Annotated in this window: 47 protein-coding genes, 1 tRNA gene and 1 pseudogene (1 of these 49 running past the window's edge); 22 read left to right on the forward strand and 27 right to left on the reverse strand. The window is 59.4% G+C overall.

The annotated features are described in order from the left end of the window. Positions 1-239 precede the first annotated feature (239 nt). Positions 240-860 carry a glycoside hydrolase family 19 protein gene (locus JQF37_RS27520; protein WP_130208130.1) on the forward strand — a complete coding sequence of 207 codons (621 nt, stop codon included), beginning with the start codon at positions 240-242 and terminating at the stop codon, positions 858-860. 341 nt (positions 861-1,201) lie between these two features. Here JQF37_RS27520 and JQF37_RS27525 read toward each other — a convergent pair whose 3' ends face one another. Beyond that, positions 1,202-1,906 (reverse strand): TIGR02594 family protein, encoded by a 705-nt coding sequence (locus tag JQF37_RS27525; protein WP_130208132.1) that lies wholly within the window; start codon positions 1,904-1,906, stop codon positions 1,202-1,204. A gap of 366 nt (positions 1,907-2,272) precedes the next feature. Here JQF37_RS27525 and JQF37_RS27530 point away from each other — a divergent pair, with 366 nt between their 5' ends. The 3 genes from JQF37_RS27530 to JQF37_RS27540 all read left to right on the forward strand — a co-directional run bounded on the left by JQF37_RS27530 (position 2,273) and on the right by JQF37_RS27540 (position 5,008). Beyond that, entirely contained in the window at positions 2,273-2,674 is a 402-nt protein-coding gene (locus tag JQF37_RS27530; RefSeq protein ID WP_130208134.1) for a hypothetical protein, read from the forward strand. Between the two features lie 65 nt (positions 2,675-2,739). Next, positions 2,740-4,173: a S8/S53 family peptidase gene (locus JQF37_RS27535; protein WP_130208136.1), complete on the forward strand. Its 1,434-nt coding sequence runs from the start codon at positions 2,740-2,742 to the stop codon at positions 4,171-4,173. Positions 4,174-4,186: 13 nt separating this feature from the next. Then, the gene (locus tag JQF37_RS27540) at positions 4,187-5,008 is read left to right on the forward strand and encodes a hypothetical protein (protein WP_130208138.1); all 822 of its coding nucleotides are present in this window, start codon (positions 4,187-4,189) and stop codon (positions 5,006-5,008) included. Positions 5,009-5,383: 375 nt separating this feature from the next. Here JQF37_RS27540 and JQF37_RS27545 read toward each other — a convergent pair. The 6 genes and pseudogenes from JQF37_RS27545 to JQF37_RS27570 form a co-directional block, all read right to left on the reverse strand. Next, positions 5,384-5,865: pseudogene (locus JQF37_RS27545) on the reverse strand (transposase); the annotation flags it as partial. 832 nt (positions 5,866-6,697) lie between these two features. Then, complete coding sequence (locus tag JQF37_RS27550) at positions 6,698-8,017, reverse strand: outer membrane protein transport protein (RefSeq protein WP_130208140.1); 1,320 nt, start codon at positions 8,015-8,017, stop codon at positions 6,698-6,700. A 150-nt stretch (positions 8,018-8,167) separates the two neighbouring features. After that, on the reverse strand, positions 8,168-10,069 hold the full coding sequence (locus JQF37_RS27555) for an acyl-CoA synthetase (protein ID WP_130208142.1): 1,902 nt from the start codon (positions 10,067-10,069) through the stop codon (positions 8,168-8,170). 2 nt (positions 10,070-10,071) lie between these two features. After that, the gene (locus JQF37_RS27560; RefSeq protein ID WP_130208229.1) at positions 10,072-11,028 is read right to left on the reverse strand and encodes a fumarylacetoacetate hydrolase family protein; all 957 of its coding nucleotides are present in this window, start codon (positions 11,026-11,028) and stop codon (positions 10,072-10,074) included. Between the two features lie 175 nt (positions 11,029-11,203). Then, complete coding sequence (locus tag JQF37_RS27565) at positions 11,204-12,295, reverse strand: VOC family protein (protein WP_130208231.1); 1,092 nt, start codon at positions 12,293-12,295, stop codon at positions 11,204-11,206. Between the two features lie 84 nt (positions 12,296-12,379). After that, complete coding sequence (locus tag JQF37_RS27570; RefSeq protein WP_130208144.1) at positions 12,380-12,994, reverse strand: TetR/AcrR family transcriptional regulator; 615 nt, start codon at positions 12,992-12,994, stop codon at positions 12,380-12,382. 364 nt (positions 12,995-13,358) lie between these two features. Here JQF37_RS27570 and JQF37_RS27575 point away from each other — a divergent pair, with 364 nt between their 5' ends. Next, the gene (locus JQF37_RS27575; RefSeq protein WP_130208146.1) at positions 13,359-14,594 is read left to right on the forward strand and encodes an NADH:flavin oxidoreductase/NADH oxidase family protein; all 1,236 of its coding nucleotides are present in this window, start codon (positions 13,359-13,361) and stop codon (positions 14,592-14,594) included. Positions 14,595-14,615: 21 nt separating this feature from the next. Here the strand turns inward: JQF37_RS27575 and JQF37_RS27580 are convergent, their stop codons facing one another. Beyond that, complete coding sequence (locus tag JQF37_RS27580; RefSeq protein WP_130208148.1) at positions 14,616-15,263, reverse strand: TetR/AcrR family transcriptional regulator; 648 nt, start codon at positions 15,261-15,263, stop codon at positions 14,616-14,618. A gap of 1 nt (position 15,264) precedes the next feature. Then, positions 15,265-16,923: a bifunctional 3-(3-hydroxy-phenyl)propionate/3-hydroxycinnamic acid hydroxylase gene (locus JQF37_RS27585; RefSeq protein ID WP_130208150.1), complete on the reverse strand. Its 1,659-nt coding sequence runs from the start codon at positions 16,921-16,923 to the stop codon at positions 15,265-15,267. A gap of 442 nt (positions 16,924-17,365) precedes the next feature. Here JQF37_RS27585 and JQF37_RS27590 point away from each other — a divergent pair, with 442 nt between their 5' ends. From JQF37_RS27590 to JQF37_RS27615, 6 genes are all read left to right on the forward strand, one after another. Further along, positions 17,366-20,263, forward strand: coding sequence for an AAA family ATPase (locus tag JQF37_RS27590; protein ID WP_204149868.1), 2,898 nt, complete (start codon positions 17,366-17,368; stop codon positions 20,261-20,263). 118 nt (positions 20,264-20,381) lie between these two features. Further along, a complete protein-coding gene (locus tag JQF37_RS27595) occupies positions 20,382-20,597 on the forward strand; it encodes a hypothetical protein (protein WP_130208154.1) in 216 nt (71 codons plus the stop codon). 117 nt (positions 20,598-20,714) lie between these two features. After that, positions 20,715-22,232, forward strand: a complete 1,518-nt coding sequence (locus tag JQF37_RS27600; RefSeq protein WP_130208156.1) for a TolC family protein — start codon at positions 20,715-20,717, stop codon at positions 22,230-22,232. Between the two features lie 30 nt (positions 22,233-22,262). Beyond that, complete coding sequence (locus JQF37_RS27605; RefSeq protein ID WP_130208158.1) at positions 22,263-23,375, forward strand: efflux RND transporter periplasmic adaptor subunit; 1,113 nt, start codon at positions 22,263-22,265, stop codon at positions 23,373-23,375. After that, positions 23,372-26,464 (forward strand): efflux RND transporter permease subunit, encoded by a 3,093-nt coding sequence (locus tag JQF37_RS27610; RefSeq protein ID WP_130208160.1) that lies wholly within the window; start codon positions 23,372-23,374, stop codon positions 26,462-26,464. The genes JQF37_RS27605 and JQF37_RS27610 overlap by 4 nt, the downstream gene beginning before the upstream one ends. A gap of 202 nt (positions 26,465-26,666) precedes the next feature. Then, positions 26,667-27,485 carry a hypothetical protein gene (locus JQF37_RS27615; protein WP_130208162.1) on the forward strand — a complete coding sequence of 273 codons (819 nt, stop codon included), beginning with the start codon at positions 26,667-26,669 and terminating at the stop codon, positions 27,483-27,485. Positions 27,486-27,653: 168 nt separating this feature from the next. On the opposite strand, the gene JQF37_RS27620 is transcribed toward JQF37_RS27615, so the two are convergent. Further along, positions 27,654-27,740, reverse strand: a tRNA-Leu gene (locus JQF37_RS27620). A gap of 615 nt (positions 27,741-28,355) precedes the next feature. On the opposite strand from JQF37_RS27620, the gene JQF37_RS27625 reads away from it, so the two are divergent. Next, the gene (locus JQF37_RS27625) at positions 28,356-28,898 is read left to right on the forward strand and encodes an Hsp20/alpha crystallin family protein (RefSeq protein ID WP_130208163.1); all 543 of its coding nucleotides are present in this window, start codon (positions 28,356-28,358) and stop codon (positions 28,896-28,898) included. A 53-nt stretch (positions 28,899-28,951) separates the two neighbouring features. Here the strand turns inward: JQF37_RS27625 and JQF37_RS27630 are convergent, their stop codons facing one another. The 4 genes from JQF37_RS27630 to JQF37_RS27645 form a co-directional block, all read right to left on the reverse strand. After that, on the reverse strand, positions 28,952-29,377 hold the full coding sequence (locus JQF37_RS27630; RefSeq protein ID WP_130208165.1) for an ATP-binding cassette domain-containing protein: 426 nt from the start codon (positions 29,375-29,377) through the stop codon (positions 28,952-28,954). 25 nt (positions 29,378-29,402) lie between these two features. After that, positions 29,403-30,776: an MBL fold metallo-hydrolase gene (locus tag JQF37_RS27635; protein WP_130208167.1), complete on the reverse strand. Its 1,374-nt coding sequence runs from the start codon at positions 30,774-30,776 to the stop codon at positions 29,403-29,405. A gap of 97 nt (positions 30,777-30,873) precedes the next feature. Continuing rightward, on the reverse strand, positions 30,874-31,794 hold the full coding sequence (locus tag JQF37_RS27640; protein WP_103404658.1) for a universal stress protein: 921 nt from the start codon (positions 31,792-31,794) through the stop codon (positions 30,874-30,876). A gap of 76 nt (positions 31,795-31,870) precedes the next feature. Then, on the reverse strand, positions 31,871-32,125 hold the full coding sequence (locus tag JQF37_RS27645; RefSeq protein ID WP_130208169.1) for an Lpp/OprI family alanine-zipper lipoprotein: 255 nt from the start codon (positions 32,123-32,125) through the stop codon (positions 31,871-31,873). A 236-nt stretch (positions 32,126-32,361) separates the two neighbouring features. On the opposite strand from JQF37_RS27645, the gene JQF37_RS27650 reads away from it, so the two are divergent. Beyond that, on the forward strand, positions 32,362-33,009 hold the full coding sequence (locus JQF37_RS27650) for a BON domain-containing protein (protein ID WP_196584718.1): 648 nt from the start codon (positions 32,362-32,364) through the stop codon (positions 33,007-33,009). Between the two features lie 20 nt (positions 33,010-33,029). Continuing rightward, complete coding sequence (gene ftsH, locus JQF37_RS27655) at positions 33,030-34,871, forward strand: ATP-dependent zinc metalloprotease FtsH (protein ID WP_130208173.1); 1,842 nt, start codon at positions 33,030-33,032, stop codon at positions 34,869-34,871. 22 nt (positions 34,872-34,893) lie between these two features. On the opposite strand, the gene JQF37_RS27660 is transcribed toward ftsH, so the two are convergent. Both JQF37_RS27660 and JQF37_RS27665 read right to left on the reverse strand, forming a co-directional pair. Beyond that, positions 34,894-35,781, reverse strand: coding sequence for a universal stress protein (locus JQF37_RS27660; protein ID WP_130208175.1), 888 nt, complete (start codon positions 35,779-35,781; stop codon positions 34,894-34,896). Positions 35,782-35,824: 43 nt separating this feature from the next. After that, on the reverse strand, positions 35,825-36,748 hold the full coding sequence (locus tag JQF37_RS27665) for a universal stress protein (protein ID WP_130208177.1): 924 nt from the start codon (positions 36,746-36,748) through the stop codon (positions 35,825-35,827). 287 nt (positions 36,749-37,035) lie between these two features. Between JQF37_RS27665 and JQF37_RS27670 the strand changes: the two genes are divergently transcribed. After that, positions 37,036-37,962 carry a universal stress protein gene (locus tag JQF37_RS27670; protein WP_130208179.1) on the forward strand — a complete coding sequence of 309 codons (927 nt, stop codon included), beginning with the start codon at positions 37,036-37,038 and terminating at the stop codon, positions 37,960-37,962. Positions 37,963-38,156: 194 nt separating this feature from the next. Further along, positions 38,157-38,720: a GNAT family N-acetyltransferase gene (locus JQF37_RS27675; RefSeq protein ID WP_130208181.1), complete on the forward strand. Its 564-nt coding sequence runs from the start codon at positions 38,157-38,159 to the stop codon at positions 38,718-38,720. A 47-nt stretch (positions 38,721-38,767) separates the two neighbouring features. Here JQF37_RS27675 and polX read toward each other — a convergent pair whose 3' ends face one another. Together polX and JQF37_RS27685 are read right to left on the reverse strand one after the other, a co-directional pair. After that, the gene (polX, locus tag JQF37_RS27680; RefSeq protein ID WP_130208183.1) at positions 38,768-40,549 is read right to left on the reverse strand and encodes a DNA polymerase/3'-5' exonuclease PolX; all 1,782 of its coding nucleotides are present in this window, start codon (positions 40,547-40,549) and stop codon (positions 38,768-38,770) included. Continuing rightward, a complete protein-coding gene (locus JQF37_RS27685; RefSeq protein ID WP_204149869.1) occupies positions 40,549-41,193 on the reverse strand; it encodes a c-type cytochrome in 645 nt (214 codons plus the stop codon). Before JQF37_RS27685 ends, polX begins: the two co-directional genes overlap by 1 nt. A gap of 273 nt (positions 41,194-41,466) precedes the next feature. On the opposite strand from JQF37_RS27685, the gene JQF37_RS27690 reads away from it, so the two are divergent. Then, positions 41,467-42,834 carry an erythromycin esterase family protein gene (locus JQF37_RS27690; protein WP_130208187.1) on the forward strand — a complete coding sequence of 456 codons (1,368 nt, stop codon included), beginning with the start codon at positions 41,467-41,469 and terminating at the stop codon, positions 42,832-42,834. A 12-nt stretch (positions 42,835-42,846) separates the two neighbouring features. Here JQF37_RS27690 and JQF37_RS27695 read toward each other — a convergent pair whose 3' ends face one another. Beyond that, entirely contained in the window at positions 42,847-43,515 is a 669-nt protein-coding gene (locus JQF37_RS27695) for an alpha/beta hydrolase (RefSeq protein WP_130208189.1), read from the reverse strand. Then, positions 43,508-44,215 carry a phosphoribosyltransferase gene (locus tag JQF37_RS27700; RefSeq protein WP_130208191.1) on the reverse strand — a complete coding sequence of 236 codons (708 nt, stop codon included), beginning with the start codon at positions 44,213-44,215 and terminating at the stop codon, positions 43,508-43,510. Before JQF37_RS27700 ends, JQF37_RS27695 begins: the two co-directional genes overlap by 8 nt. 292 nt (positions 44,216-44,507) lie before the next feature. Between JQF37_RS27700 and JQF37_RS27705 the strand changes: the two genes are divergently transcribed. Together JQF37_RS27705 and prs are read left to right on the forward strand one after the other, a co-directional pair. Beyond that, positions 44,508-45,074 (forward strand): phosphoribosyltransferase family protein, encoded by a 567-nt coding sequence (locus JQF37_RS27705; protein ID WP_130208193.1) that lies wholly within the window; start codon positions 44,508-44,510, stop codon positions 45,072-45,074. A gap of 42 nt (positions 45,075-45,116) precedes the next feature. Continuing rightward, the gene (prs, locus tag JQF37_RS27710; protein ID WP_204149870.1) at positions 45,117-46,082 is read left to right on the forward strand and encodes a ribose-phosphate diphosphokinase; all 966 of its coding nucleotides are present in this window, start codon (positions 45,117-45,119) and stop codon (positions 46,080-46,082) included. A 27-nt stretch (positions 46,083-46,109) separates the two neighbouring features. On the opposite strand, the gene JQF37_RS27715 is transcribed toward prs, so the two are convergent. Beyond that, entirely contained in the window at positions 46,110-46,670 is a 561-nt protein-coding gene (locus JQF37_RS27715) for a nitroreductase family protein (protein ID WP_130208197.1), read from the reverse strand. Positions 46,671-46,925: 255 nt separating this feature from the next. Between JQF37_RS27715 and JQF37_RS27720 the strand changes: the two genes are divergently transcribed. Genes JQF37_RS27720 through JQF37_RS27730 form a run of 3 tightly spaced genes read left to right on the forward strand, consistent with a single transcriptional unit; the run spans position 46,926 to position 51,357 of the window. Next, positions 46,926-47,750 carry a polysaccharide deacetylase family protein gene (locus tag JQF37_RS27720; RefSeq protein WP_130208199.1) on the forward strand — a complete coding sequence of 275 codons (825 nt, stop codon included), beginning with the start codon at positions 46,926-46,928 and terminating at the stop codon, positions 47,748-47,750. Then, positions 47,747-49,015, forward strand: a complete 1,269-nt coding sequence (locus tag JQF37_RS27725) for a putative glycoside hydrolase (RefSeq protein ID WP_130208201.1) — start codon at positions 47,747-47,749, stop codon at positions 49,013-49,015. Before JQF37_RS27720 ends, JQF37_RS27725 begins: the two co-directional genes overlap by 4 nt. Next, a complete protein-coding gene (locus JQF37_RS27730; RefSeq protein WP_223272685.1) occupies positions 48,967-51,357 on the forward strand; it encodes an exo-beta-N-acetylmuramidase NamZ domain-containing protein in 2,391 nt (796 codons plus the stop codon). The genes JQF37_RS27725 and JQF37_RS27730 overlap by 49 nt, the downstream gene beginning before the upstream one ends. 37 nt (positions 51,358-51,394) lie before the next feature. Here JQF37_RS27730 and JQF37_RS27735 read toward each other — a convergent pair whose 3' ends face one another. From JQF37_RS27735 to groL, 6 genes are all read right to left on the reverse strand, one after another. Continuing rightward, positions 51,395-51,658 (reverse strand): acyl carrier protein, encoded by a 264-nt coding sequence (locus tag JQF37_RS27735; RefSeq protein WP_130208203.1) that lies wholly within the window; start codon positions 51,656-51,658, stop codon positions 51,395-51,397. An 11-nt stretch (positions 51,659-51,669) separates the two neighbouring features. Continuing rightward, positions 51,670-52,788, reverse strand: coding sequence for a dihydrolipoamide acetyltransferase family protein (locus JQF37_RS27740; RefSeq protein WP_130208205.1), 1,119 nt, complete (start codon positions 52,786-52,788; stop codon positions 51,670-51,672). A 37-nt stretch (positions 52,789-52,825) separates the two neighbouring features. After that, positions 52,826-53,821, reverse strand: coding sequence for an alpha-ketoacid dehydrogenase subunit beta (locus tag JQF37_RS27745; protein ID WP_130208207.1), 996 nt, complete (start codon positions 53,819-53,821; stop codon positions 52,826-52,828). Further along, positions 53,818-54,801: a pyruvate dehydrogenase (acetyl-transferring) E1 component subunit alpha gene (gene pdhA / locus JQF37_RS27750; protein WP_130208209.1), complete on the reverse strand. Its 984-nt coding sequence runs from the start codon at positions 54,799-54,801 to the stop codon at positions 53,818-53,820. The genes JQF37_RS27745 and pdhA overlap by 4 nt, the downstream gene beginning before the upstream one ends. Next, positions 54,798-56,561 carry an acetate--CoA ligase gene (acsA, locus tag JQF37_RS27755; RefSeq protein ID WP_130208211.1) on the reverse strand — a complete coding sequence of 588 codons (1,764 nt, stop codon included), beginning with the start codon at positions 56,559-56,561 and terminating at the stop codon, positions 54,798-54,800. Before acsA ends, pdhA begins: the two co-directional genes overlap by 4 nt. Positions 56,562-56,647: 86 nt before the next feature. Beyond that, on the reverse strand, positions 56,648-57,671 hold the 3' portion of the coding sequence (gene groL / locus JQF37_RS27760) for a chaperonin GroEL (protein ID WP_130208213.1). 593 nt of this gene lie beyond the right edge of the window; only the last 1,024 of its 1,617 coding nucleotides appear in the window; the start codon falls outside the window, past its right edge — the gene reads right to left on this strand; the stop codon is at positions 56,648-56,650.

The following is a 57,671-nucleotide window of genomic DNA, read 5'->3' on the forward strand; positions in this document are numbered from 1 at the left end:
GACGGGGCGACTTTTTCAACAGAATCGGCCAGCAGCAGACCATGGACAAGCAGTTACACCTCTGGCATGGCCAAAAGCCATGTTGCCTGGGTATCAGGGAACACGGCCTTGTAGTTAGACCCACCTTTTTGAGGTAGTAGACAAACCGCTTCATATAATGCCCAAGACCTTGTTTCCGTCAGATTCACTCGTGTGGGACTTGGGTGGAAAAGAGCCGTCGTGCTTACTTGGGAGTTCCTATGAGTATCAACAGAGATTTTTTCTTCGACCATATCCGTGAATCCCTATTTAAGGGCTCACTCCATCAGAGCCAACTCGATGGGTTGATCGCGATCCTTGACAAATGGGAAGCGGAATCACCGAAAGACGATGATAGATGGCTGGCCTATATGCTGGGTACTACGCACCACGAGACCGGCCGAACCATGCAGCCCGTGCGTGAGACATTCGCTGTAACGGACGACGACGCAATCAAGCGACTTGAAAAGTCTTGGACTGCCGGCAAACTGTCGTGGGTCAAAACGCCCTACTGGCACCCCGATGCCGAAAGCAAGTCATGGTTTGGTCGAGGGTTCGTTCAGCTGACGCACAAGACCAACTACAAAAAGCTTGGCACGGCCATCAATGTCGATCTCATCACCGATCCAGACCAAGCGCTGGATCTCAAAACCGCGTTGAAAGTGCTATTCGTTGGGATGCGAAACGGACTGTTCACTTCCGCCAAACTATCTGACTTCTTTAACGTGTCCAAGGAGGACTGGGTAAGGGCGCGCAAGATCATCAACGGCCTGGAAAGTGCCGATCTCGTGGCCAGTTACGCGAAAACCTACTACGCTGCTATTAGCTATACAGTCGGCTGATCCTCGCGACTTTAGCCATTGCAAGCGACGCAGCCGGCCCAGCCAAAGCGATAAAAGGGGGCAGATCTATTTTCCGAAGAATGGAAAATAGATCTGCCCTTTATTTCTTTGGCATACACACTGGACGGCCTATTGGCTTTATCGCGACAGTCACAAATCGGCCAGAAGCTGTCGCTCAATGGTGAATATCAAACCTGGGCGATTCAGTTTTCACACAGTTCGGGTCGGATAGCGACGGTCTAGCGTCGACCGTCGCATTGGGTTATAAGACTTCCAGCTGTTCCGCCATTTCCCGGACTTCATCGATCTTCGGCTAAAAGTCGGCATTGGATCGGTAAAAACTATGCTTCATTACTAGAAAGGTCTTGTGCTCGGTTCATTTTAACTATCGCCTGCCCTCCACCTAGAGACGCGGCCGTCCTAGGCCATCGTGCTTTTACAAACCGGCCTTTACTAACCCAAGTAAAGCAAACCTTATCGGACTGGTTACCTCCTAATATCCGGAAGGCAGTTTCATCCTCACCAGTGTAGAAGCCCACATGCCCGAAGCCGCTGGTCTTCGATATCCGCCAAAACACCATAATCGCTCCGAGACGCGGCTCAATGGGATCACCAAACTTTTCCCACTGGCGTGCTCCTAATGGATTGGAAGGCAGTACTTCATCGACCATTGTCGCAGCAACACAATGACCGACAAATAGACCACACCAAGGCACTTCGTCTCCAGAATAATGTATATCCAGATCGTCTGCCCAGTCTAAAATTACCGGATTGTTATGCCTGCCTAACACCTCTTTAGTGCCAAGGAGCTGTTGCGCTTCCGACAACCATGGAAGCAACGGCCCCCCAGGCAAGGATATATTTTCACCAAACAAAGCTATTGTTGTATTAGGACCTACGATTCCATCCACCTCCAGCCCCATCTTTTTTTGGAACTCCTTAGTCGCTGCGATGGTTCTACGCCCCCAGATACCGTCTACCTCTCCAGGAAGAAAACCTTTCGCAATCAATGCATTCTGAATAGCTCTGATTCGTTCGCTGGCCATGCGCACCTCCTCAATTTGCTAGAAATATTGTGATGAACAAATATTCAGGATCAATTTTGAAACAGCTTGCCCACCTAGATTTCGCCGACAGAAAAATCAAGTACATGGAGCGGTAATCGAGGAGTAGGCGTACTAGAATTCAACATTTTGAAGATTAGCCTGGATTCTAAAAATAGAGAAAAACTCGTTGGCCGTCCTGTAGCTCAGCACAGTACGTCCTTGCCAATCACCGACCTGTGCAGTCGTCGTATGCCAGTTTTACTATGATGGCCAATTGGTGTGACATCGCTTGCGTTCTAGCAGAGATCAACTAATCTGTCTTAACTACGCATGCCATAAAGAAACCACCTTAGCAAGGTCAAATTGATGAGCAATCTCAATCGACATGAACCTTCCATATATCTATTCGGAATAGTGATTACATCGATAATTGCTTGTTTAATTGCGACATCATCTATCGCAGCAAACGATCAACCACCAGATGACTTTGTCCTTGTTAGGCGGGTGATCGATGCAAGGTATTTCAAAAACGATAGTTTCACCCTTCGCCAAGAGGCAGGCGAGCCGAATGGCATCAACACAAAGTGGATTGACAAGGAACTACGTCCCTCCCTGAATCTCGGAGAGGTACTTGAGTCAAATATCGCTCGAGAGTTAACTGTTTCAAAGAACGAAGTATTATCGAAAGTGGTACTAAGAGAGTATGGCTTTGGACAAAAAACTCTCCGCGAGCTTACTCGGCAGTCGAGGGAAAAATACTTGAACTAAACAGTTTAAATGCTCCGGAAGCATTGCAGGCTGGTGCCACCATTAAAATACCCGCACTACCGCGCATGGCGCTTCAAAATCCCAATGTAGCTAATGGAAATAATCCGATACCCAAAAGCAGCGTATACCCAAACCTAAGAAAGGTTTCATCTTACGAAGCCTTTAATCCTGATACCCAGGCATTCACCGAGAAGCCAGTAGTATCGAAGGTTGGCCGTGATGGATCTCCACTAGTTATGCAATATTTGTGGTTGCCTAGCGACTATAAGGAGACCCTTGGGAGCTTTGGCATAAATCTTCCATATGAAGAGGTTCAATCCCAAGCTATCTCCGTAGAAATGGAGTCAATAAACACCACCGAGAATGCGGCGGTTACGCCCTTTCCTTCGCCTCGTGAGGGCCAAATAATAAAAGCCCAGCTTGCGGAGCCCCCGAAATTACAACCAGTATTGATCATTCTTGATGACGGATGGCCAAATGACGAAGCGTTTGCGCGCTCAAATGATTTTGTAGCGGATGCACTAGAGATAATTAAGAGAAAATTCAATTACCCTGTGTATTTGCAAAGACCGCCTGTACAGTCTACCGAATACCCTAAGTCAATATTCCATGCCCGATCCATAGACATGGCACTAAGTTCCCTGACTGCATTAGAGCCGAGTAGTGACTGGAAAGGGCAGAGGGTGAAAGTAGTATATATTCCGCTTTCAACAGCTCAAAAGGGCTCAAAAAAAATCCTTGAAGAATTAGTAACTCTTAGGTTAATTGATGACTTTATGCTAGACGCGAGAGGCGACCCTGTTCCCCCGGGCGAGGTGGAAATCAGGCGGAAAATTGCCAAGGATATTGTTGATAGACTGAAGCAAGAAATAGGTGTGGCTAATCTTAATACAGACAAAGCAATTATTGAGTCGGTTCTTGCATTTGCGGATTTGTACTCGATTGCAAGTGGAAATCCGTATGTTGTAAATTTTTCGTGGACGACCACCAAAAGAAAATACAAGTTCACTAACTTTGACTTTAATGAAGGGATTCTTGTTTCCGCAGCTGGGAACTCTTCATCAAGCGATTGCAAAAAATGTCTTCCAAATCTTGCCTATAGCCCGGAATGTATATGCGCAGACAACGCAGCGGCACAAGAAAGATGGTTCGCTGTTAGATCTGTCAGTAATCAGGATGTGGTGGCGGTCATGAATACGACGCACGATGGCAACCTCCAGTGTCGCTCCAGCATTGTTGGATCTAAGGAGGTGGATCCACTGGCCATTTCATTCGATGGATATGTAAGTAGAGACATATGCGGGACTAGTTTCGCAGCGCCTAGGGTTGCCTGGCTTCTTGCAGCAAAGCTGGCGTATATTTCGCCGAATATATTGTCCGACCTTGACGCTCCAGATAGAGGTCACAAGTTAAGGGAAATGATAAGAGCAATAAGGCAAGGCGGCAATAATAGTGGCGGCAAATATAATTTGGATATTAATAAGCTTTTTACTAATTGAGGCAATATCAATTATGAGATTTCATAAAGCGATTGCGGCATTAGCAGCCCTACCACTTCTGGTTGCAGCTTCCGGCTGCAAGCACGACTCCAAGAGTGCTTGGGCTGATATAGCTAAGAACTGTGCTTATAGTGATTTGAATGGAAATAAGTTGCTATTTTTTGGCGCGTCAAATTCGATTGGCCCGGGTTCGATTTGGCGTTTAGTTCCAGATGGCGGGGAGTACAGATTAAGATGGGATTCAAATAAAGTTCCAGGAAATTGGATTAAACCCGGTCAGGAATTTGATTGTCAAGGAAGCGAGTCAACAAAGCTTACAGGTGGTGCAAGCGTAGACTTTGCTTCAGGTATTGCCCCGCTTTCGGCGAGTTTAAAGTCAGAGCTTTCAAAGGCCAAAAGCGTGGAGGTTAAAGTCTCAAAGCTAAAAACAATATTGATTGAAGAGGGAGAGTTTGAACAAGCAATCATTGCTCTTCCACAATCATCTCCCTTGAAGCAGGATTTAGCAAGGCCGGGGCGTTTAATTATGTATCAAGCCGTTCTTGTATCTGGCCTTGAAGCCAAACTCGTATTTGATACAGCAGCCGGAGCAGAGGTAGGCGCCAAACTTAAAGATGGTGTTGTGCAATCAATTAATGGAGATTTAGGCGCCGGATTAAACGTAAAGTGGATTAGCAAAAATGAGCTAGTGCTGTCCAGCCAAAACCCATTTTACATTGCAGGGGAACTGGCCAAGTTCGACACTGGAGGGGGATTTGCATCCGCGAACAAATCCCAATCGTGGGAGACTGTCGAAATTCAGGAGAAACACAGCATAGGAGTCGAAACTAATTAGTTTCATGCTCAAAAAGATGCATGACTAATCTCAAGACTCCGGCAACATGTCATCGGGTTCTGCCTGAGGGGGTCGTCTGGCCGGGAATCTTTGACCATACGCATGGTGGCCCAGTTTAGAGTTGGGGACGTCAAAATCTTGTGGCGTCCATTCGCTGAAGTGTAATATGGGTGATGAGCGGACGAATGTCAGCTAGGAGTCCAGGCTGTGTGAAAACACACTTGATACGTTCAATGCTGATATTTTTTTGGATTGCCTGCGAAGTCGGTAGTAGGAAGTAAAGATTGGTCCGTACTGCCAACATCGGCGCTCATATGGCTGTTGGGGCCGCGTCAGAGGTCCCAACAGCCACATACCGAAGATCCAGCGGGATGATCACGCCCTGATCGTTTCAAGCAATCCCAAGATGCCAAAGATGCTCATCATTCGCTTGAGGTTATAGGCGAGCACATGAAGGCTCATTTCAGTGCTCACCCTCGGCAGGGTTTTGGTCAGGAAGTGGATACTTTCCATCCTGTATTTGAGCGTTCCAAAAGGATGCTCAACGGTCTGTCGGCGACGCCTCATCATCGCTGGATCATGTTCTAGTCGAACCTGCATCGCATCGATTATGGCTTCATGCTCCCAACGCTTCACACGGCGCTCCTTGCCCGTTGTGCATTGCTTTTGCATTGAGCAGGACTGGTAGCTCGAGAAGTGTGACAATGCAATAACATGCCATCTTCCATCGACGAATGCCGCCTGGTTAGTAACTGCCCCGCAGGGCAGCAATACTCGTCCGACGCAATAAGATAGATAAAATCCTGCTTGCCGAATCTGCCTTCGGCTTTGCTGCCCGATGTCAAGGGTTTCGGTATGTGTCAGGGAGTCCAGTGTATGCGAGTCCAGGTTCGCGGCCCTGATTTATTCGTCCTCCGCCAAGAGCGGCGTATTGAGGTGAACATCAATCTGATCGACTAGCGAAGGATGCGAGCAATAAGACGCGTATCCACAGGAAGCATTCGCTCCAGACACGCATTCATGTCAGCCGCCAATAGTTCGAGAGTTGGGATACGGAGGGATGAGCTTTCATCGTTTCATCCCATGCTGACCAACCGTTTGCATTCGACTTAACCAGCACACGCCGTAGTGACGACTGGCAGAGAACGGCCGATTCTGTTGAAAAAGTCGGCCATGGTCTCCACGGCAGAAAAGTACGCGCTTGAGATTGAAATCTTTACTTTGAACAGAGGATTCCCGGGCTCAGATTTCGCGTAGCGGCGCGCAAAAAACGCATTTTCAGCGGTCAGTTCGTGGGCAGTCAGGACGGGGCGACTTTTTCAACAGAATCGGCCAAAAGCTGCCATTCACTTAAGTAAATCGTAGCGATATAGCAACACAACACCTCCGGACTTTGATTTACTTAATTTGGTGGCGCCGTCCCGAACTCGCGGAGCGCGAGTTCGGGGTCTTCCAAATCGCCACGGATAGCGACGACCTTCTGACAGGCGCAGAGATAAAACAGAGACCCTCTTGTGGAGAGTGCACCGACAGCAAGGTGCCTGGTAAAGCACCTCGATCAGGCATGGCTACTAACGCCGTGGAACGCGTAGCGTCCGCCCGCTGTAAAGAGCCCCCATGACAGGTTCAGTCATGGGCGCTGGAAAACATTCAATCCATTGGCAGTGAAAATGCGCTGGGGCAGAGCGGTCAGTACCGATAGGTGGCCTGAACCGAAACGCCATTCGCACTATTGTTGTAGTTGGCACTGTATTCAGGTTGAAGACCGGAGTCGTTCGACTGTTTTACGGAAACTTTGGAATCCCAGAGATAACCGTAGGCAAAGTCGATCGTCAGATCGGCATTCGGCGAATAAGCACCGCCGATCGTCACGGCTTGACGGTTACCCACCGGGATCCGCACGCTGCGATCGGCATTCCTGATGGGCGACGGATCATAGGCGTAGCCTGCGCGCAGCAGCCATTGCTGATTCAATTGATAGGATGCGCCAACTGCGGCAGACCAAGTGTCGCGCCAGTTCATTTCTTCGGTCATACGTCCCAGACCAGCCGCCTCGCCCAAGGGGGAAAGACCGCTGTTATTGGTCTCGACCTTCTCGATCCGGCTCCAACGTTTCCAGGTGGTCCCCAGGTACCCCGTCCAGCGATTATTGAAATGATGGGTGATGGACGTATCCACCGACTCGGGCATCGTGATGTCTATCTTGCTTTTGTAGTTTCCGTCCAGCGGGATAACGCTCGGGGAGCCGGCAACCTCAGTATGCCCTTCGAGGTGATAATCCACTTTTGAGTGATAGTTAATCCCCCAACTTGTCGCCTCACTCAAGTTAAACAAGATGCCGAGATTGTAGCCAAGTGCCGTGTCATCGCCTTTGATAGTGACCTCTGTGTCCTGGCCGTTGTTCAGGGCGCCGGTGGCCAAGTCATTCTTAAGCTTTGCAGTGAAACGGTTGATGGTCGGTCCGCCACCAATGGACACGTAATCGTTAATCCGATAGGCAATGGTGGGCTGCAGGGTTACTTCCTTGGTCGTGCTATAGGAACCATGGTATCGGCCCTGGAAACTGTTCTCGTAGTCATTGATCAGACCACTGGGGGCATAAAGGCCCAGACCAATCGAAAAACGATCGTCAAGCGGCGTCGACATATAGACGAAGGGCACGACCCCCAAAGGTACCGAGTCCCCTTTATTCGTTCCCGGGGCACTGCTCTGCGCATTACTGATGTCATCGCTCACCGAGATGACCGCGGCTCCGCCGGAAATCTCGGTACGCTTCAATTTGGTCAAGCCCGCAGGGTTGCCAAAGATGGTGCTGGCGTCCAGCGCGGAAGACGATCTTCCGGCATAAGCAGTTCCCGCGCTACTTGCACTTTGTTCGTTCAAGGCAATGCCATTGGCCCCGGCGCTTGTGGAAGCGCCGAGTATCGCCACGGCACCTGCGAATCTAATCCAGGAAGACACTTCTCGCGCGCCGGAGAGACACGGGGTTGCACGGTTGCTCAGTTTCATTTCCCACCTCGTATTGTTGTTATTGATTGGTGCGCAGGCAAAGCGTCGCCTTCCGGTGCACTTGGAAGTGCCGGTTGGAGTTGATCGAAGTTGTGAAAGGCCCTGACTGACTACTATCAGGGCCAAGGTGTCGAACTTACGAGGTCAGGATCAATTGAGCCACTCCACCTGGAAGTTGTAGCGACCTAAAAGAAGGGCCAGGGACTCTCGCTCTCGCCCGGCACGGATGCAGGCGACCAACCCTCGTCGTTCATGCTGAATCACCTCTACCGCAACATCCTTCAGACACATACGCTCCACTTCCTTCAGCACTGTTCGGGCCACTTCGCGCTGCTGCAAGGCGGGCTTGAAGATCTTGCCAACCGCCGTCAATGGCAGTGCTTCGAGGATTTCGATGCGCTTGGGTACGGCTGCTCGCTCACTGATGTGGCGCTGAGCAAATTGCTCAAGTTCTTCGACGGAGCATTCGTGGTCCGGTCGCAATTGCACATAAGCGACCGGTACTTCACCGGAATAGGCGTCCGGGCTGCCAACGGCAGCCGCCATCGCCACGGCTGGATGGGCTTGCAGTGCCTCTTCGATTTGCTTGGGATCGATATTGTGGCCACCGCGGATAATCAGCTCCTTTTTGCGCCCGGTCAGCCAGAAGTAGCCGTTTTCATCCTGGCGCCCCAGATCGCCCGTATTCAGCCAGCGCTGCCCATCGATCTCGATCCACACGCCGCGGTTATGGCTTTGCTCAACGTAGCCCTCGAACAGGTTCGGACCCGTGATGGTGATCAGGCCCACTTCGTCGATGCCGGCGTCGCGCAAGTACTCACCAGCGTCATCGAGCATGACAGCGCGCATGTCCTGGTAGGCAACCCGTATACCGATGGAGCCGATGTGGCGCTCGCCATGGGGTGGATTAACCGAGGAGACGCACGCGCCTTCCGTGAGTCCATAGCCTTCGAGGATCTTGACCCCGGTCCGGTCTTCAAACTCCCGGAAAAGTTCGATCGGCATCGGCGCGGCCCCACACATGGCATACCGAAGGCTGGACAGGTCGCGGCCTTCCAGCCCGGTTTGCAACAGTGCGGAATAGACGGTTGGAACGCCGGAGAAGAAGTTGATGCCGAAGTGCTCGACCATCTCCCAGAAGCGGGGAATCACACCCTCGCCGCGATAACCGTTCGGAGTGCCGAGGATGACATGATCGCCTTGGGTCCAAGGCATCAGGCCGGTCACCAGCTGTGCATTGACATGAAACAGCGGCAACCCACAGAAAATGACCTGGCTACGCCCAAGTGGTTGCATGTGCGCAGCCATGGCCCACGCATTGAAGACTTCCGCGCCATGGGTACGCATCGCGATTTTGGGCAGCCCGGTGGTACCGCCGGTACAGAAGTAAGAGGAACGATCCTCAGGGCGCAATTGCCGGTCGCTTTTCAGGTGCGTGCCTGGCTGAGCATCCATTAACGTCCGTAACTCGTGAATCGTGGCCCCCTTGTGCAACTCACGTTCTTGCTTTGCAAGGGATGCAAGCAATACACGCTGAGTGACATCGACATAGGGCCCCATGTCCACCCAAACGACGTGCTTGATCTCGGGAAGTTGATCCAGCTGCGAGGCCAGCTTGGGCCACAGGTCACTGCCGGGCGTCGGGGCGAGCGTTACCACCACACTGGCCTTGGCGGCCCGCAGCAAGGCCGCCATCTGTTTGGCCTCTTGCAGCGGATTGATCGCCATGACGACACCGGACGCCTCCCCTCCCCAGATGGTGAAGTGGGTTTCCGGCAGGTTGGGCAGGATGAACGCCAGCACCTCGCCCGGCGTTATGCCCAGGTCGTGGAAGGCATTCGCCGCGCGGGTGATATCTTCGACGAGCTCGGCATAGCTCCAGCAATGGGTGTTCCTGAAGCAGGTCGCGTCGGCGAAAAAACTCAGTGCAGGCGCGTTGGGGTCAAGCTCGGCTGTGCGTGTCAGTGCTTCATAGGTGCTTGAAGCGAGGCCACGCTCCGCCAAAGGCACCTGTTCAATACGTTCAATGTCGTTCAGCGTTCGCACCATCATCGTCAGGCTTCCTCTACGACTCGGTTACGTTGCACGCCCAGGTCAATGACACCATCGGCGCTGCGAATGCGCGCTTCGACGACGTCTCCGGGCTTGAGATATTGCGTGCGCCCTTCCTGCGCCTTGAGGAAAAGCTTCCACTTCGTGGCTTCTGGCATCAAGGCCGCAATGCGCTGTTTGGCGGGCGAAGGGATGGTCAGCGCGCAACCCGCCGGCGTACCGGTGGCGATCAGGTCCCCCGGGGCGAAATCTTGAATAGAGGAGAATTCAGTCAGGGTTTCAGCGGGGCCATACACCAGGTTGGCCGTGCTGTCGCTTTGACGCACCTCGCCGTTGACCGTCAGGCGCAACTGCAATGCTTTCAGGTAATGCATGTGCTGGGCATCCAGCAGACAGAGGTAGGGGCCGACCGGACCAAAAGTACGGAAGCTCTTGCCCTTGTAGAACTGCATCTGGGGGATCTGAATGTCGCGTGCCGAGTAGTCGTTGACAATGACCACACCAGCAATGAACTCATGCAGGTTGGCATCGGTGACGGTCACCGGGCCGCTGATTGCGCGCTTCATTACGAGCCCAAGTTCGATCTCATAGTCAAGGAAGCGCACTTTGCGTGGCTTGATCAGCACGCTGTCAGCAGCCACCAGGCAACTGGTCGCCTTGGTGAACATCATGTTGTATTTCTTCGCATCCGGGTCCATGCCCGACTCAATCATGTGCTGACGGTAGTTGGCGCCCTGGCAGACGAACTGTTGATTGCGGGTCACCGGCGACAGCAGTTTCACTGTGTGCGCTTCGAGCTCAGCACCGTTCAGCCGCGCGAGTGCATCGATACTGTTCTGGCTGATGAAGTCACCCGTGGTCTCAAAATTGCCCGGGACGATCGTGATACGGTCTTGGCGCAACACGCCCCAGTGGATACCGTTCTCAAACTCAAAGCGGACTACGTGTACAGCAGACATTGAAGGTACTCCTGGAGCAATGTTTGTCCCGCACTCGATGGCGCGAGAACTGTGGTGTTGTTCTGAGGGTGGGCTGACGACGCTGTCGATCAACTCGCGGCGGGCGATCAAGGCAACGGCTTTGAGCACCTCTCGACGGCCCTGCCGTTTAGCGTTGCCCGACAGAGCGGCCGCTCTACCCGAACATCCGCATCAGCGTGATCAACTTGCCAATCGTCAAGTCCGGGCTGCGCCGCAGGTTGCGGATCAGCGCTCGTACATTGCTGAAGCTCATCCTGGGTTTTGTAAAACTCTTGGGCATGCGCTGCCCCCACTGCGCCATCGCTTCGGGACTCACGGGATGGATGCCCGTAGGTTGTGTGGCGGTAAAAATATCCCCGTCGCAGTAGTGCTCGTGCTTGTCACCCCAAGGGTCTTGCCAGTAATCAAAGATCTGACTGCCCAGGATGTGCCGGCCAATTCCCCACGAGTGCTCCCAGCCCCGCTCTCGCAGAACCCGTTGCCCCATGCCCACCGCGTCTGCATCGACGACCTCATAGGCGCTATGGCTGTAAGTCGCCATGAACCCCTGCGCGATCGCGAGCGTATGGTGATCTGCCGGCCTGTCACCGAGATCAAGGCGCATGAAAGCGACGATGGGGGTGCCGTCGGGGAGTACTTGTATATCGCTGGGAATGAACCCGAAATGCCGGGTGTACCAGGCACAGGTCGCCTGATAGTCGGCCACTTCAATGACGACGTGACCCAGTTTGAGCACTTCAGGCGGTGTGATAGGCGGGCGCTGTGTGGCATTGATTCGCGGCTGCTCTTGCGCCAGATTCCAGGGAAGCGGAGCCCTGTGTTCCAGGCTTTTACCGGGCGTCTGACCGTAAACCGCTTCGACGACAAACCCGGAAGGATCGGTCAGCCTGACGCAGTGCCCGCCGCCAGGATGCATTGAGGCATCGACCTTGGATGCACCTGGAATTTGCATCAGCTTCTCCAGATCCTTGAGCGATTCGACTGCCAGGCCGAAACCGACAAAACCCGGCTTTTCCGAACGGTGCACGCGATAACAATAGGCCGTTGGCTCAGTGCCGCGCAGATACAGCGTTTCGGCGCTCTGATGGCTGGCGGTCAAACCGAAGTCAGTCAGAAACCGCGCGGCCTCATTCAAGTCCGACCTTTGAAAAATCAGGTGCGTCAGACCTTGGGCCTTCACCGTCGGTTGCGGATGTCGGGCTGGCTGGGGCGTCGCCAACTGGGGCATTGCATTTTTGTTGTTCATTGTTCTTGTTATCCGGTTTTTTAGGGCAAAGCGGTCCCTGAACCCCTGAAAACGCCAGGGGTTTATCATGTCTCGTTATCGCGCTTAGTTGATCGGGGGAAGTACCGGCAACTCCATGGTCGCCAGCGCTCTAGCCTCCTCCAGAGGCACACCCAGGGACCGCAGTACGAACTCGGCCGTATCAGCGCCCGATTCGCGCCACGTTTTGTGCCCTTCCAGCACCAGGAAAATGGAGCCGAGGACGCTGCTCGATATCAGCGTCAGGACAGAGAGCAATTGCTCTTGCTGAAACAGGTATCGACCGGTGGACAGTCCGCTCAGGAGATCCGTCGTCGCCTGGCTGCTGAACATTTCCCGCAGCGAAGCGTTGCTCATGGCGAACTTATGAATGAAGGCCCCCCAGTGGGAGTCTTCGTGAGCTCGACGGATGAAGAATCGTATGCCGTTGGCCAGTCGCTGAGCGGGATCGGAGAGTGAATCGAAGCTTTTGTTAACCCGCTCATGCATCTCTCTGGCGAGATGGCTGGCGACCGCCTCGAACAGGCCTTCCATGCTCTCGATGTTGCTATAAACCGTGCCCCGCGCCACCCCTGCCTCTTGTGCAAGGTCGAGGATGTTCACTTGAGCAGTGCCTTTTTCCGCGAACAGGCGAAAAGCGGCCTGGTGAATGCGACGCTGTGTTGGATTCAGGGTTTCCATGGTCTTTTCCCAAGATTGCCTCATGGACCAATTGAACACGCGCGTTCGATTTACGTCAATCTACTTTTTACAATGAAAAGATATTTTTCGAATAAATGCCCTCACGACCTGTATTTATCTTATCGACAAAATGATTTGCCAGAGCGTCCGGCACGTTTCCGATACCTGTGCATTGACTCAATTGAACATGCGTGTTCAGATTCATGTCGACGGGGGCATTCACTGGACAGTCATTCAAAGCCGTCTATCGGTGAGCACGCCCCCAAGCCCAGGTAGACCGATATAGCGCGGGAATGACGTTGCTTCAGGGGCGTCGCCCATTTGAATGAAGACCGCCCGCTTTTCGTTAACGGAAGGACAAGACATGACCGCCTCCAAGCTCTTTGAACCGCTTCAATTGCCCAATGGTGTAGTGATTCCCAATCGAATCGCCAAGGCAGCCATGGAGGAAAACCTTGCCAATGAGCATCACGCTCCCGGGGAAGCCTTGACCAGGCTTTATCGAGGTTGGGCAGAAGGTGGGGCCGGCCTGATCATCACGGGCAACGTAATGGTCGACCGTCACGCCTTGACCGGACCCGCGGGCGTGGTGCTCGAGGATGATCGCAACCTGCGCAATTTCCGGGTATGGGCCGATGCTTGCCGCAGTGGCGGGGCTCAGGCCTGGATGCAGATTAATCATCCCGGACGACAGCTATTGGCTTCGATGGGACAGCCGGCAAGAGGCCCCTCCGCCGTTGCGGTCGATATCCCCGGGCTTTCAAAAGCGTTCGTGCCGCCCAGGGCGTTGGTTGAGCAGGAGATCGAGGAACTGATTGGGCGCTATACCCAAGCGGCGGTGCTGGCAGAGCGTGCCGGGTTTACGGGTGTGGAAATTCATGCGGCGCATGGCTATCTGTTCAGTCAATTCTTGTCGCCCCTGACCAACCGGCGTGATGACCGCTGGGGCGGCAGCCTGGAAAATCGTGCGCAAATTCTCCTGCAAACGATCGACGCCATACGTCAGCGCGTGGCACCGATCTTTTGTGTCGCGGTAAAGCTCAATTCCGCGGACTTTCAGCGCGGCGGATTCGATGCCGAGGATGCAGCTCGCGTGGTGGAAATGCTCAACGCCAAGGCGGTCGACCTGGTCGAGTTGTCGGGTGGCAGCTACGAAAGCCCGGCGATGCAGGGGCAGACCCGCGATGGCAGCAGCCTGGCTCGAGAGGCCTACTTTCTGGAATTCGCGGAGAAGATAGGAAAGATCGCCGACATGCCGCTGATGGTCACCGGTGGCGTGCGTAGAAAAGAGGTGGCGGAGCGAGTGGTGAGCGGCTCGGTGTCGATGGTCGGGCTTGCCACGGCGCTGGCCCTCGAACCGACCCTGCCCAGCCAGTGGATGGCCGGTCATGACACCGAAGTGGAGCCCATCGTCGTCCGCTGGAAGAACAAGGCGCTGGCGTCACTGGCAGTGGCGTCGCTGATCAAAAAGCAGCTCGGCCTGCTGAGTCAAGGGAAGCCGACACGACCTGGGATGTCACCGTTCATGGCGTTGATCAGCAACCAACTGAAATCCCGACGCCAGGCGAAACGTTATCGGCAATGGATCAATAACGCCTGACCGATCAAGCATGAGCCGAGATCAGGTGGGTAGTGGCCTTGCGGCGATTTTCCGGGCCTTGGTGCGCGTCACGCCCAAGGCCTGGAGAACCATTTCGGCGACCCGCACATCGTGCTCCACCGCTGCGCGTCCCTCGGCAACTGAGCGCATCGCTCCGGTGGTGCATGACAACACCAAATCCAGGGCGATCCCCTCGTCCTCATAAGCAAAAATCCCCGCCTGCAAACCCTCACGCAAATCACCCAAGACATGAGTCGCCAATCGCGAGCGCATGGCCTGATCGAAATGGATGATGCGTAGCAACGCATTCGCCCATTGATGGTCAGCGGCGGCCCGACACACAAACATGCGTACGCCAATCGAAAGCCGCTGCGCTGCGCACTGAACGTCCGCGCTCAAGACGGTAATGGCGTCGGAGAACTCGGCGGCCATGGCAATGCCCACCGCTTCGAGGACTTCGTCACGCGTTCGGAAATAGTTGTAGATGGTGCCGTTGGATACGGCTGCCTCGGCGGCGACTTCGAACAATCCGATATCCCCCACCTCCTTGCGTGCGACAAGTCGCAATGCCGCGTCTACCAGACCGCGACGGGTGCGCTCACGCTTTTTGTGCCCCCTGGTGAGAGGTTCTGGCACAGCAGTTTCCAAAGGAGGTGTGGGGGTAGGCATGTCAGGCTCGTAATTTAATGGGCTCGTTGATGGTAATGGAAACGCTGTCGGGAGTGGCGCCATCATTCATCAACAGCCCCTGGCACTCCTGAAGGAGCCGGCCTGCCTCTGTGCCAGGAGCGTGATGCATGACGATGCGGTCGGGACGAACGGCAACCAGTGTTCCTTTGGCAGCCAGCGGCAGGATCTCATGGTTCATGTCTTCGATGAAGTCACAGCTGCCACCGGAGCGTTGGCCGCGAGGTCTGACCTCCAGGAAGTGACCGCCCATCTTTTCCCAGGCAACGATCTGATCAGGGGTGAGCAGTGACAACGGGTCAACACCGAATCCAACCAGGGTCAGGTTGTCTCCCAATGCATCGTCGCTCAGCTTGATCTGCTTTTGCAGGGTGCGAATCCAGGCTTGGGGAAACAGGCTTCCGCGTACCAGCTTGTCACCCCAGCAATGCTGCACGAACAGGCCTTGCTTGAAGATGTTCTTCGGCTTGATGTCCAACTGCTCGAAGTACCTTCTGGTCGCGGGAGTCACCCCCAGCATGCGCATCAGGCCGTGGATGAAGAACGCCGCGACCTTGTTCTTGGGCATCACCAGGCGCCCCATGAGTTTCGCCAGATTGATCATCGCCTGGGCATGCGGACGGCGCTCTGTGTCATAGGTATCGAGTATCGCGGGCGCGGCGTGGCCACGAAGGACCCAGGCCAGCTTCCAAGCCAGGTTGGCGCCATCACGAAGGCCGGCTACTAGACCTTGCCCGACGAACGGAGGGGTGATGTGCGCGGCGTCGCCGACGAGGAACGTACGTCCCTTGCTGAATCGGTTGCAGCAACGCGCGTGGAATCGATACACCGCCTTGCGCTCGATTTCCAGCTCCAGCGGATTGACCCATGGCGCAATGAGCCGGGCGATGCTTTCGGGGCTTTCCAGCTCTTCCCGGGACTCGCCGGGTTGCAGCATAAACTCCCAGCGTTCCCTTCCACCAGGGGCGGGCATGTGCGGCGTGGGCCGCCGTGGATCACAGATAAATTCAATGTGATCGATGGCTGACTGATGCCGGTTCTTGGCATCGACGATCAACCAATCCTCGGCGTAGGTCTGTCCTTCGAACTCCTGGCCGATCAGCGCTCTGACCCTGGAGCTGGCACCGTCCGCACCGATCAGGTACCGGGCCCGAACAGAATGCGAGTGCCCCTCTTGATCCCTTACGGTGGCGACCACGCACTCCGCTTCCTCGACCAGACTCTCCAGCTCGAAACCACCCAGGCTGGTCACTGATTTCAGCCGGGAAACCTGACCACGCATCGCGCGTTCGAGATCGGGTTGATAGAACGTCACAAGCTTGGGATGGCCGTCGATACATCCCTCGGTATTGGCTCGTCCGAATTGCCCGAGGACCGGAGAGTGCATCTTCACTTCCGGGATAACGATCTTCTCGAAAGTGTCCTCGGACAATCCGGCGAGTTGCAGGATGCGCAAGGCCTCGTTGTCCAGCGCAATGGCACGAGGCATCAGGACGATTTCATGGAGCTTGTCCACCACCAGGGTCGTCACCCCATAGCGGCCGAGCAGCGCCGCGATTGTCGCACCTACCGGACCGTTACCGACGACCAGCACATCGACGACGGAGGTAGGCAATTCGCAGACTTTCTTGTTGTTGTTCATTTCGAGCCCTTGTTGTGATTGAAGTCGTGAGGCGCACAGGTCTCATCGTCAGGCAGAGTCAAGGTATGCAAAATTGAGAGATATTTCAATATTGATGTTTTTGTCATTATTTTTTGAGATCATTGAAAAACCGCGATGAGGTCGAACGAACTTGTTGAAGAGCCAGGCGTGACTGGCCGCGTTAAGGCGAAGAAGGCTCGTGAAGTGGGGTTGCCCATGGGCCAGTTTCCGACCGACGACGCTTGGCTTCAGGGCCGATCAGCGTTGTCATGGGAGCAACTGCCCAGGCCTGCCGAGCGTGACCGCAGCGGCCTGCCCCTGGACTTCAGTGCCGTCTGTGCAAGAGAACGGATCGCCAGGATCAGGAAGTCCGGCATCGTTTTTCCAACAACCAAACCCATGCGAATCTTCCATCGCACCACCCTGTCTTTAGGAATCAACCGTGGCACGTCCGCAACCTCATCCGACCCCCGTCCTGCTTGACTTCGGCGGGTTCGAACTCGACGAGGCCAACGCTTGCTTGATGCGTGACGGGCAAGCGGTGGCGTTGGCACCGACCCCATTCCTGTTGTTATGCGTGCTCGCACGCCAGCCGGGGTCGCTGGTGTCCAAAGACGCCTTGCTGGATGCCGTGTGGGGGCATCGGTTTGTCAGCGATTCAGTCCTGAAGACGGCCATCAGCGATCTGCGCAAGGTGTTGGGCGATGACCCCAGGCATCCTCGTTTCATTGAGACGGTGTCGCGCCGCGGCTATCGCTTTATCGCTGTATCGCCCTCTCCCGCTTCGATAGCGCCTGCAACCATGGCCGTTACGGCACCCGGGACACCTCCGTCGCCGACCTTCATCGGTCGCCTTGATGAACTTTCCAGGCTGCAACGGGCGTGGGAGCGGGCCGGTGCGGGCCAGCGGGCCGTTGTTTGGCTTGCTGGAGAACCGGGGATCGGCAAGACCACCTTGATCGAACACTTTATTGCCGGCCTTGGCGGTATCGCCTGCGCTCGCGGCCATTGCATTGAGCACTTTGGCACCGGCGAACCGTACCTGCCGCTGCTTGAGGCGTTGGCCGACCTGTGCCGCAGCGACCCGACCCTGCAGCAGTCGTTGCGCGAAGTGGCGCCGACCTGGCTCCTGCAATTGCCTTGGTTGAGTACCACGCAGGAGCGAGACGCATTGCGGCGCGAACTGGCCGGCGTCGGCCCGGAACGCATGCTGAGGGAATTTGGTGAACTGTTGGACCGCTACACAGAGCTGCGCCCACTCTTGCTGGTGACCGAAGACCTTCACTGGAGCGACCGGGCGACGGTTCAACTGATCAACTACATGGCACGACGCCGTGGTCCCGCGCGGCTCATGTGGCTGTCAAGCTTCCGCCTTGCCGAGGTGGTGGCGCTCGATCATCCGCTCAGCTCATTGCGCCACGAACTGCGTCTGCAACGCTTGTGCGAGGAACTGGTGCTCGACCCGTTTTCGGAAACCGAGGTCGCCGACTATGTGGCGTTGCGTTCAGCCTCACTGGCACGCGATGAAGCCTTCGTGCGGGCCCTGCACGAACGGACCGACGGCGTGCCGTTGTTCGTTTCCTCCATCACCAGTGAAGTGATGGATGCCAATGAAGACGAAACCACCATCGGAGCTCGACTGGCGGATCTGGCGGTTCCCGACAACCTGGCCACCATCATTGATCACTACATCGCCAGGCTGGGTCCGGAGCAACGCACACTCCTCTCTGCGGCCGCCGTGTGCGGGGCCGACTTCCGGGTTGAGACGGTTTCGCTGGCACTCGAGCGCAATCTGTCCTCCGTGATCGGCACCTGTGAGGAACTGATGCGGGAGCAGGTATGGCTCACACAATCGCGGGCTCTCGACGTTGACGAGGCGGTAGAGCCTCCTTATTCGTTCCGACACGCGCTGTTTCGCCAGGTGCTGTATGACCGTACGCCGCGCAAGTTGCGCATCGATCTCCATGGCCAGGTTGGCACCGCCCTCGAGCACGAACGCACGACCGGAGTGCCGATTGCTGCCTCGGAACTGGCGATGCACTTCGACCGGGCCCGACTGCCGATGATCGCGCTGCGCTACTACGCCGAGGCCGCAGAAGCCGCGCTCATGCACTTCAGTCCGGACTTGTGCATCAGTCTCACCGAGCGCGCCCTGATCCTGCTTATGCAGGCACCCGAGGGGCCGGAACGCGATACGCTCGAAATCACCCTGGCCACGTTGCAGGGAGTGTCGGCCTTCCACATGTTCGGTGTCGGCAGCAAAGCCAAGGACGCCTTCGAACGTGCCTACAGGCTGCAGGCGGACGTACCCGAGCACCCCATGCGCGGTCGCCTGCTGCACGGGTTTGGCTATCTGCTCGGCCTGCGCGGCGACTATTCGCGGGCTTTGGAGGTGGCAGAGCGTGCTGAAGCGTTCTCCCTGAACGCAAACGATCAAGCGCTCATGCTGGCGGCATGCATCGTTCGGGGCGAGGTGCATCACCTCCAGGGCCGCACGAAAATGACACGCAGCTGGCTGGAACGCGCCCTCGCGATCGCCGAGCCGCTGGGGATAGGGACAAACGAGATCTTTGCGACAGATCCTCAGGTCATGCTGCACGGCATGCTGGCCATCGAGTTGGTGCGCTCTGGCCTGATTGAGCAAGGGCGAACCCATATGCAGCGGGCACGAAACCGGGCGCATACGCTTCGACAACCCATGACCTGGCTGGTCGCTACCTGGCAGGAGGTGTTGATCGAGGTACGACTGGGAAACCCTGTGCGGGTGGCAGCGCTGGCTGACGATATGCAGAAGCTCGTCGATGAATATTCGCTCGCGCTCGGGCGCACGGCTTGCCGCTGGTGGCGCGGCTGGGCTGACGCGCACAACGGCGCCCCTCAGGACGGTTACCGGCACATCCGTGAGGCCTATGAGGAACACACCGGACTCGGTATGCGCTCCGGTGCCAGCGAAGTACTGGGCTACGCCGCAGAGGCGCTGCTACTGGCAGGCGATTACGACGCAGCGCACGCTGAATTGCAGGAAGCCCTCCGGGTGGGAGAGGAATTGGGCGAACGCGTATACCTGCCGCAGCTGTTGCTGCTGGAGGCCGCGATCGCGCGCGCTCAGGGTCGGTTGCAAGCCAGCAGCGAGTCGGTGCGGCGTGCGATTGAGGAGGCTCGCGCCCAGGAAGCATCGTGGCTGGAGTTGCTCGCCTTGGTTGAGCTGTGTGAGCAGTACGACGCAACGACTGAGGACTTCCTGGCATTGGGCAGGCTGATTGACCAATTGCCCGAAACACATGGGACTGAATTGATAAAACGTGCGCATGCACTGATTAAGGTTGCAAAGTCGAAATGACGGGAAGGTCCTGTAATGAGGCCAACGCAGTCCCGACCGAATCCTGACCTTTCGCTTACGACTCCTCCCACGGGGCGGCTTACGCTGGCATCGAACCTTTTTGATCCGCAGGTCTGCGATGAGCCTTAACCCCGAATCCAAATACCCGAGCCGCCGCTCATACGTCGTCAAGCTGCGCAGTGACGCCGGGCCCGGTGCCCTGAAGGGACGCCTGGAAAACCTGGTCACCGGGCGTCAGCGCGAGTTCTCGTGCGCCGAAGAGTTGCTGGAGTCGATCGACTCGGATCTAACGTCAGCAGGCAGTGAGCCGGCGGTAGAAAACGGCGGCGAGTGATCCATCCAGCCTCACCGTGAAGTGTCCATGGCGACCGAATTGCGACGGTTCGCTGACGACTTCGCGCACATAGGTTCCTACCCTGACGCAACCTCGAATCCACACGAGTCCACTCTCATGCCGCGCCTTTCCATCCCCCATCCATTGCCGTGTCACACCGATCGGACAACCTTTCAGTGCACTGTACGCGCGAGCGGGTTCGCCATTGCGGCCGCCCTTGTCACGTCGATTTCCCTCGCCCTTTGCGGCTGCTCCACGCCTGTCGTCAAGCCATCGGTCGACGTCCCGAGCAATTTCGCCGCCGGTACGGCCTCCGAGCTGGAGCCCGAGGCGGCCTGGTGGGAGGTCTACCACGACCCGTTGCTGACGGATCTGGTGCGCCGAGCCGCGCGGGAGAACCGCGACGTCAAGATAGCCGCCGAACGCTTGCGTGCCGCCCGGGCCGGAGAAACGGTCAGCCAGTCCTGGCTGCTGCCGAGCGTCGGCGCATCGGTGTCCGGCAGTGACCGCAGCAGTGGTTACAACTCGACTACGAAACAGGGCTATCCGGATACCAAGACCACCAGTGTGGGTCTGGATGTCTCGTGGGAAGTCGACCTGAGCGGCCGACTGCGGGCCGGCGCAGCGGCGGCTGACGCCGATGCGCTCGCCGCGGAACACAGCATGCGGGGAGTACGCCTGCTGGTGATGAGCGATGTCGTCAGCAACTATTTCACACTGGTCGGTGCACAGCGCCAGGTCGCAACGCTGCGCGCTATCTCGGCAATGCAGGACGAGACGCTGCGTCTGGTCACCGCGCGTCAACAGGTGGGGCTGGCGTCAGCCTTCGACGTCGAACGCGCACAGACCGACGCCTTGTCGGCGCGGGCGCAGATTCCGCCACTGGAAACCCAGGTAGCGGTGGCACGTCACCGTATCGCGGTGCTGATCGCCGACCAGTCTTTCAACACCAGGAACATCCAGCCTTCGAGTGGTGATTTAGCCGACGTACCGCAGGCCAAGCCCGGCCAGCCCGCCGAGTTGCTGCAACGCCGACCTGACGTACTGGCGCTGATGGCACAGCTCGACGCCGCCAATGCACGTCGCCAGCAAGCGAAAGCCGAGTGGTTCCCGCAACTCTTTCTTGGCGCGTCCTTCGGCCGCCAGGGTCTCAACCTGAACGGTGCCGATCTCGGCGCTGCGCGCTTCACCAACGTCGCGGGCCTGCTGGCGATGCCGCTCTTCAACGCGGGGCGCACGCAAGCAATCAACGAAGCGGCCGAAAGTGCTCAACAAGAGGCGCTGCTGCGCGCCGAGGACGGCATCGTGCGGGCACTCGAGGATGTGGAGAACGCCCTCGTCACGCTTGCGCAGGAACGCCGCCGCTCAGGGTCGCTGCAATTGGCCGCCGCGTCTGCGGAGACGGCACAGAATCGCGCCCAGTCGCTCTATAACCGTGGGCAGATCGACCTGTTGCCTCTGCTGGATTCGCAGCGTGCGCGCCTCAGTGCACGCCTGAGCGCCAACGAAAGCAACACCCGCCTGCTGCTCGATAGCGTGCAGCTCTACAAGTCACTGGGCGGGGGCTGGCAGGTGTTCGAACAACCTACCACGCCTACCGCCACCACCACCGCCGACCGGCCACCACTCTCCTAAGAATCTGTCGTTTTCCAAAGAGGAACCGTCTTGAACAATTCCCTTATTGCGGCCGGCGCCCTGGCCGTCGCCGCGATGCTTTGCGCGTGCAGCCCCGACCAGCCCACCGAGCAAGCACCACGACCGGTGCGCACCGTAGCCATCAGCTACGACTATGCCCGCGACGTCAGTCGCTACGTGGGCACCGTACAGTCGCGACATGAAGTCGAGCAGGCCTTCCGCGTGGGTGGCAAGGTAGCCCAGCGCAAGGTCGATGTAGGCCAGTTTGTGCGCGAAGGCGACATCCTGGCTGTACTGGATGACAGCGACTACCGCCTCGCTGAGGAAGCGTCGCGACAACAGTGGACAGTTGCCGTCGAGCAGACGCACCAGGCCGACTCGGACCGCCAGCGCCTGACCGCTCTGATGGCTGACGGTTCGGTCAGTGCGGCCGATGCCGAGCGCGCGCAGACCACTGCCCAAACCGCGCATGCGACGGCCGAGGCCGAGGCTCGAAAGCTCGAGCTTGCGCGCAACCGGCTCAAATACACCCTGCTGCGGGCCTCGCGTAGCGGCGTCGTCACGGCTATGCGCTTTGAGGCAGGCCAGGTCGTGGCGGAGGGCCAATCGGTTATCTCGATCGCGAATCCGGATGAATCGGAGATCGTCATTGACGTGCCCGAAGATCAGTTGTCTGTCTTCAAGGACGCGCAGTTCAAGGCCTCGCTGGCCAGTGCGCCGAATGAGACCTTCGATGTCACGCTGCGCGAACTGTCGCCGCAGGCTGCAGCACAGACACGCACCTATCGCGCGCGGCTTAAGCCAGTGCATGCGCTACCGCTGGGCGCCACCGCCACAGTAATAGCCACGCGCGTGATGGCAAGTGTCTCGGTGGCGGCGGTACCCGCCACGGCACTGACCCAAATCGGTGGTCAGCCAGCGCTGTGGGTGGTCACGCCAGCGGGCAAAAGTCCGGTAGGCATCGTCGAACTGGAACGTGTGGCAGTTTGGGGCTACCGCAATGACGAGGTGCTCGTCTCCGGGCCTCAGGCTGGCGTATTGGTCATCACCGCCGGCGTCCAGAAGATGACGTCCGGAATGAAAGTCGCGCTTCCCGGCGCGGCGATTGTCGACGCGAAAACTACGCAGCAGGCCGCCCGATGAACAACTTCAACCTCACCGACTGGGCGTTGCGCCATCGCGCCATCGTCCTGTTCTTGCTCCTCATTGTCGCGGTGGCTGGCGCCTTCAGCTTCACCCGGCTCGGCCAGCTCGAGGACCCGAATTTTTCCGTGCCCTCCATGACCGCCATGGTCATCTGGCCGGGCGCTTCCGCCCAGCAGTTGCAGGACCAGGTCCTCAACCGCATGGAGAAAAAATTCGAGCAGATCGATAACTTCGAGAAGGTGGTGACCTACGCACGGCAAGGTTACGCCGGCATGACGCTCACCGTGCGCGGCGGCACCTCCAAGGCCGATCAACGCGAGGCCTGGTACCAGGCGCGCAAAAAACTCAACGACTTGCGCCTGGAGATGCCTGACGGCGTGGTTGGCCCGATCCTGAACGACGAGTACGGCGACGTGTATGGCCTGATGTACGCCGTCAAAGGCGACGGCGTAGGCCAGGCAGAGCTGTCGGACGCGGCCGAGGACATCAAGCGCCAGATGCTGAAGGTGCCGATGGTCAAGAAGATCGATCTGATCGGCAAGCAGGCCAAGCGTGTCTACGTCGAGTTCTCTCACGAGCGCCTGGCAGCGCTGGGCATTACACCGCTCGCCATCGCCGAAAGCCTCAAGAGCCAGAACGCAATGTTGCCCGCAGGCCAGATTGACACCCACGGCGACCGCGTCATGGTGCGCGTGAGCGGCCAATTCACCGGCGTAGAGGCCATCCGCAACGTCCCCATCTCCGCCGGCGGCCGGCTGATCAAGCTCGGCGACATCGCGACCGTTACACGTGGCTTCGAGGATCCGCCGACCTACACGGTCCGCCACAACGGCCAACCGGTGCTGATGCTCGGGATCACCATGACCAGCGATGGCAACATCGTGGACCTTGGAAAGGCGATGGACACGGCCGTTGCCAAGATCCAGTCAGAGCTTCCGCACGGCGTGGAACTGGAACTGGTGGCGGACCAGCCCACCACGGTGAAAGACGCAATCCTGGACTTCGGGCGAGCGCTGGCCGAGGCACTGATCATCGTGATCGCGGTGAGTCTGGCCAGCCTGGGCTGGCGCGCAGGCCTCGTGGTCGCGTCCACGGTGCCGCTGGTGCTGGGCGGCGTAGCGCTGGTGATGCTGGCGATGGGCTGGAACCTCGAGCGCATCTCGCTCGGCTCACTGATCATCGCGTTGGGACTGTTGGTGGATGACGCCATCATCGCCATCGAGATGATGGTGGCGAAGATGGAAACCGGAATGGACCGCGTGAAAGCGGCCGCCTTCTCCTATCAGTCCACCGCCATGCCGCGCCTCACCGGCGCACTCATCACGGTGATGGGCTTCCTGCCGATCGGCCTCTCGAAGTCCACCACCGGTGAATACGCGGGCGGTATTTTCTGGATCGTCGGTGCCGCGGTGCTGTTCTCGTGGATCTGTTCCGGCATCTTCACGCCGTACCTGGCGGTCAAGATGCTGCCCAACGACTTGGGCAAGCACCAGCACAGCGATCAGCACGACACAACGTTCTACCGCAACCTGCGCCGCCTGATCGACGCTGCCATCGAGCACCGCTGGGTGGTTATCGGTGCGACGGTGGGCGCACTGGTGCTTGCCCTGGCGTGCATCAAGCTGGTGCCGCAGCAATTCTTCCCCAACAGTTCGCGCCCTGAGCTGGTCATTGATTTACGCGTCAAGGAAGGCGCCTCCTTCGCCGCAACGACCGAGCAGGTCAAGCACATGGAGGACATCCTGGCGAAAGACGAGGACGTTCGTTTTTACACGGCCTACACCGGCGCCGGCGCACCGCGCTTCTATCTCTCGCTCAACCCCGAACTGCCGAATCCGGGTTTTGCCCAGTTCGTTGTGATGACCAAGGATCTGGCTGCCCGCGAGCGGGTGCGTGCGCGGCTGGTGGCCTCCGCCGACCAGCAATTCCCACAGGCATGGGTGCGCGTGACCCGGCTCGAGTTGGGGCCACCCGTCGGCTATCCGGTGCAGTTCCGCGTGGTAGGCCCCGATACCCAGGTGGTGCGCAAGATCGCCCGCGACGTGGAGAAAGTGGTTGCGTCCAACCCGAAGGTGCGCGATCTCCAGCTGGACTGGAACGACCCCGTGCGCACGATGAAGGTGGAGCTTGACCAGGACAAGGCGAGCGCGCTTGGCCTCACGCCGTCCGACGTGTCGCTAGCGACTCAGACCGTGATGAACGGCGCAACGCTGTCGCAACTGCGTGAGCGTGAGGACCTGATCGACATCGTGGCCCGTGCCGTGCCAGAGGAACGCTCGAACCTCGACACCCTGAAAAACATCAACCTTTACACACGCCAGGGCACGGTGGTGCCTCTGTCGCAAGTCGCACAGGTGCGCTCTGAACTGGAAGAGCCGGTCCTGTGGCGCCGCAATCGTGACATGGCGATCACCGTGCGTGCCGACGTGAAGGATGGTGAGCAGGGTGTATCGGTGACGCAGGAACTCCGGCCATTGCTTAAGGAGGTCGAAGCCAGGCTGCCGACCGGTTACCGTATCGATGTGGGTGGCGCGGTTGAGGAAAGCGAAAAGGCCAATAAGGCGCTGCTCGCGGTGGCTCCGCTGATGCTGATCACCATCCTGCTGTTACTCATGCTGCAATTGCAGAATTTTTCCCGCATGTGGATGGTGATGCTGACCGCACCGCTGGGCCTGATTGGTGTGGTGCCGGCACTGCTGGTGTTTCAATCGCCGCTGGGCTTCGTCGCGATCCTGGGCATCATCGCTCTGGGGGGCATGATCATGCGAAACGCGGTGATCCTGATCGATCAGGTACAAATCGAGATCGCCGAGGGGCGCGACCCGTGGAATGCCGTGCTGGATGCAGCCATTCACCGAACCCGTCCGGTGATGCTGACCGCGCTGGCCACCGTGCTCGCGATGATCCCACTCACGCGCAGTGTGTTCTGGGGACCGATGGCGATTGCGATCATGGGGGGGCTTTCCGTGGCGACGCTACTGACGATTTTCTTCGTTCCGGCGTTATACGCTGCATGGTTCAAGGTCCGTCGCAGCAAGACAGCTGACACACTGCAGGTGCTAGCAGAATCGCCGCTGGCTTCCTGAGTCACGAGCGCTGGAAATGCACGCGAAAAAAAGCCGCTCAGTGAGCGGCTTTTATTTGGAGCGGTGCGTCCGGTAAGGCCGTCCGTCGTTGCCTCCACCGCCCGGCGTTGTGCCACCTAAACTGCAATCAGCTAGACGGCTGTCATTTTGGAGAGAAGGGATTCCTTACACCACCGTTCGCCGAACTCATACAGGAGTCGCGATGTCCCTATTTTATGTTTGGGTAACGCCAGCGTTCATCGACGGCTCTTGGGTGGACCACACATGGGTGACGGATTACGACACCCACCTCACTCCTCACCGCAGTATTCACGCCGTGAAGGCAAATGGAGGCCGTGTCTGGTTGTGTTGGGGGGACTTCCATGCCAAAGGGAAATCTATGAAGCATCCGAACGGCCTTATAGGATCTGCACAAGGGTCGTTGCCGGTCGCGGATTGCCTCTGTAAGGCGAACGCTTACTCGAAAACAGATGTAGATGCCTGTGGAACTATATTGATTTACGGGATCGACGGCGTATGCCACCAGTTGGCAAACCAGGTGCTGTGGGCGACGAAGGCGCCGAACGTCAGTCCGTTGGTTGTACAGAAAGCACGAGGCTATTCTGTAAGTAAGGCGTTATACGGAGTATATGGCATCGATAGCCAGGCATGGCAGCAGCGCACGAAAAGCTGCGCTATTAGAAACCTAGATCCAGACCCACAGTGGGGTGTCGCTATGTTGGCAAACGCACCAGATTCATTCGAGCGGCATGCCGCCAGCGTGCTAAGGCTGAGTGAGAAACTCAGCAGGCTAATCAAGCTTCGCCAACAGCATCAAGCAAATCTGGCGGAATTGAAGGCGTCAGTTCTCCGAGGTGGGAAGATGCCATCTGCACAGATGCTCAACTCGCTCAACAATGATTTTCTGCGGCAAGCTGCGGAATTGCTTGGACCGATCGATTTTGAAAAGATATTCGAGATTCCCGCTGGGGAGGTTGTGAATCTGGTTGATCCTAAGATGTTGGCAGAGGTAGATACATGATCCAGACGCACCTGATCAATCTGGCGACCTGATCAGCCCAACCGGACAAAGCCTTGCGATGCTGCAAGGCTTTTTTGTGTCCAACACCTAACAAACACGTTATAGACACGAAAACCACCCGCCCAACAAAAAAGGCCTACGCCATTAAGCGTAAGCCTTTGTTTTATATGGTGCCCGAAGCCGGAATCGAACCGGCACGCCCTTACGAGCGGGGGATTTTAAGTCCCATGCGTCTACCAGTTTCGCCATTCGGGCGGTAGCGCGGTAAAGCGGTCTGAACCCTGCCCCTACGATCCGGCAGTGCTGACCCTTGTGCAGCAGAGGGGGGAATATATACATCCCGTCCGGGTGAAGCAAGTTCGCAAATGTACTTTTGCAGACTAAATCTTTCAAGCCAACGCGAATAAAAAAGTTCCGTAAATCATGGATCTACAGAACTTGTTTAAGGGTGCTGGCCAAAGTCGGAATCGTACCGCCCCAGGCGAATGTCTTGCCCACTGTAAAAGCCGTGCAGAACGGTAGGCTAGCACGACATGAGTTGCGCAAGCCACTGATTTTCAAGGGATGTGCCCGTCGAAAATCACTGGCTGGCCTCATTCCCCAAGCCTTGGCCCCTCTCGGTGATGGCGTTTATCGGACAGCAATAGTGTTTGCCCTCCTCCTGATCTAAATCAAACACGCTTTGGGCGTTTACGCAGAAATTAGAGTCAGCACTCGCCCCTTGAATCGGTGTCTGCGCAAACGCCCGTCTCGCGAAGGCTGCCCATGAAAACGCACCCGCAAGGCCCGAGACGGAACATTTTTGACTACCCGTTTGATCTGAGTGGACTGACATTCGCAGCCTGCCCTTCACCATAGGAGTCATGAAAAATGAGCAATTCCGTGAAAAAAATGCCCGAGCATCCCGAGGAAAAGGCCAGCCAGCACCCTGTGGCGACAGACCTCTGGCGACCGCTGGAAAAGCTGCGGCAACAGGTCGATCACCTGTTCGACGACTTCAATCGCAGCTCGAGCCTGTCGCCATTCGGACGCGGGCTGTTCGATGTCGAGCCCTTCTGGAAGCGTGAGCTGACAGGACACGGCATGCCGGCCGTGGACATCAGCGAAAAAGACAAAAGCTTCGAAATCACCGCCGAGTTGCCCGGCATGGATCAGAAGAACATTGAGATCAAACTGTCGAACGGCAATCTGATCATCAAAGGCGAAAAGAAAGAAGACAAGGAAGAAAAAAGGAAGGGTTACCACCTTAGCGAGCGTCACTATGGCTCCTTCGAGCGGATGTTCAACCTGCCCAAAGGGGTCGATGCCGACAAGATCGAAGCGAGTTTCAGCAAAGGCGTGCTGAGCATCTCGTTGCCGAAAAAGCCCGAAGCGATGAAAGCGGATAAAGTCGTGCCAGTCAAAGGCGAGTGAATCCCGGGCGACAGCCCCACCTTGCCGGGAAACCGGCAAGGTTTTTTTTGGTTCTACACAACTTGCCGGGGTCGTGCCTTCACCTCACCCCCTGAAAATGTCGAACGGCTCGAGCACCCTCCCAAACGCCAGGCCAGTATTCCAGAACGTGATGATCGCCCGGGCAATGGCGACGCGTTGTTGCTCACCACCGGAAAGCTTGACCGGCAGAATGCCCCCCCGATCCTTGAGTCCGACCACTTCCAGGCATTGATCGTGACCGTCCCGGCGTCGGGCCGCAATATGCCGGAAATCATGCTCGGCAGCGTGGTCTTGCCACTGCCCGAAGGCCCGACAATGAACACCATTTCGCCAAACTGCGCGACCAGCGCCACCTCATCCACCGCCTTCATCCGCGCATTCCCTTCACCAAACCACTTGCTCAGCCCGCTGGAAACGATTGCCGGATGATGCTCCGTGGCGACTGCGGCGTTGCTCATGCGCTCTCCTGCCCTGTGCCGGACGTCAAGGCGGGTCGATGTGGGTCAGGTCGACGCTGTCGCGATATTCCGGCACCGAGACCGACCAACCCAGTTCCAGGCTGATGCGTCGGCGCAGCACATCCGAAGCGTTAGGCTCTCCGTGCACGACATAGGTGTGTTTGGGAGGTCGCTTGAACCCGCGCAGCCATTGCATGATTTCGTCGGCGTCCGCATGGGCGGACAAGGTTTGCATCGGGACCACCTCGGCCCGGATCGGTACATCCCTGCCATGGATCCGCACCGAAGGCGCCCCCGCGACAATCTGCGCGCCTCGGGTACCACCGGCCTGGAAGCCCGGGACCAGCAAGGTGTTGACCGGGTTGGGGGCCAGGGTCTTGAGGTGGTGAATCACCCGTCCTCCGGTGGCCATGCCACTGGCGGCGATAATCACTGCCGGGGTGTTGCGCTGGTCCAGTTCGATGGAGTCCTTGGTGGTGCGTACGAACTGCGCCACATGGCACATGCCTTCGCACTCCTCCAGTGACAGCCGGTGCTCGCTGCGAAACCGTTGGTACAGCAGCGTGACATCGGTCGCCATGGGGCTGTTCAGGTAGATCGGCAAGTCCGGGATGGCGCGTTTCTGCATCAACCGGTACAGGTGATACATCAACAACTGCGCGCGCCCGACGGCAAACGATGGCACCAGGGTAACGCCATGGCGCAACGCGGTGCGGGTGATGACGTCCGCCAACTGTGCTTCAGGGTCCTCGTCCGGGTGCTTTCGATCGCCGTAGGTCGATTCCACCAGCAAATAGTCGGTCTGTTCGATGAGTTCCGGGGCGTACATCAAGGGATCGTTCGGCCGTCCCAGGTCACCGGAGCACACCAGCGTGGTGCCATCGGCCACAATCTCCACGGTGGCGGCGCCCAGGATATGCCCGGCGCAGCGCATAAAAAGGCTCATGCCGGGAACAATTTCCACCCGGTGGTGCAGTTCGATCGGCCGCAAAAGTCTCAAGGCCCGTTGCGCATCCTCTTCGGTGTAGAGCGGCAACGCTGGCGTGTGCTTGGAGAACCCGTGCCGATTGGCAAACTCGGCTTCCTCTTCCTGCAAGCGGCCACTGTCGAGCAGCAGGATCTTCACCAGTTCGCAGGTCGCGGGCGTGGCGTAGACCGGCCCGCGATAGCCATTGCGCACCAGCACCGGCAGGTAGCCGCTGTGATCGAGATGAGCGTGGGTCAGGACGATGGCATCGAGGTCGTGGACGGGCAACTGGAACGCTTCCCAGTTATGCAGGCGCAATTGCTTGTAGCCCTGGAACAATCCGCAATCGATCAGAACATGCTGGTCACGATGCTCCAGCAAGTACTTGCTGCCGGTGACCGTGCCCGCCGCGCCAAGAAATGTCATGCGCATGGCCGTCTCCTTGAAGGTTCATGGGAGCGCTATTGATCGCTCTTTTCGACCCATGTGCAGTTGATTTTAATCAACGATCGCCGCGACAACTGACGCGTCAGTCGAGCCAGGGCAATGGTTTGACGACCACCAGACTGCACGGGGCCTTGTTCAACACGCTTTCGGCGGTGCTGCCGATGAACCGGTCGATCCCATGGGTGTAGGCCGTGCCGAGCACCACGATGTCGAAGGCGTGCTCCCGGGCGACCCGCGTAATCACCCGATGAGGGATTCCCGCCTCCAGATGCCGGCGTTTTTGTTCAATCCCGTAGCGCTCGGCCAGTTCATCGAACGCCTCTTGCTGCGCATCGTTGATTGCGTCTCGCAAACTGGCATCCAGCGCGGGGGTCGGCAGACTCGCCACCGAGTCGCCCGTCACCGACCAACTGTTGACGTTGAGCAGGTGTAAAGCCGCGCCACAGGAGGCCGAGAGCGTCGCTGCAAAATCAAGGATCCGGTCATTGAGGCCCTGGGTCATTTCCTCCAGGTGCGACAGATCCACGGCGGCGAGGATCTTCAACGGTTTTGGGTTTTTCGCACCGGTCACCAGGTGCAAGTGCGCCGGACAGTCGCGCAGCAACAGCCAGTCCAGGGGACGGTGAAACGCGCGGTCGAGGGCCGGGACATGCTGGGTGTCCTTGATCACCAGGTCCGGATGGAAGTCATTCACATACGCGAGCACGTGCGCCAGGCTGTTCCTCGCCCAGACCACCTCCGTGGTCACCGGCAGCCCGACGCAGCGGTGGAACCTGGCTTGCTGCTCCAGCCACTGGCGATGCACCTGCAAGTAGCCTTCCCGTGCCTGGGCCATGGCGTCGTGGTCAAACAGCCCGGCCACTGCCAGCGACTGGATATAGTCGAATGCAACGATGTGCAGCAACGCCCCGGTTGCACTGGCCAAGGCATGGGCCCGATCAAACGCCGGGGTGCGAACCCTCTCGGAAGGCGCTATCAACAGGATACGTTTAAGTTTCACCATCACAGACCTCGCCCTGACCCCGTATACCGGCGTAATGCTCATCCGACGTCCTGTCGGTCCTTCGGGCAATCACTCATCACTTGCGCGTCGCCTTTTCCAGCATCCGGCTGGCGCGCGTATTCGCCTCATCAGCCGTGCGTTGCGCCTGACTGGCGGCTTGTGCTGCCTGTTCCGCCTTGTTGTAGGCCTCGTCAGCCCTGAGCCGTGCGGAAGCGGCATTGTTTTCGGCGGACTCCAGCCGGGCGTCGATTTCCTCGGCGTGCTTGTTACTGCACCCGGCCGTCGTGGCCAACAAAACACTCAGCAAAGCAACGGACACATACTTGTTCATGGTGATTCCCTCGGTTGAATGCATCTGAAAAATCTCGCACAACTGGACCCAGTATTCGGGTGTCAACGCTTGCGCAATCTGATTTTTGTCAACAGATCGCTGACTGGCGGTCTGCACAGCGCTCACTGAAGCCTTGTTGATTTAGCTCAAGGTCTTTGTGTCGATCAGGCGTAAAAAAAACAGACCGGGTTCATGTGACCCTCCGTCATCCCGTATAGCCGACACAGGACACGATCATGAGTGACTTGAGCCTACGTAAAACCATTCTGGAAGAGCTTGAGTTCCAGCCCCACATCGACGCCGCCCACATTGGCGTGGGCGTCGAAAACGGCGTTGTCACCCTCTCCGGCCACGTCAGCAGCTACGCGCAGAAAGTCAGTGCCGAACACGCGGTAAAGGCCATAAAAGGCGTGCGCGCCGTGGCCGAGGAAATCCAGGTCAGGCTGGAAAAAGGCGCTGGCACGGCGGACGACACCATCGCGAACCGCGCCTTGAACATCATCACCTGGAGCTCCGATATTCCAGAGGGCGACATCAAGGTCATCGTGCAAAAAGGCTGGATTACCCTCGAAGGCCAGGTGGACTGGCAATACCAGAAAGAAACCGCAGAGCGTGCGGTGCGCAAATTGTCCGGTGTGGTGGGCGTGGACAACCGTCTCACCCTTCGTCCGCGGGTAGATGTCGTCGATATCCAGCACAGCATCGAAGAAGCCCTCAAACGCAATGCCGAAGTCGACGCCAAGGCGATACGCGTCAAGGTCGAAGGCGGCGTGGTGAAGCTCGAAGGCCGGGTGCATTTCTGGCGTGAGCGTCAGCTCGCGGAACGGGCCGCCTGGGCGGTGCCTGGTGTCAGCCAGGTGGACGATCAATTGCTGATTGCCTGAGCCATGTGCGAGCCAAGTTCATGAAAAAAAATCACCAGTGGAACCTGTCCTACTTCCTGATCGCGTTTGTCGTGCTCAGCACGGTGCAAATGCTGTTTATCGAACGGCGTGCGGTGCAGAGCATTCCGTACAGCCAGTTTCTGCAGTTGCTCAGCGAGCAGAAAGTCAGCGACTTACAGATCGAGAAAGACCAGATCAACGGCAAACTCCAGGAACCGATTGACGGGCACAACCACTTCTCGACCGTGCGTGTCGACCCGACACTGGCCACCGACCTCGCCCATTCGGGTGTCGGGTTCACCGGGGTCAACGAAAACACCTTCCTCGCCAGCCTGCTGGGCTGGGTTCTGCCCTTTGTCCTGATCATGGTGCTCTGGCACTTCCTGTTTCGCGGGCTGGCGGAAAAACAAGGCATGGGCGGGCTGATGAGCATCGGCAAGTCCCGGGCCAAGGTGTTCGTCCAGCGCGACACCGGGATCACCTTCGCCGACGTGGCCGGCATCGATGAAGCCAAGGCCGAACTGGTGGAGATTGTGTCGTTCCTCAAGGACAAGGAGAAATATGGACGCCTGGGCGCCCATATTCCCAAGGGCACGTTACTGGTCGGCCCGCCGGGCACCGGCAAGACCCTGGTCGCCAAGGCCATCGCCGGTGAAGCCGGCGTACCGTTTTTCTCGATCTCCGGTTCGGAGTTTGTCGAGATGTTCGTCGGCGTCGGTGCCGCCCGTGTGCACGATTTGTTCGAGCAAGCGCGACAGGCGGCGCCCTGCATCATTTTCATCGACGAACTCGACGCCCTGGGCAAAATGCGCGGCGTCGGCGCGTTCGGCGGCAATGACGAAAAGGAGCAGACCCTCAATCAGTTGCTGGCCGAACTGGACGGTTTTGACCCGCGTGAAGGCGTGGTGCTGCTGGCCGCGACCAACCGGCCGGAGGTGCTGGACCCTGCCCTGCTCAGGGCCGGTCGCATCGACCGGCAGATTCTGGTCGATCGCCCTGACCGCAAGGGCCGCCAGGCGATCCTCAAGGTTCACCTGCAAAAGATCACCGTTGACCCCGGCCTCAATGAAGAGCGAATCGCCGACATCACCACGGGATTCACCGGCGCCGACCTGGCCAACCTGGTCAACGAAGCAGCCATCGTGGCCACCCGCCGTGGCGCCGACGCCGTCAGCCTCGACGACTTCACCGCCGCCGTGGAACGCATTGTCGCCGGGGTTGAACGCAAGAGCAGCGTACTGCGCCCCGAAGAGCGCCAGGTGGTGGCCTATCACGAGATGGGGCATGCCCTGGCTGCCAGCAGCCTGCCGGCCATGGACCCGGTGCACAAGGTTTCGATCGTGCCGCGCGCCATCGGTTCGCTGGGCTATACATTGCAGCGGCCGACCGAAGATCACTTCCTCATCAGTTGCCAGATGCTCAAGGACCGAATCGTGGTGCTGATGGCCGGACGTGCTGCCGAATACCTCGCCTATGGCCAGATTTCCACCGGCGCGGCCGATGACCTGGCCCGCGCGACGGATATCGCCCGGCAATTGATCACCCGGTTCGGCATGAGTCCCGAGCTCGGTCAATCGGTACTGGAACGCCAGAGCGCGACATACCTGGGCGAGCGTATGCAGGGCATGGGCGAGAAAGATTACTCGGAACAAACGGCCAGAGAGGTGGACTTGGGTATTCGCGCCCTGCTCGATGAAGCCTATGGACGGGCCAAGGCCTTGCTTGAGAGTCGTCGCGCCGATCTGGACGCGGGTGCGCGTCTGCTGCTGGAAAAGGAAACCCTGACGCCTGAAGAGTTCCCTGCGATCCTGCCGCTAAAAACCGCTCCGGCCTCCGCACGGGTGACAGTGACCTCATCCTGAGGCCTGTCACCCTTCAACGCTTCTAGACCGCCATGACGCAGCAAGGGACCTGATAAAGAATGTGTTCGGTCGTACTGCCCAGAAGCTTGTCCACGCCACCGGCGGACTGGACTTTTCCCATCACGATCACATCGACGTTCTGCTCGTTGGCAAACTCGCTCAGTGCCGAGACGGGGTGACCCATGACGAAGTGTCGATGATCGGCGGCCACCCCGTACTGGCTCGCCAACTTGAGGAAGTTTTTCTCGAGATCCTTGCGCAACTCCCTGGTGAGATCAGCGAGCGCCAGGCCGTCCATGTCAGCCAGATAACCCGCCGAAATGTCGCAGGCGTAAAGCAGATGCAGGTCGGCACCACATTGCATGGCCAGGGAGGTCGCTTGCTGAATGATCCGCTCGTTGAGTTCGTTGTCCGGCGATTCCTTGTCTGACACCTCCACCGCCGCGACAATCTTGCGCGGCAAGACGAAGCTGCTTGCGCCCACCAGGTACACCGGTATTGGACAGTGGCGCAGCAAGTACCAGTCCAGGGGAGTGAAAAAGGCGCGCTTGAGCAAGGACTCATGCTGAACCTCCTTGATCAACAGGTCGGGCTGCATCTCCGCGACATGCGCCAGGATGTCTTCGCGCAGGTCATCGGCCCAGGCCACCTCGATCGTCACCTCGAGTCCCCGGGTGCGCAAATTGTCGGTTTGCGCCTTGACCCAGTCGCGGTGGTCCTGCAAGTAGGCTTCCCGCGCCGTTTCCCGGTCCCCCTGTTCAAGAAAGGACAAAAGGTCCAGCGGCCCGATCAACCCTGCGATATGCAAACTGGCGCCGCTGGCCTTGGCCAGCGCGGCCGCATGATTGATCGCCGGGGAATGACGCAAGGCCGGGTTGATGATCAATAACAGCTTTTGGTACTGGCTCATGATCTGCCTCTAATCAGGTGAGTGTTCGATTGCAGCGATCCGCTCAGGACTGCAACATCCGGTCTGGCTTGATCGCCAACACATCGCAGGGCGCCCGATGCAACAATTGCTCGGCCGTGGCCCCCAGCAACTTTTCCAATCCCTTGTTCTGAACCGTGCCCATGACAATGACATCCGTGTGGTGGTCGGCTGCGAACTTACAAATGCTCGGCACCGGCACGCCCTCCATGAAGTGACGACATTCAGGTGGCACGCCATGGCGTTCGGCGATCGCCGCAAACGCCTCGTGCTGAACGGATCCCAACGCTTCATAAATGCCGGTGGCCAGCGGCAACGCGCCAAACCCCATGTCCTGGGTATACAGGGATGTCCAGTCAAACACATGCAACAGCTCCAGCCGGGCATTGCACACCTCGGCCAACTTCACGGCGGCGTCGATGATCTGGTCGTTGAACACATGATCCTGCTCTTCACCGCGCAGCACGTCGATGATCGCCAACACATTGCGCGGGCGCGCATTGAGCGAATGGGTCACCAGATGCACCGGCACTGGACAGTCGCGTAACAGCTGCCAATCCAGTGGCATGAAGAACACGCGTTTCAAGGCAGGTTCTTCCTGTGCATCCTTGATGATCATCGCCAATGGCATTTCATTGACGAATTGAACAATCTCCTCGTAGGGGTGCTGGACCCACACCACTTCGCTGGTGACCTCAACGCCGAGTTTGCTCAAGGACTCGGCCTGTTCGGTGAGCCATTGCCGATGGGTTTTCAGGTAGCCGTCAATGGCCTGGCTGATTTGCTCGGGGGCAAAAAAACCGGCTACCGCCAGCGCCTGGACATAATCAAACGCCACAATGTGCAGGGGCAACTGCAGGGCATGGGCCAACGCGCCGGCCCGGTCAAATGCGGGCGTACGGGTCATGGTGGTGGGGGCAATCAACAGTAAGCGCTGATGCTGCGACATGGGACACCTCGGCACACGGAAATGGCATGGAATAGACCTACAGAATGAACGCACCACGTTCCGTCGACTTGATCTTTGTCAGTTCTCGTTGAGCTCGGATCCGTTGAGCAAACGGCCAGCCACATCACGCTCGCCGCATGTCGGGCACCGTTGTCCTTGCCACCTCTGTTTGACAAAGATCAAGCCCCGTTCCAGAGACGGCCGCAGGATAAAGGCTGGGTTCATCGCGCGGGTGCGTCACGCCACTGCGCATTAGCGTCCAAACCATTATCGACGGGAGAGCTGCCATGCCTGATCAACCACGGTTCATGCTGGTCGTTTCGCACCAGATGGAAAACACACCGGCTTTCGACCGGGCCGCCGCGCTGGCCAAGGCTTCGGGCGCAGCACTGCACATCGTCGCGTTCGATTACCTGGAAGGCCTGGCGAGTGCTGGCGTGGTCAATGACGAGGCGCGCGAGCAGATGCGGACCGACTATGTCGAGCGCCATCGCCAATGGCTGGAGACTCAGGCCCGCCCGTTGCGCAAAATCGGCATACCCGTCACCACCGAAGTGGTCTGGGTGGAAAGACCCTTGCAGGAAATCCTCATTCATATCAAAGAGCAGCCGATGGCCTTGCTGATCAAGGCACTGGAACACGAGTCACTGCTATCACGCCTGATGTTCACCCCCCTGGACATCCATCTTCTGCGTGAATGTCCGGTGCCATTGCACTTTGTCAGCCAGGTACAGCACGACTTGCCACGCCGCATCGTCGCCGCCGTCGATCCTTTCCACCGCGACGGCGAGTACAAAAATTTCAATGACCGGATTCTTCACGAGGCGTTAAAACTGGCGACCACCTGTAACGCCGAACTCGACGTGATCTACGCACACGACCTTTCCTCCATCAGCGCCGACGAATTCGGCTTCGATAACGCCACGACGTTTTTCTCCTCGAGCAAAGCCAAGACCCTGTTCGATGCGCAGGCCGATGCCTTCCACGAACTGGCCGAACGCAACGGCATTGCGCCGGAGCGCCAGCACATGATCATGGGTGACCCGGCCAAGGTCCTGGCCAGCTACGCCGATGCCTATGACATTGACGTGATCGTCATGGGGCGTATCGGTCATCGAGGCATGAGCCGTCTGGTGGGCAGTACGGTGGAACATCTGCTGTACAAAATGCCCTGCAGCGTCTGGGTGATTTCGCCGCAAGTGCTGGCTGAATGATTAAAGCCGTGACCAGGCTGCTCGCTTTGCCGGTGGCAACCGGCAGGCAAAACGGCCACCGGTCCAGGCTGCCTGCTGGCGGTGCCCAGTGCTGATCCAGATCATGTTCGACAACCGCCGACGGTGTAAAAAGAAGTGAACCATGCGGTTCATCACTGCGCGCCAACCTTTAATACCGGCGGGAGGATCGTCCGATGTTCACTGTCAAAAATCATGATTTTCGGTCCGCTGAAGCCTATGCCAAAGTCACTGGTCAATACTGGATCGAAGCACTCCGGGATGGTCGTCACGTATTGATCCGGCAATTGACGGATAAAGACCGCGAGCGTGAATACGCCTTCATCAAGCGCCTGTCCCCCGAGTCCCGGCACATGCGCTTTCTCGCACGGGCCAACGAACCGCAAAAAGCCATGCCCGGCCCCTGGGTGGACAAAGACAACAAACAGCGCGTGGCGTACATCGCACTGGTCCACGAGGATGGCCAACTGATCGAGATCGGCGTGAGCCGCTATGGCGCCACGGGCGAGCACAAATGTGAATGTACCGTGACAGTCGCCGAAGAATGGAAGCAGCTGGGGTTGGGTACGTTGCTGATGGAGCATCTGATCACAGCCGCGCGCAAGAATGCGTTCCACCACATTTACGCGGTCGACGACTCCAGCAACGCGCCCATGCGCGCCCTGGCCAGGTCCTTGGGTTTCGAGACGCGCAACGATCCCTTCGAGACCAGCAAGGTCGTTCACCTGCTGTACCTGTAATCGTCCGCGCCCCCTTATGGCACGGGATTACGATCGGCGTTGATCGTTCAGATCGCCCCGCTGCCGCCACCGCGTAAAAACGTCTTGAGCCCGCTCAGCGAGCGGGTATTGAGCACGTCGCGCTTTTCGAGCCAGGCGCGACGGGCCTGGGCGACGCCGTAGCGCAAACAGGAAAAATCAGCGCTGCGATGGGCATCCGAATTGATGCTGATGAGCACGCCCTGCTCTTTGGCGTACTGGCAATGGATATCGAACAGGTCCATGCGCTGCGGTTGCGCGTTGAGCTCCAGGCAGCAGCCCCGCGCGGAGGCAGCCTTGATGATTGCCGGCAGGTCCATGTTCAGAGGCGCGCGCTCATTGATCAACCGACATAGCGGGTGAGCCAGAATGCTGAAGTAACGATGCTCCATGGCTTTGAGCAGGCGTCGGGTTTGTTGCGGCGATGGCAGGCTGAAATGACTGTGGACCGCGCCCACCACCAGGTCCAGGCGCCCGAGAACATCGTCCGGCAAATCCAGGCTGCCGTCCTCGAGAATATCGACCTCGATACCCTTGAGTAAGGTCATCCCCTGCAAGCGGGCGTTGAGCGCATCGATCTGGTCGATTTGCTTCAACAACCGGTCAATGTCCAGACCATGGGCCACCCTCAGGGAACGGGAATGGTCGGTAATCGCCAGGTATTGCAACCCGGCCGCCCGCGCCGCACACGCCATCTCCTCCAGGCTATTGCTGCCATCCGAAGCGCTTGTATGGGCATGCAAGTCCCCCTTGAGGTCGCTCAACTCGATCAGCCGGGGCAAGCGATCTGCCAGCGCCGCTTCGACCTCGCCTCGACCTTCGCGCAGTTCCGGCACGATCCACGGCAGGCCCAATGCCCGATAAACCGCATCCTCGGTGGCGCTGGCCACGCACGCCCTGGCCTTGAACACGCCATATTCATTGAGTTTGAGGCCTTGCTTGCGGGCCCGCTGCCGAATCGCGATGTTATGCGCCTTGCTGCCGGTGAAATACACCAGTGCCGCGCCATAGGCCGCCGGCTTGACCACCCGGATATCGACTTGCAGGCCCGAACCCAGCACGACGCTGGCACGCGTTCGCCCTTTGGCCAGCACACGGGTCACCTCCGGGTGGCGGATGAAGTGCCCACTGACGTCCACGGACGGCCCGGCGGCCACGAGGATGTCGATATCACCTATGGTGTCGCGCAGTCGTCGCAGGCTTCCGGCGACCGTTGCCGTCTCGACACCGGGCATCTGCCGCAGGTACTCGGTCATTCTCTGTGCCACCGGTTCCACGAACGCCAAGGGCCAACGACGCTCCTTGGCGAGGCCCTCCTGCACGGCACTCAACAGTCGGGCTTCCAGCTTTTCGCCGAAGCCGGGCAGATGGCGGATACGCCCCTGCTCAGCGGCCTGGCATAACTGCTGCGCGGTTTCGATGCCCAGGTCGTGGTAGAGGTGCTTGACACGTTTGGGTCCCAGACCGGCGATGGTCAGCAGTTCAACCAGTCCGGGCGGCACTGTCGACTGTAACCGCTGGCGCAGGGCGCAATCGCCAGTGACGACGACTTCGTTGATCTTGCCGGCCAAATCGACGCCGATCCCCCGCAGCTTGGGCAGTGATTCACCGCGGGCGATGCGTTGCGCCACGTCAAAGGTCAACGCTCTTAACGTCCGCGCTGCATGACGGTAAGCACGGATCCGGAAGGGATTGGCGTCCTCGATGTCCAGCAGGTCGGCGATGTCGTCAAAAATCGCGGCAATCTCGTCATTGCCCATCAGACGATCGGCCTGCGGCGACGAAGGCTGCAAGGCTGGCACAAGAGGCATTATTTCTTCGCCCCCAGCGACGCCAGGTAATGAGCGACCGATTCGGCATCCTCATCCGTCATCGCGTGAGCAACCTGCTGGGTCAGGTCGCCCCGGGGATGCGGTTCGGTCTGTTGAAAAATCTTGATCTGCCCCGCCAGGTAGGCGGCATGCTGACCTGCCAGTCGCGGCACCTGGCCACTGCCCTGCCCCTGAGCACCATGACAAGAACTGCACTGCGCGACGCCGGCGCCTGGCAAGCCCTGGCGAAAGATCAATTCACCCCGCGCATCCGGGGGATCGGCATCCGCCTTCATCGGGCTCCGGGTTGAAAAATAGTCCGCCAGTTCGGCAATCTGGGTTTGCGTCAAACGGGTAAAGCCCCACATGTACTGGGCGCCGGTTTTATCGTTGCGGCCATGGTTCTTGAAGTCAGCCAGTTGCAGCTTCAGGTACTCCTTTTGTTGGCCGGCCAACTTGGGGAACGTCGGCGAGACGGATTCGCCCGTCAGCCCATGGCACTGGGCACACACCTGGTCCGCCATGGCGATACCGGACATGGGCGAGGTTTGCTGCCCTGACTCCTCGTTCGAATGGGTACAGCCCGTGAGCATCGCTACGCAGAGGGCAACAACACAATGTGCCTGGTTGAAAGTACGCTTCATGGCAGTGGCTCCATGGTCTACGCCCTGCGTCCAGCTGATCACAACCCATTCGGAACACTGCCTATCGCGTCAGGGCATATCGGGCAGTCTGCGAATGCTTGATCCGGACACCTTCTCTTAAGCCGTTGCAGCCTTTATTGACGAAACTCAATTTTCCCTCTGAATCAGGGTGTAGGAATAAGCAATCAGGTAACCAAGCGCCCCGCAGGGCCGAGCCTGGACACCCGGCGTGATTCTGCTGGCGGGTTAACCCACTCATAGGGGATGACAGTCATGAATACAGCCTCGCAAGACCTGCTGGACACATTTGCCGGCTCGCCCCGGCGCATCGACGAGGCCGCCATCGCGCCGCTTCTGCGCCAATACGCCGAACCGCTGCCGGAACTGGATGCTCCTGCCTTTGGTGAAATGTTCGATCGCTATGCCGATGCACGCGTCGTGATGATCGGCGAAGCCAGTCATGGCACCCGCGATTTCTATCGAACCCGCGCCGCCATCACCCAAAGGCTGATCGAGCAGCACGGCTTCAACATCGTGGCCGTAGAGGCCGACTGGCCCGATGCAGGCCATGTCGATCGTTATGTCCGGGGCCTGGCGCCCTCGGCCTGGAAGCGCCACATCTTCAGCCGATTCCCGACCTGGATGTGGCGCAACGCCGAGGTCAAGACCTTCGCCCACTGGCTGCATCGGCACAATCATCAACTGGCGCCGGAACGTCGTGTCGAATTCCGTGGCCTGGACGTTTACAGTTTGCGCAACTCGATTCATGAAGTGCTGAGCTATCTCGACGGCGTGGACCCGCAACTGGCCCACGAAGCCCGGCGCCGCTATGGCTGCCTGACCCCCTGGCAGGACGACCCGGCGCTGTACGGCCACTTCGTCGAACGCGGCGGCCTGATGCCCTGTGAACAATCGGTAGTGGACCAGCTCAACGCCATGCTCGCCGAACAATTGGCCGGATTCATCAAGGACGACGAGGCGTTTTTCAACGCGGCGCAAAACGCCCGGGTGGTTCAGGCGGCCGAACAGTACTACCGGGCAATCTATCGAGGCTCGACCGCCTCCTGGAACCTGCGCGACCGGCATATGTTCGACACGTTGCAGGCATTGCTCGAGCATCGCGGTCCGCAGTCCAAAGCCGTGGTCTGGGCCCACAACTCCCACATCGGCAACGCGGCGGCCACGGAAATGGGCTGGAAGGGTCAGTTCAACATCGGCCAGCTATGCCGCAGCGCCTTTGGGCGCGACGTGGTGCTGATCGGCATGAGTACCGACCGTGGCCGGGTCGCCGCGGCCGACGACTGGGACGGCGAGATGCATATCAAGGACATTCGGCCGTCTCGCCCGGACAGTTGGGAACATCAGTTCCTCAAGGCCGGCGTGCCGGCGTCGTTGACGGACTGGCGCGACCCTCAGCGCACGGCGCTGCGCCGGGTATTGTCCAAACCATTGCTGGAGCGCGCCATCGGGGTGATTTATCGCCCCGAAACCGAGCGTGGCAGTCACTACTTCGAAGCGATGCTGGTCGAACAGTTTGACGCGATGATCTGGATCGAACAGACCCAACCGGTCACGGCGCTGCCACTGCCAAAGAGCCAGACCCTCGAACCCGAAGACGACACCTTTCCGTTTGGCGTCTGAGCCGTTCAAGGCTCATCGTGCCGACTGGCGGCCACCTTGCAGATGCGTTTCAAACCAGTCGCCAGCCAGTCGGGCGACTTCCTCGAGGGTTCCGGGCTCTTCGAACAGATGCGTAGCGCCCGCCACCACGTCCAGACGCTGCTCGCAGCGCAAGGCCTGGCAGCTTCGCTCATTCAATTCGAGCACCACCGGGTCCCGTGCGCCGACGATCTGCAAAGTGGGCGCCCGGACTTGCGCCAGTACCGGTCCCGCCAGGTCGGTTCGCCCTCCCCGGCTGACCACCGCGTGCACCACGTCCGCGCGCGCCGCAGCAGCCAACAGCGCCGCCGCCGCACCGGTGCTGGCGCCGAACAGACCGATGCGCAGCGAGCGCAAATCCGCGTCCCGGCCCACCCAGTCGATCACCTCCACCAGCCGCCCGGCAAGCAAGTCGATATCGAAACGCAGCTCGCCGGTGAGGTTATCCAGGCGTTGCTCCGGCTCTGTTAGCAGATCGAACAACAGCGACCCCAGTCCCCGCCTGGCCAGCGACTCTGCGACGAACTGATTACGCGGGCTCAGACGGCCGCTGCCGCTGCCGTGAACGAAGATCACCAGGCCGTCAGCCTGCAGCGGCAGACGCAAATCGGCCGATAGCTCAACGTCTTGCAAGTCCATCTGGCGGGATTGAGACTCAGTCATCGAAAGGCTCCCGAGAGGAGGTATCACTGGCGGCTTCTCGCTGCCAGGCCCGATGCAACAAATCAATGACTTCCTCATCCGAGGTCTGGGGGAAGCTCAAGTACCAATATCCGATCGACATCATCCATTCAGGCATGAGCGGACAGATCACTTCATCGACTTCGAAGCTCAGCATCTCCACCGTTTCCAGTGGTGCAACCGGCACGGCGACGACGATGCGAGCAGGCGCCTGCAGGCGCACCGCGCGGATAGCCGCCATCATCGAGGCACCCGTTGCCAGGCCGTCATCGATCAGAATCACCACCTGTCCCTTGAGCTGCAAGGGTGGCCGGGCGCCCCGGTACAGTCGCTCGCGCCGCTGCAATTCCTGTGTTTCGCGCGCCACCACCGCCTCGAATGCGGCCGGGGAAATCGGGTGAGCCCGCATCGCGTCTTCATTGCGGATCTGGATACCGCCACTGGCAATGGCGCCCATGGCGAACTCCGGGTTCGATGGCACGCCCAGCTTGCGCACCAGCATCAGGTCCAGGCGCACGTCCAGGGCCTTGACCACTTGATAGGCGACCGGCACACCGCCCCGAGGCAAGGCCAGGACGATGACATCGGGTCGCTGCGCGTATTTGAGCAACGGTTCCACCAGGCGTTGACCGGCTTCGACGCGGTCCTGCAAGGTGGTTTGCAATGAGGGACTTTGAGTCATGGAAAACCTCCACCGACGGTGAGGCCTGGGGTGACGTTACGCCAGGTTGATGGCGTGTTGAATGATCCGGTCATTCAGCTCGCGCTTCGCAGACGCCGGCTAAGGCACCCGCGTTGAATCAGGTTCCTCCGTTGAGGTCGTCACGGCGTTGATCAATATCAAATCCCCGCAAAAAAACGCGTATTCGCGCATTGGCATCGAGCGTCATTTCAGCGCACTTGATCAATATCAATAGGGCACGGACCTTACGGTACTAGGTTAAAAAGGAATCGGTTCTCGACAGGAGATGTGCATGGCGCCCCTCATTGCCAGTCAGCGCTTGCGTTTGTATGACAGCGACGAACTCGATGGCGTACTGCTGGCGATGGCGCACCAGGCCGCGGCCTTGTTGCCGCCCACTCAAGCCGCACTGATTGGCATCCAGCGCCGTGGCGAGCCTCTGGCACAGCGTCTTCAGCAGCATTTATCACGCCTGACCGGACAACCGGAACTGCCGATCTACCCGTTGAAGGTCAAGCGCTATGCCGACGATCTCAAGGTGTTGCATGCTCACACCGAACTGACCGAGAACCCGGTGCTCATCGGACTGGATCTGTCCAATACCACCCTGCTGGTGGTCGATGATGTGCTGTTCGAAGGCCATTCGCTCCTGCGCACCTGCGCGTACCTGGCGCAACTCGGTGCCCGTCGGGTCTACACTGCAGTTCTGGTCGACCGGCATGTCTGCCAGCAGCCGATTCGTGCCGACATTGTCGGCGTGCATCTTCAGGTCGCCGCCCAGGACATTGTCGAATGCAACGTCCCGCCCTATGAAACGGAGTTCTGCATTGAAGTCTGGCGTCATGGGGCCGCCCGATGACGGCGCAACTGTTCGCTCGATGTGCCTCAAAGGAGCCAACCCATGCTCAGCCATCGCCCGCTTCTTTTCGCTCTGCAAGGCAGTGAGGACTACGCAACCGGTGTCGCGCAGCGACTGGGCTGCCCGCTGGCGCTTCATGAGGAGCGCGACTACGAAGACGGCGAGCATAAATGCCGGCCGCTCGAATCGGTCAACGGTCGCGAGGGCGTGGTGTTCCATTCCCTGTATGGGGATGACCGGCAGAGCGCAAACGACAAGCTGTGCCGCCTGTTGTTTTTTTGCGGCGCCCTCAAGGATGCCGGCGCTCGCCATGTGCAGGTGGTCACGCCTTACCTCTGCTACGGGCGCAAGGATCGTCGCAGCCAACCACAGGACCCGACGATCACGCGCTACGTGGCGACCCTGATTGAAGCCTGTGGCATCGATCGCCTGATGGCGCTGGAGGTGCATAACCCGGCGGCGTTCGACAATGCCTTTCGCATTCCCGCGCGAAACGTGCACTGCGCGGAATTGTTCGCCCGGCATTTCGCCAGGTACGTCGGCGACGCCGATGTGGTGGCGGTGTCCCCGGACTCTGGCGGCGCCAAGCGCGCCGAGCAGTTTCGCCAGGCCCTGGAACGACAACTGGGGCGCCCGGTGGGCAGTGCGTTGATGGAAAAACACCGTGTTCACATGACGTTGACGGGCACCCTGCTGGTCGGCGATGTCGCGGGCAAGACCGCCATTGTGTTCGACGACCTGATCAGCACCGGTGAAACGCTCAAACGTGCCGGCCTTGCCTGTCAAAGAGATGGAGCAGCCCGGATATTCGCCGCCGCCACCCATGGCTTGTTCACCAACGGCGAGCAGATGTTTGACCCGCCGTTGTTCGAGCACATTGCGATTGCTGACGGCGTACCGCCGTTTCGCCTGTCCGCCGACTGTGTGAAGCAGCATGTGCACGTCGTCGACAGCACCGCCCTGATCGCCACCTTGCTCGCGGAAAGTGGCGCTTTTGATAGCGTTTAGGCAGGTGCATCGGTCTTGGGCGTGAGATCAACCGATCCAGCGGATCACCGGTTCCTTGTGTGCGACGGGCACCGGGTTGGTCTCCGGATAGCCGACGATGATCGGCGCCACTGGCGCCCACTCGGCCGGCAGGTCGAGGGTCTTCTTGCCCTGCGGCGTATTGAAAAAGCTTTGGGCGAAACCGATCCAGCAGCTGCCCAGCCCTTCGGCGTACGCAGCAAGCATCAGGTTCTCGGCCGCCAGTGAGCAGTCTTCGACAATCCACTGTCCCTGCACATTGCCTGAGATGAGGATGAGTGCTGGCGCGTGGTAGAAAATCTGAAAGTTTTCGTCGGTCAGCAACCCATGAAAGTGCCCGGAGTGCGGGCCTGCCGGCATTGTCGCGAGCATGTAGGCCTTGGCTTCACGGGAGATCCGGTCCAGCAGTTCCTGGTCGCGGATCACCGTGAACGTCCATGGCTGCTGGTTCACCGCGCTGGGCGCCTGGATAGCGGCGTTGATCAAACGACGGATGATTTTTTCATCCACCGCTTCAGTCGTGTACTCGCGCGTCGAGCGCCGTCCGGAAATGGCCTGGTCAATGTTCATGAAGGCGTACCACAAAATGAGGGGCGTTCCATAAAGTCGGCCAGCCACGGGCACCCGCTGTTGATTTAGATCAAATCGACGCCGAACCAGCCTTTCGTTTCGTCTGAAGTCTCACCTGCGGCGGTGCGAAACGACGGCGCAGGAATTTGATCTGCATCAGAAGGACGCGATGGGCTCACTGCACACTGGATACGCCCGGCTCGCTCTCGCGAGAGGTGCAATGCGGGTGGAAATGGCTCGCGCAGGAGCGCTGGAATGGGCGTAAAACTCAGGCTGCGGTGGCTGATGGGCGTCATGCTGGTGTGCATTGGCGCGCTGGCCTGGGGGGCCGACAGCGCCGGGCTGCGCGTCGAACCCCGTGTGACGATTCTGGTTTACCACCGTTTTTCGGACTCGGCGGACGACTCGATGACCGTGCGCCTGATCACCTTCGAATCCCAATTGCGTGTCCTGCGCGAGCATGGCTACCAGATCGTGCCGTTGCGTGAGGTCGTAAACTGGCTGCGCGATCCGGATGCAACGTTACCGCCCAAGCCAGTGGTGATCACCGTCGACGACGGGCATCGTTCGGTCTACGAAAAACTGCTGCCGGTGCTGCTGCGCGAACGGTTCACGGTCACGCTGTTTATCTATCCGTCGGCGATATCCAATGCCTCCTATGCCATGACCTGGGAGCAATTGCGTGCCCTCAGACAGACCGGGCTGGTGGACATCCAGTCGCACACCTTCTGGCATCCCAATTTCAAGGTCGAGCGTCGACAGCGCACGCCGGCGGATTTCCAGCAATTTGTCCGCACGCAACTGAGCAAATCCCGTCAACGTCTCGAATCGCAAACCGGTGCGCAGGTCGACATGCTCGCCTGGCCGTTCGGTATCTACGATGACGAGTTGATCAGCCTCGCCACCGACGAAGGCTATACCGTCGGCTTGACGCTGGACGCGCGCAAGGCCGACCGGCACGCACGGTTGCTGGCACTGCCGCGTTTTCTGATGACCGATGCCTACGGCGCAAAAGCGTTCGCCCGCCTGCTCGGCGAACCCGAGACCCCGCCCGTGCCCGCAACGGGGATCACACCATGACGTTGACGCGCCTGTTGAAGCCTCGGGTGATCCCGGCGTTGTTTATCGTCACCGCCCTGCTGGCGGGTCAGGCCCAGGCTGTCAGCGGCGTCGTGCTCGACGCCAGTACCCGAGCCCCGTTGGCCGACGCGATCATCACGACGTCGGCCGGTGTGACACGAACCGACGAGCAGGGGCGATTCGACACCGAAGGCCCGAGCGAAAGCGTCGCGGCCCGCGCTCCGGGTTACCTGCGCAGCGCAGCCAAGGTGTCCGACGAAACGCCCATGACACTCGCGTTAACCCCCTTTCGCCCGAAAGCCGTTTACCTGTCGGTGTTCGGCGTGACCAGCGCGGCCCTGCGCAACGGGGCCGTCAGCCTGGCCGACCGCACCGTGATCAACGCCCTGGTCATTGACCTCAAGGGCGACCGCGGCCTGACGCCCTATCGCAGTGCGGCGCGCGAGGCAATTGGCGCGGCGGCGCGCACGACCACGCGCGTTCCTCACGTGCATGACTTTCCTGGGCTGGTTGCCAGGCTGCATGCGCAACACCTGTACCTGATCGCACGGATCGTGGTGTTCAAGGACGATCCGCTCGCCGACGCCCATCCGCAGTGGAGCGTGCACACCGCTGACGGCACACCCTGGCGGGATGGCGAACAGTTGCAATGGATGGATCCGTTTTCGCAGGACGTCTGGCAGCACAACATTGATGTCGCCGAGGAGGCGGCGCGGATGGGCTTCGATGAGGTCCAGTTCGACTATGTGCGCTTTCCAGACAAGCGTGGCCTGCGCTTTGCCCAAGCGAACACCCGGGCCAATCGGACCGAAGCGATCGTCGGCTTCCTGGAGGCAGCACGCACACGGCTTGCGCCCTATAACGTCTTCATCTCGGCAGACATCTTCGGCTACGTCTGCTGGAACCTCGACGACACCGCGATCGGCCAGCAAATCGAATTGCTCGGCGCACCGCTCGACTATATTTCGCCGATGCTGTACCCGTCGGGCTTCACGTGGGGACTGCCGGGCTTGACCGATCCGGTAGATGATCCCGGCCAGATTGTCAGGCGTTCCCTGGCCGAGGCGATGCATCGCACCCGTCTGCCGGGGGTGCGCTTTCGTCCGTGGCTGCAGGCCTTTCGCGACTATGCGTTCGATCATCGCCCGTTTGACGCGACGGCGATCAGGGCGCAGATCAACGCTGCCGATGCCGCTGACTCCGATGGATGGATGCTATGGAACCCACACAATCACTACGACGCCGCCGACCTGCCCCAACGTTGATCGTCAGGCTGATGCGCTGGGCCGTGTTGCCTGGCCTGTTGCTGGCGGCGGCAATCGCTGGCGCCGCCGAATTCGATGCAGCCGCGCGCCTGCAAGTCGCACGGATCGTCGAGGGGCAGATCGCCGCCGGACGCCTGCCTGGGGCCGTCGTGCTGATCGGCGACTCCACGCACGTGCTCTATCGGCAGGCCTTTGGCCAGCGCGCGACAACCCCCTTCCCCGAGCCGATGGCACTGGATACCGAGTTCGACCTTGCGTCGCTGACCAAAGCCATCGCCACCACCACCGCAGTGATGCAGCTGGTCGAAGCGGGCAGAATCGATCTGGATAAACCTGTCGCTCGCTATTGGCCTGCCTTTGCCCTGCCTCGTAAAAACGCGATCACCGTGCGTGAGTTACTCGCGCATACCTCGGGGCTGCCGGCAGGCCTGCCTGCGCAGCCTGCGAAAGCCGGGCGAGAAGCGGTGTTGAGCGCCATCGCGGCACAGCGCCTGCGTAGCGAGCCCGGCGAACGGGTCATCTACAGCGACCTGAATTTCGTGGTGCTCGGCGCATTGGTCGAACGCATCACCCACCTGCCACTCGACGCCTATTGCCGGATTCATATCTTCAACCCATTGGGCATGGGCGATACGGTCTTCCTGCCGGACACTGAGCGAGCGGCACGTAGCGCCCCGACCCTCGCCAACAGCACCGGCACCCTGCGCGGGCACGTACACGATCCGACGGCGCGCTGGATGGGCGGCGTTTCCGGCAATGCCGGGCTCTTCTCCACCGCCGACGATCTGGCCCGCTACGCGCAGATGATCCTCAACCAGGGGCGCGCGGGCAGCACCCGGATACTGCGCCCCGAGAGCATCGCCGCCCTTGCCGCCCCGGCCTCTGCGCTCGCGTCCACGCCGTGGCGCGGCCTCGGCTGGGAATTGAGCGCGCCACTGGTGCAGAATCATGACCGCCTGCCGCCGATCGGTGTCATCGGCCACACCGGCTACACCGGGACGGGCCTGTGGATCGATCAGGTCACACAGCAGTTCATTGTCATCCTCACCAACCGCGTGTACCCGGACGACCACGGTGACGCTCGCCCGCTTCGCGCGCAGTTGCTCGCGCTGCTGGCAAGCCGCGCCGCGCCGGCAAGCGTCGCACACATCGGGCGCTTGATGCCGTCAGCATTGCCGGCGCTGCATGCCGCTGCTCGGCTGCCGACTTCCACCGGCCCGGTGCAGGTCGGTATCGACGTACTGGAGGCCCAACAGTTCGCCCCGCTCGCCGGCCTGCGGGTGGGTTTGATCACCAATCGCAGCGGTTTTGACGCCCGGGGCAGGCGCACCATCGACGTACTCGCGCACGCGCCAGGGGTCAGGCTGGCGGCGCTGTTCTCCCCGGAGCACGGGCTTGATATCGATGTCGATGAACGCGTCGGCGACACCCGTGACACTGCCACCGGCCTCACCGTACACAGCCTCTATGGCGCCACGCAGCGCTTCCCGGCGCAATCGCTGCGGGCTCTGGATGCGCTGGTGTTCGACATCCAGGATGCCGGCGTGCGCTTCTTCACTTATGAGACCACGCTCGGCTACGCACTTGAGGCCGCCGCAGCCCGGGGCATTGCACTGTTCGTGCTGGACCGGCCCGACCCACTGGGCGCGCAGCGATTCGGCGGCCCGGTGCTGGACAGCCGCCACCCATCGTTCACCGGCTACTTCCCGGCGCCGCTGCAGCCAGGCATGACGGTCGGGGAGCTGGCGAGCCTGTTCAATCGCAGCAAGCACATTGGCGCGGACCTGCGCGTCGTGCCGATGCAGGACTACCGACGCGCCATGACGTTTGCCGACACCGGCCTGGGTTGGGTGCCGCTTTCACCGAACCTGCGCACCCTGACCCAACTCGACTTGTACCCGGATGTCGCATTGCTCGAAGGTGCGAATGTGAGCGTGGGGCGCGGCACACCCCATCCGTTTGAATGGATCGGCGCGCCGTGGGTCGATGCGAAGCGGCTGGCAACCGCGCTGAATGCGCTTGGGGCTGGCGCGCATTTCGAGCCGGTCGATTTCGTCCCTACCGAGGCCACGTGGCGCGGCCAACTCTGTCACGGGGTGAGCATCACCCGCGACCCGCCAGCCGATGCCGTGCCGGTCGCAAGCCTGGGACTATCGTTGCTTGCCACCCTGCACGGGCTCTACCCCGATACCTTCGACTTTGCGGCAACCCGCGATTCGGTCGGCTCGCCCACCGTGTGGCAAGCGATTCGCGACGGCGCTACACCGCAGGCGGCGCAAGCACTCGACGCCGCGCCGCTCGCGCGCTTTGCGCGACTTCGGCAGCAGAACCTGCGTTATTGAGCCAGTGAACAAACTATTCGGTCAGTCGCAACGCCGATCAAATGCCGGCCTGCGCGGAGTTGGACTTTTGCTCGAGGTAGGTGATGAGCTTGTCCAGGGTGTCCACGTATTGGTAATCGCTTTCGGCAATGGCAATTCCCAGACGCCGGTTCAGCGCCTCGATGAAACGAAGCCAGTCCATGGAGTCCAGATCGACCTCTTCGCGCAGTGACCTGTCGGCACACAACTGCTCGGTCTCCAGTTCCGGGGCAATGCCCTTCAAGGCACTCAATACCTCATTGCGGATCATTTGCCGGTCCATATGTCCTCTCCTCAAAGGGCCTCAGGGGATTGCAACAGGCGGCGGACTTCGCCCAGAAATCGCGCGCCATAATGCCCGTCGCTGACGCGATGATCGGCGGACAAACTGCTGATGACGGTTGGCATGACACACAGCTGGCCATCGTTCACCCAGGGCCGTTCGCTGATCCGACCGAAGCCGACCAAGGCTACTTGGGGTGGATAGATCACCCCCAATACGCTGTCCACGCCCTGATCGCCGAGTTGAGTGACCGTTATCCCCGCGCCTCCCAACTCGGAGCTGCGCAGGGACCCGCTGCGGGCACGTTCCACCAGACTGGCCAGTTCACTCATTAGAAGCGTCAGGGGTGTGTCCGCCACATGATGCAGGACCGGGGCGACCAGCCCGCCCTGGCGCAAGGTGATGGCCACTCCAAGATCAGTACCGGGTGCTGGCGTGAAAGCATCGTCGCGCCAGAAGCCGTTGAGCTGAGGATAGTTGCGCAGGGCCAGCGCCACCGCCTTGAGCAGCAATACACTGGGCAGCAGGCGTTCCTGAAGCGTGCTTTGCGCATTGTGTACCTGCAGCCAGGCCATGGCCTTATCCAGGGCGATGGTTTCGCTGAGGTAATAATGGGGAATCTCGCGCTTTGAACGACTCATGGCCGCGGCGATCGTGCGACGCATGGCTTGGTCCGGGTCAGGCGTGGGCGCCGCCCGGGCCGCTGTTTCGATGTCTTCCAGGGTAATGGCTCCCTGTGGACCATGGCCTTTCAATTCACCGGTACCGATTCCCAACTCGGCAGCACGCTTGCGCGCCGCTGGAGAAATCCGCGGACGCCGCCCGGATGACACTTGCTCTGGGCCCGGCAGCGGTGCGGGCGTCGATGTTGGTCGCACACTTTGCGCACTTTCCCCCGGCTCCAATAACCAGGCGATGGCGGTACCGACCGGGACCCTGGCGCCGATATCGATCAGCAGTTGCAAAACCGTGCCGTCATGCCAGCACTCGACGTCGATGGCCGCCTTGGCGGTATCGACGACGGCGATGACCTGCCCCGGCTTGACCACGTCGCCAGGATGGACTGTCCATTCCAGCAACGTGCCTTCATCCATGTCAGCGCCCAGGGAGGGCAGTTTGAATTCGATCATCGTTTACCGCCCTGGCCCGAAACCCGGATCCGCCACGTCATGGTGTTCCCCCTGACAGGCCCTGGCACACGGCATGAGCCGCCGCGACGATGCTCGACACTTGTGGAAGCGCCGCTTCTTCCAGATGCCGGGGATAAGGAATCGGCACCTCGGCGCTGCACACCCGTGCCGGCGGCGCATCCAGGTCGAAGAAGGCTTGTTCGATGATTCGCGTAATGATCTCGGCGGACAGGCTGCCGCTGCGCCATCCCTCATCGACCACCAGGGCTCGACGGGTCTTGCAGACAGAAGCCATCAGCGTCTTGTCATCCAGAGGGCGCAGTACCCGCAGGTCGATGACCTCGCAATCAATGCCCTCCCCGGCCAGTTGTTCGGCCGCCTCCAGGGTTTTGCCGAGCGTGCCGCCATAGGTGATCAGGCTCAGGTCCTTGCCGGTGCGGCGTACCTTGGCGCAACAGATGTCCACGGCGTCCCACTCACCTGCATCGCCCTCCAGATTGTAGAGCTGGGCATGTTCGAATATCAGCACCGGGTCCGGGTCCAGCAGCGCGGGCCAGAGCATGCCGCGTGCGTCTTCGACGGTGGCTGGCGCGAGGATTTTCAGCCCGGGAATATGGGCATACCAGCCTTCCAGGCTGTGGGAGTGTTGCGCCGCCAGCTGACGTCCGGCGCCGGTCGCCATGCGCACGACCAAGGGCACGGAAAACTGCCCGCCGGACATGTGCCTCAACGCAGCCGCCGTATTCATCAGCGGGTCCAGGGCAAGCAGGCTGAAGTTCACGGTCATGATTTCGACAATCGGCCGCATGCCGCCCAAGGCCGCGCCGATACCCGCCCCGACAAAACCCAACTCGGACAGCGGCGTATCGCGAATGCGCTCAGGGCCGAACGTTTCCAGCAAACCCAGTGAGACGGCGTAGCTGCCACCGTAGCGGCCGACGTCTTCGCCCATCAGAAATACCCGCGGGTCCCGCTGCAGTGCTTCACGCATTGCCTCGCGCAAGGCTTCGCGATAGGTCATTCGGATGTTCATGGCGCCGCCCCCGGTGTGTAGACATCGCGAGACACATCCTCGAGCGGCTCCAGAGTGCCGCTTTCGGCATAGGCAACGGCGGCCTCCACTTCAGCGTCCACCTGGGCCAGGATCGCCAGAAATCCGGGTTCGTCCAAAAGGCCTTCAGCCTTGAGCCGCGCGCTGTACGTATGAATCGGGCCACGACTCTTCCATTGCTCCACCTCGTCCTTGTCCCGGTAAAGCTGTGGATCGAACATCGAGTGAGCACGGAAGCGATAGGTACGAAACTCCAGGAAAACAGGCCCATGCCCGGCGCGGATGTGTTCAACCGCCTGACGAGTGGCTTCATACACCGCCATCACGTCCATGCCATCCACAGACCGGTTGTCTACTTTGTACGCCGAGGCCTTCGCACACAGGTCGGTTTGCGATTGCGAACGCTCCAGGGCAGTCCCCATCGCATAGAGATTGTTTTCGCAGCAAAACAGCATCGGCAGTTGCCACAAGGCAGCCAGGTTGATGGACTCATGAAAGGCCCCTTCGGCCATCGCGCCTTCACCGAAAAAACAGGCACACAGACGCGATCCACCTTGCATGCGCTCGGCGAGCGCCAGGCCGACCGTCAGTGGCAAGCCGCCTGCCACGATGGCGTTTCCGCCGAAGAATCGTGTCTTGGCATCGAACAGGTGCATTGAACCACCACGCCCTCGCGAGCAGCCTTCCTGGCGCCCATACATCTCGGCCATGATCGCGTTCATCGCAACCCCCTTGATCAGGGCGTGACCATGCTCACGATAGGTCGCGACCACCGCGTCGTCAGTGGCCAGTGCATGCAGAACGCCGGCGGCTACCGCCTCCTCGCCGATGTACAGGTGCAGAAAGCCACGAATCTTGCCCTCCCCATACAACTCTCCCGCCCGCTCCTCGAGACGGCGGATGCGTACCATGTCCCGTAACAGGTCGAGAGCGATCTGCGGGGACAGCCGTGGCAGGCTCATGACGGACGCTCCATGCTGGATGTATCGCCTTCAGGCAGACCCAGTTCCCGGGCTCTGAGCAGACGCCGCATCAGCTTTCCGCTGCGGGTGTGCGGCAGCACTTCCACAAACTCCAGTTCCTTGGGCGCGACGACCGCCCCCAGGCGCTTGCGTCCATGACCGAGCAACTCGTCGTGCAGGGCTTGGCTGGCGGTGAAACCGGCCTTGAGTGAAACAAAGGCCTTCACGGTTTCACCCAGTAGAGGGTCGGGTTTGCCGATCACAGCGGCCTCCGCCACGGCCGGGTGTTCCATGAGGGAGCTTTCGACTTCGAACGGACCGATCAAATGCCCGGCCGATTTGATGACGTCGTCACTGCGGCCAATAAACCAGTAGTAACCATCGGCATCGCGGCGCACCAGGTCACCGCTCAGATACCACTCTGCGACAAAGCAGCGACGATAGCGCTCCTCCTGCCCCAGGTAGGCTCGGAACATCGCGGGCCAGGGCTGTTTCAGGGCAAGATCACCAACCTCGTTGTCCCCCAGAAACACCAATTGCCCTGCGTCGCCCCGTGCAACGATGGCCGCCTCTACACCCGGTAGCGGCTTGCCCATGGAGCCCGGCTTGATGGGCATGGCGACCGTGTTGGCGATCATGATGCCGCCGGTTTCGGTCTGCCACCAATTGTCGTGGATCGGCAGCCCAAGCACCTCCTGACCCCACCAGACGGCCTCGGGATTAAGTGGTTCGCCGACACTGGCAATAAACCGCAGATGCGCAAAGCGATGGCTGCGCGCCAACGCGGCACCGGCTTTCATCAACAGGCGAATAGCCGTAGGGGCGGTATACCAGACCGTTATCTGTTGTTTCTCAAGTATCCGGTACCAACGTTCGGCATCGAACTCGCCGCCCTCCACCACACTGGTGACGCCGAGCAACAACGGCGCAAAAATGCCATAGGACGTCCCGGTCACCCAGCCCGGATCAGCCGTGCACCAATAGACATCATCGGGGTGCAGGTCCAAGGCATATTTTCCTGTGACGCTGTGGGTCAACGCCGCACCATGAACATGCAACACGCCTTTCGGCGTGCCCGTCGTACCGCTGGTGAAATGTAAAAGTGCGGGGCTGTCGGTTGTTGTCGATGCGACGGTGAACGCCTCCTCTGCCTGTGCCAGCAGTGGATGCAAACTCAGCGTGCCTTCCAAAGGCGCCGTATCCCCACCACCTTCGTCATACAGCAGAACATGCTTGAGGGCGGGCAAGCGCTCACGAATAGCCGCGACTTTGCGGCGGTAAAGGCTTTCGCTGGTCAGCAACACACTGGCTTCGCCAAGACGCATGCGGGTTTCCATGGGTTCCGGGCCGAAGGCACAGAATAATGGCGACACCACGCAACCCAGTTTCAGGCCCCCGAGTACACCGAGATAGAGCTCCAGCCCCCGGTCACAGAGCACAAACAATCGCTCGCCGGGCAGTACGCCCAGTTTTTTCAATACATTGGCGAAACGGTTGGTCAGGATGCTCAGTTCGGCGTAGCTGATGTCGCGACCGCTGCCGTTGCGATCAAGAATGCGCAATGCCGTATGCAATCGATTCTTGCCCTGCGCGTGCCGATCCACGGCTTCAAAGGCGAGGTTCAAACCGCCTCCCGGTAAACCAGCCAAAGCGCGGGCTTCGCTCTGCCATGAAAAGGCCTCTCGCGCTTGCACGCTATCGATCCAGTTCGGCGTCAACGGCAAGTTCGCCAGGGTTTTCTCAATGATCGGCGGATGCATGCTCATCCCCTTCAATAGCGTACGGTTCAACCGAGCCAGTCACCCTGGCGGCTTCCGGGCAGGTCAGCAGTGCCCATTCATCGCAATCACTCGGGAAACGCTGGCTGGACGGGTGATTCCTTTTCGGGAATGTCGGTGATGGTTGCCTCGGTCAACAGCAGGATGCTGGCGACCGAAACGGCATTTTCCAGGGCAACGCGCACCACTTTGGTCGGGTCGATAATGCCGGCTTCGTACATGTCCACATAGCGATTGGCGGACGCATCGAAACCCACGTTGCCGGGCTCGGCAAGCATGCGTGCAACCACGACCCCTGCATCCACGGCCGAGTTCTCGGCGATGAGCCGGGCCGGCGTTTCCAGTGCCCGACGCAGAATTTGCAGGCCGGTCCTGGCATCCCCCTCATACCGCGCTTCCTCGGCGGCGAGGATCGGTACGGCCTTGAGCAGCGCCAGGCCTCCCCCCGGCACAATGCCTTCCGAGATCGCCGCCCGCGTCGCGCTGATGGCATCATCGAGTGCGTCCTTGCGGGCTTTCATTTCCGCTTCGGAAGGCGCGCCGACACGAATCACCGCGACACCGCCGGACAACCGCGCCAAACGCTCCTGGAGTTTTTCCCGGTCGTAATCGCTGGTGGTGCTGTCGATTTGCGCACGAATCTGCTGCAGGCGCGTGGCGATGGCCTCGGGGGCGCCTGCACCACCAATCAGCGCGGTACTGTCCTTTTGCACCACGACTCGATGCACTCGCCCCAACTGGCTCAATTCCATCTGTTCAAGGGTGATGCCCAGGTCATTGGAAGCGACCGTGGCCCCGGTCAGAATGGCGATGTCCTGGAGCATTTCCTTGCGTCGATCCCCAAAGCCCGGCGCTTTGATCGCTACAGCCCGCAGGACACCGCGTATCTGGTTGACGACCATGGTGGTCAGCGCTTCACCTTCGATGTCGTCGGCGATCAGCACCAGCGGCTGACCGCTTTTGGCAATGAGTTCAAGCAACGGGAGCAAGTCTTTGAGGGCGCCGATCTTGTGGTCACAGAGCAGCAGGTAGGCATCATCGAGTTCGACCTGCATCTTCTCCGCGTCCGTGACGAAATACGGTGAGACATAA

The organism is Pseudomonas sp. MIL9 (assembly GCF_016887925.1).
GTDB classification, from domain to species: Bacteria; Pseudomonadota; Gammaproteobacteria; order Pseudomonadales; family Pseudomonadaceae; genus Aquipseudomonas; species Aquipseudomonas mohnii.

What these genes read in the sequence shown, in the direction of transcription:
- JQF37_RS27520 (WP_130208130.1), top strand. Translation starts at nt 240, where the DNA reads ATGAGTATCAACAGAGATTTTTTCTTCGACCATATCCGTGAATCCCTA.
- JQF37_RS27525 (WP_130208132.1), bottom strand. Translation starts at nt 1,906, where the DNA reads ATGGCCAGCGAACGAATCAGAGCTATTCAGAATGCATTGATTGCGAAA.
- JQF37_RS27530 (WP_130208134.1), top strand. Translation starts at nt 2,273, where the DNA reads ATGAGCAATCTCAATCGACATGAACCTTCCATATATCTATTCGGAATA.
- JQF37_RS27535 (WP_130208136.1), top strand. Translation starts at nt 2,740, where the DNA reads ATGGCGCTTCAAAATCCCAATGTAGCTAATGGAAATAATCCGATACCC.
- JQF37_RS27540 (WP_130208138.1), top strand. Translation starts at nt 4,187, where the DNA reads ATGAGATTTCATAAAGCGATTGCGGCATTAGCAGCCCTACCACTTCTG.
- JQF37_RS27550 (WP_130208140.1), bottom strand. Translation starts at nt 8,017, where the DNA reads ATGAAACTGAGCAACCGTGCAACCCCGTGTCTCTCCGGCGCGCGAGAA.
- JQF37_RS27555 (WP_130208142.1), bottom strand. Translation starts at nt 10,069, where the DNA reads ATGATGGTGCGAACGCTGAACGACATTGAACGTATTGAACAGGTGCCT.
- JQF37_RS27560 (WP_130208229.1), bottom strand. Translation starts at nt 11,028, where the DNA reads ATGTCTGCTGTACACGTAGTCCGCTTTGAGTTTGAGAACGGTATCCAC.
- JQF37_RS27565 (WP_130208231.1), bottom strand. Translation starts at nt 12,295, where the DNA reads ATGAACAACAAAAATGCAATGCCCCAGTTGGCGACGCCCCAGCCAGCC.
- JQF37_RS27570 (WP_130208144.1), bottom strand. Translation starts at nt 12,994, where the DNA reads ATGGAAACCCTGAATCCAACACAGCGTCGCATTCACCAGGCCGCTTTT.
- JQF37_RS27575 (WP_130208146.1), top strand. Translation starts at nt 13,359, where the DNA reads ATGACCGCCTCCAAGCTCTTTGAACCGCTTCAATTGCCCAATGGTGTA.
- JQF37_RS27580 (WP_130208148.1), bottom strand. Translation starts at nt 15,263, where the DNA reads ATGCCTACCCCCACACCTCCTTTGGAAACTGCTGTGCCAGAACCTCTC.
- JQF37_RS27585 (WP_130208150.1), bottom strand. Translation starts at nt 16,923, where the DNA reads ATGAACAACAACAAGAAAGTCTGCGAATTGCCTACCTCCGTCGTCGAT.
- JQF37_RS27595 (WP_130208154.1), top strand. Translation starts at nt 20,382, where the DNA reads ATGAGCCTTAACCCCGAATCCAAATACCCGAGCCGCCGCTCATACGTC.
- JQF37_RS27600 (WP_130208156.1), top strand. Translation starts at nt 20,715, where the DNA reads ATGCCGCGCCTTTCCATCCCCCATCCATTGCCGTGTCACACCGATCGG.
- JQF37_RS27610 (WP_130208160.1), top strand. Translation starts at nt 23,372, where the DNA reads ATGAACAACTTCAACCTCACCGACTGGGCGTTGCGCCATCGCGCCATC.
- JQF37_RS27615 (WP_130208162.1), top strand. Translation starts at nt 26,667, where the DNA reads ATGTCCCTATTTTATGTTTGGGTAACGCCAGCGTTCATCGACGGCTCT.
- JQF37_RS27625 (WP_130208163.1), top strand. Translation starts at nt 28,356, where the DNA reads ATGAGCAATTCCGTGAAAAAAATGCCCGAGCATCCCGAGGAAAAGGCC.
- JQF37_RS27630 (WP_130208165.1), bottom strand. Translation starts at nt 29,377, where the DNA reads ATGAGCAACGCCGCAGTCGCCACGGAGCATCATCCGGCAATCGTTTCC.
- JQF37_RS27635 (WP_130208167.1), bottom strand. Translation starts at nt 30,776, where the DNA reads ATGCGCATGACATTTCTTGGCGCGGCGGGCACGGTCACCGGCAGCAAG.
- JQF37_RS27640 (WP_103404658.1), bottom strand. Translation starts at nt 31,794, where the DNA reads ATGGTGAAACTTAAACGTATCCTGTTGATAGCGCCTTCCGAGAGGGTT.
- JQF37_RS27645 (WP_130208169.1), bottom strand. Translation starts at nt 32,125, where the DNA reads ATGAACAAGTATGTGTCCGTTGCTTTGCTGAGTGTTTTGTTGGCCACG.
- JQF37_RS27650 (WP_196584718.1), top strand. Translation starts at nt 32,362, where the DNA reads ATGAGTGACTTGAGCCTACGTAAAACCATTCTGGAAGAGCTTGAGTTC.
- ftsH (WP_130208173.1), top strand. Translation starts at nt 33,030, where the DNA reads ATGAAAAAAAATCACCAGTGGAACCTGTCCTACTTCCTGATCGCGTTT.
- JQF37_RS27660 (WP_130208175.1), bottom strand. Translation starts at nt 35,781, where the DNA reads ATGAGCCAGTACCAAAAGCTGTTATTGATCATCAACCCGGCCTTGCGT.
- JQF37_RS27665 (WP_130208177.1), bottom strand. Translation starts at nt 36,748, where the DNA reads ATGTCGCAGCATCAGCGCTTACTGTTGATTGCCCCCACCACCATGACC.
- JQF37_RS27670 (WP_130208179.1), top strand. Translation starts at nt 37,036, where the DNA reads ATGCCTGATCAACCACGGTTCATGCTGGTCGTTTCGCACCAGATGGAA.
- JQF37_RS27675 (WP_130208181.1), top strand. Translation starts at nt 38,157, where the DNA reads ATGTTCACTGTCAAAAATCATGATTTTCGGTCCGCTGAAGCCTATGCC.
- polX (WP_130208183.1), bottom strand. Translation starts at nt 40,549, where the DNA reads ATGCCTCTTGTGCCAGCCTTGCAGCCTTCGTCGCCGCAGGCCGATCGT.
- JQF37_RS27685 (WP_204149869.1), bottom strand. Translation starts at nt 41,193, where the DNA reads ATGAAGCGTACTTTCAACCAGGCACATTGTGTTGTTGCCCTCTGCGTA.
- JQF37_RS27690 (WP_130208187.1), top strand. Translation starts at nt 41,467, where the DNA reads ATGAATACAGCCTCGCAAGACCTGCTGGACACATTTGCCGGCTCGCCC.
- JQF37_RS27695 (WP_130208189.1), bottom strand. Translation starts at nt 43,515, where the DNA reads ATGACTGAGTCTCAATCCCGCCAGATGGACTTGCAAGACGTTGAGCTA.
- JQF37_RS27700 (WP_130208191.1), bottom strand. Translation starts at nt 44,215, where the DNA reads ATGACTCAAAGTCCCTCATTGCAAACCACCTTGCAGGACCGCGTCGAA.
- JQF37_RS27705 (WP_130208193.1), top strand. Translation starts at nt 44,508, where the DNA reads ATGGCGCCCCTCATTGCCAGTCAGCGCTTGCGTTTGTATGACAGCGAC.
- prs (WP_204149870.1), top strand. Translation starts at nt 45,117, where the DNA reads ATGCTCAGCCATCGCCCGCTTCTTTTCGCTCTGCAAGGCAGTGAGGAC.
- JQF37_RS27715 (WP_130208197.1), bottom strand. Translation starts at nt 46,670, where the DNA reads ATGAACATTGACCAGGCCATTTCCGGACGGCGCTCGACGCGCGAGTAC.
- JQF37_RS27720 (WP_130208199.1), top strand. Translation starts at nt 46,926, where the DNA reads ATGGGCGTAAAACTCAGGCTGCGGTGGCTGATGGGCGTCATGCTGGTG.
- JQF37_RS27725 (WP_130208201.1), top strand. Translation starts at nt 47,747, where the DNA reads ATGACGTTGACGCGCCTGTTGAAGCCTCGGGTGATCCCGGCGTTGTTT.
- JQF37_RS27730 (WP_223272685.1), top strand. Translation starts at nt 48,967, where the DNA reads ATGGAACCCACACAATCACTACGACGCCGCCGACCTGCCCCAACGTTG.
- JQF37_RS27735 (WP_130208203.1), bottom strand. Translation starts at nt 51,658, where the DNA reads ATGGACCGGCAAATGATCCGCAATGAGGTATTGAGTGCCTTGAAGGGC.
- JQF37_RS27740 (WP_130208205.1), bottom strand. Translation starts at nt 52,788, where the DNA reads ATGATCGAATTCAAACTGCCCTCCCTGGGCGCTGACATGGATGAAGGC.
- JQF37_RS27745 (WP_130208207.1), bottom strand. Translation starts at nt 53,821, where the DNA reads ATGAACATCCGAATGACCTATCGCGAAGCCTTGCGCGAGGCAATGCGT.
- pdhA (WP_130208209.1), bottom strand. Translation starts at nt 54,801, where the DNA reads ATGAGCCTGCCACGGCTGTCCCCGCAGATCGCTCTCGACCTGTTACGG.
- acsA (WP_130208211.1), bottom strand. Translation starts at nt 56,561, where the DNA reads ATGCATCCGCCGATCATTGAGAAAACCCTGGCGAACTTGCCGTTGACG.